The sequence below is a fragment of the Streptomyces sp. NPDC051173 genome (assembly GCF_040689515.1).
In the GTDB taxonomy this organism is placed as follows: domain Bacteria; phylum Actinomycetota; class Actinomycetes; order Streptomycetales; family Streptomycetaceae; genus Streptomyces.
In genome coordinates this window covers 1-52,460 of the sequence record NZ_JBFBBD010000047.1, presented here as the reverse complement: position 1 = coordinate 52,460, position 52,460 = coordinate 1, and the positions used below count along the sequence as shown (strand labels likewise).

Annotated in this window: 46 protein-coding genes and 1 tRNA gene; 25 read left to right on the top strand and 22 right to left on the bottom strand. The window is 73.2% G+C overall.

Features of this window, described 5'->3' with window-relative positions:
• The first annotated feature begins 635 nt into the window (after nucleotides 1-635).
• From AB0435_RS22995 to AB0435_RS22955, 9 genes are all read left to right on the top strand, one after another.
• Nucleotides 636-1,061 carry a tyrosinase cofactor gene (locus tag AB0435_RS22995; RefSeq protein WP_366427844.1) on the top strand — a complete coding sequence of 142 codons (426 nt, stop codon included), beginning with the start codon at nucleotides 636-638 and terminating at the stop codon, nucleotides 1,059-1,061.
• A 48-nt stretch (nucleotides 1,062-1,109) separates the two neighbouring features.
• Nucleotides 1,110-1,934: a tyrosinase family protein gene (locus AB0435_RS22990; RefSeq protein WP_366007717.1), complete on the top strand. Its 825-nt coding sequence runs from the start codon at nucleotides 1,110-1,112 to the stop codon at nucleotides 1,932-1,934.
• A gap of 211 nt (nucleotides 1,935-2,145) precedes the next feature.
• Nucleotides 2,146-3,573, top strand: coding sequence for a hypothetical protein (locus tag AB0435_RS22985; protein ID WP_366427843.1), 1,428 nt, complete (start codon nucleotides 2,146-2,148; stop codon nucleotides 3,571-3,573).
• Between the two features lie 17 nt (nucleotides 3,574-3,590).
• Complete coding sequence (locus AB0435_RS22980; RefSeq protein WP_366007715.1) at nucleotides 3,591-4,598, top strand: glutamate ABC transporter substrate-binding protein; 1,008 nt, start codon at nucleotides 3,591-3,593, stop codon at nucleotides 4,596-4,598.
• 80 nt (nucleotides 4,599-4,678) lie between these two features.
• Nucleotides 4,679-5,995, top strand: coding sequence for a hypothetical protein (locus tag AB0435_RS22975; protein ID WP_366007713.1), 1,317 nt, complete (start codon nucleotides 4,679-4,681; stop codon nucleotides 5,993-5,995).
• A complete protein-coding gene (locus tag AB0435_RS22970) occupies nucleotides 5,992-8,514 on the top strand; it encodes a tetratricopeptide repeat protein (RefSeq protein WP_366427842.1) in 2,523 nt (840 codons plus the stop codon). The genes AB0435_RS22975 and AB0435_RS22970 overlap by 4 nt, the downstream gene beginning before the upstream one ends.
• 3 nt (nucleotides 8,515-8,517) lie before the next feature.
• Nucleotides 8,518-9,795, top strand: a complete 1,278-nt coding sequence (locus AB0435_RS22965; protein ID WP_366427841.1) for a PP2C family serine/threonine-protein phosphatase — start codon at nucleotides 8,518-8,520, stop codon at nucleotides 9,793-9,795.
• Between the two features lie 94 nt (nucleotides 9,796-9,889).
• A complete protein-coding gene (locus AB0435_RS22960; protein WP_366427840.1) occupies nucleotides 9,890-11,251 on the top strand; it encodes a VWA domain-containing protein in 1,362 nt (453 codons plus the stop codon).
• A 217-nt stretch (nucleotides 11,252-11,468) separates the two neighbouring features.
• Entirely contained in the window at nucleotides 11,469-12,476 is a 1,008-nt protein-coding gene (locus tag AB0435_RS22955; RefSeq protein WP_366007217.1) for an FHA domain-containing protein, read from the top strand.
• On the opposite strand, the gene AB0435_RS22950 is transcribed toward AB0435_RS22955, so the two are convergent.
• Entirely contained in the window at nucleotides 12,457-13,437 is a 981-nt protein-coding gene (locus tag AB0435_RS22950; RefSeq protein WP_366427839.1) for a methyltransferase domain-containing protein, read from the bottom strand. The two genes, AB0435_RS22955 and AB0435_RS22950, sit on opposite strands and share 20 nt — an antisense overlap.
• Before the next feature lie 120 nt (nucleotides 13,438-13,557).
• Between AB0435_RS22950 and AB0435_RS22945 the strand changes: the two genes are divergently transcribed.
• The gene (locus AB0435_RS22945; RefSeq protein WP_366007219.1) at nucleotides 13,558-13,962 is read left to right on the top strand and encodes a globin; all 405 of its coding nucleotides are present in this window, start codon (nucleotides 13,558-13,560) and stop codon (nucleotides 13,960-13,962) included.
• Between the two features lie 51 nt (nucleotides 13,963-14,013).
• On the opposite strand, the gene AB0435_RS22940 is transcribed toward AB0435_RS22945, so the two are convergent.
• From AB0435_RS22940 to AB0435_RS22910, 7 genes are all read right to left on the bottom strand, one after another.
• Entirely contained in the window at nucleotides 14,014-14,787 is a 774-nt protein-coding gene (locus AB0435_RS22940; protein WP_366007220.1) for a hypothetical protein, read from the bottom strand.
• Nucleotides 14,784-15,239, bottom strand: coding sequence for a thioesterase family protein (locus tag AB0435_RS22935; RefSeq protein WP_366007221.1), 456 nt, complete (start codon nucleotides 15,237-15,239; stop codon nucleotides 14,784-14,786). The genes AB0435_RS22940 and AB0435_RS22935 overlap by 4 nt, the downstream gene beginning before the upstream one ends.
• A 2-nt stretch (nucleotides 15,240-15,241) precedes the next feature.
• On the bottom strand, nucleotides 15,242-16,906 hold the full coding sequence (ettA, locus tag AB0435_RS22930; protein WP_366427838.1) for an energy-dependent translational throttle protein EttA: 1,665 nt from the start codon (nucleotides 16,904-16,906) through the stop codon (nucleotides 15,242-15,244).
• Nucleotides 16,907-17,219: 313 nt separating this feature from the next.
• Nucleotides 17,220-18,668, bottom strand: coding sequence for a Cys-Gln thioester bond-forming surface protein (locus AB0435_RS22925; protein WP_366427837.1), 1,449 nt, complete (start codon nucleotides 18,666-18,668; stop codon nucleotides 17,220-17,222).
• A gap of 222 nt (nucleotides 18,669-18,890) precedes the next feature.
• Nucleotides 18,891-19,436, bottom strand: a complete 546-nt coding sequence (locus tag AB0435_RS22920) for a single-stranded DNA-binding protein (RefSeq protein ID WP_366007224.1) — start codon at nucleotides 19,434-19,436, stop codon at nucleotides 18,891-18,893.
• Between the two features lie 304 nt (nucleotides 19,437-19,740).
• Nucleotides 19,741-22,194: a YfjP family GTPase gene (locus AB0435_RS22915; protein ID WP_366427836.1), complete on the bottom strand. Its 2,454-nt coding sequence runs from the start codon at nucleotides 22,192-22,194 to the stop codon at nucleotides 19,741-19,743.
• The gene (locus AB0435_RS22910) at nucleotides 22,191-23,921 is read right to left on the bottom strand and encodes a dynamin family protein (protein ID WP_366427846.1); all 1,731 of its coding nucleotides are present in this window, start codon (nucleotides 23,919-23,921) and stop codon (nucleotides 22,191-22,193) included. The genes AB0435_RS22915 and AB0435_RS22910 overlap by 4 nt, the downstream gene beginning before the upstream one ends.
• 304 nt (nucleotides 23,922-24,225) lie before the next feature.
• Between AB0435_RS22910 and AB0435_RS22905 the strand changes: the two genes are divergently transcribed.
• The 4 genes from AB0435_RS22905 to dmpI all read left to right on the top strand — a co-directional run bounded on the left by AB0435_RS22905 (nucleotide 24,226) and on the right by dmpI (nucleotide 26,475).
• Nucleotides 24,226-24,298 (top strand) — tRNA-Arg (locus tag AB0435_RS22905).
• Between the two features lie 186 nt (nucleotides 24,299-24,484).
• Nucleotides 24,485-25,045, top strand: a complete 561-nt coding sequence (locus AB0435_RS22900; RefSeq protein ID WP_366007226.1) for an RNA polymerase sigma factor — start codon at nucleotides 24,485-24,487, stop codon at nucleotides 25,043-25,045.
• The gene (locus tag AB0435_RS22895; RefSeq protein WP_366427835.1) at nucleotides 25,042-26,121 is read left to right on the top strand and encodes a CU044_5270 family protein; all 1,080 of its coding nucleotides are present in this window, start codon (nucleotides 25,042-25,044) and stop codon (nucleotides 26,119-26,121) included. The genes AB0435_RS22900 and AB0435_RS22895 overlap by 4 nt, the downstream gene beginning before the upstream one ends.
• A 120-nt stretch (nucleotides 26,122-26,241) precedes the next feature.
• Nucleotides 26,242-26,475: a 4-oxalocrotonate tautomerase DmpI gene (gene dmpI, locus AB0435_RS22890; RefSeq protein ID WP_366007228.1), complete on the top strand. Its 234-nt coding sequence runs from the start codon at nucleotides 26,242-26,244 to the stop codon at nucleotides 26,473-26,475.
• A 29-nt stretch (nucleotides 26,476-26,504) separates the two neighbouring features.
• Here the strand turns inward: dmpI and AB0435_RS22885 are convergent, their stop codons facing one another.
• Entirely contained in the window at nucleotides 26,505-27,704 is a 1,200-nt protein-coding gene (locus AB0435_RS22885) for a cytochrome P450 (protein ID WP_366427834.1), read from the bottom strand.
• Between the two features lie 301 nt (nucleotides 27,705-28,005).
• Here AB0435_RS22885 and AB0435_RS22880 point away from each other — a divergent pair, with 301 nt between their 5' ends.
• The gene (locus AB0435_RS22880) at nucleotides 28,006-28,968 is read left to right on the top strand and encodes a DUF1259 domain-containing protein (protein ID WP_366007230.1); all 963 of its coding nucleotides are present in this window, start codon (nucleotides 28,006-28,008) and stop codon (nucleotides 28,966-28,968) included.
• 60 nt (nucleotides 28,969-29,028) lie between these two features.
• Here AB0435_RS22880 and AB0435_RS22875 read toward each other — a convergent pair whose 3' ends face one another.
• The 9 genes from AB0435_RS22875 to fabG all read right to left on the bottom strand — a co-directional run bounded on the left by AB0435_RS22875 (nucleotide 29,029) and on the right by fabG (nucleotide 36,799).
• Nucleotides 29,029-29,283 carry an acyl carrier protein gene (locus AB0435_RS22875; protein ID WP_361526992.1) on the bottom strand — a complete coding sequence of 85 codons (255 nt, stop codon included), beginning with the start codon at nucleotides 29,281-29,283 and terminating at the stop codon, nucleotides 29,029-29,031.
• A 15-nt stretch (nucleotides 29,284-29,298) separates the two neighbouring features.
• The gene (locus AB0435_RS22870) at nucleotides 29,299-30,534 is read right to left on the bottom strand and encodes a ketosynthase chain-length factor (protein WP_366007231.1); all 1,236 of its coding nucleotides are present in this window, start codon (nucleotides 30,532-30,534) and stop codon (nucleotides 29,299-29,301) included.
• Nucleotides 30,531-31,796, bottom strand: coding sequence for a beta-ketoacyl-[acyl-carrier-protein] synthase family protein (locus AB0435_RS22865; RefSeq protein WP_366007232.1), 1,266 nt, complete (start codon nucleotides 31,794-31,796; stop codon nucleotides 30,531-30,533). The genes AB0435_RS22870 and AB0435_RS22865 overlap by 4 nt, the downstream gene beginning before the upstream one ends.
• A 125-nt stretch (nucleotides 31,797-31,921) precedes the next feature.
• Nucleotides 31,922-32,239 carry a hypothetical protein gene (locus AB0435_RS22860; protein ID WP_366007233.1) on the bottom strand — a complete coding sequence of 106 codons (318 nt, stop codon included), beginning with the start codon at nucleotides 32,237-32,239 and terminating at the stop codon, nucleotides 31,922-31,924.
• A gap of 126 nt (nucleotides 32,240-32,365) precedes the next feature.
• Complete coding sequence (locus AB0435_RS22855; RefSeq protein WP_366427833.1) at nucleotides 32,366-33,277, bottom strand: NmrA family NAD(P)-binding protein; 912 nt, start codon at nucleotides 33,275-33,277, stop codon at nucleotides 32,366-32,368.
• A gap of 71 nt (nucleotides 33,278-33,348) precedes the next feature.
• Nucleotides 33,349-34,335 (bottom strand): zinc-binding dehydrogenase, encoded by a 987-nt coding sequence (locus tag AB0435_RS22850; RefSeq protein WP_366427832.1) that lies wholly within the window; start codon nucleotides 34,333-34,335, stop codon nucleotides 33,349-33,351.
• Nucleotides 34,336-34,385: 50 nt separating this feature from the next.
• A complete protein-coding gene (locus AB0435_RS22845; RefSeq protein ID WP_366427831.1) occupies nucleotides 34,386-35,108 on the bottom strand; it encodes a CocE/NonD family hydrolase C-terminal non-catalytic domain-containing protein in 723 nt (240 codons plus the stop codon).
• Entirely contained in the window at nucleotides 35,044-35,541 is a 498-nt protein-coding gene (locus tag AB0435_RS22840) for a MarR family transcriptional regulator (RefSeq protein WP_366007945.1), read from the bottom strand. Before AB0435_RS22840 ends, AB0435_RS22845 begins: the two co-directional genes overlap by 65 nt.
• A 472-nt stretch (nucleotides 35,542-36,013) precedes the next feature.
• Nucleotides 36,014-36,799 carry a 3-oxoacyl-ACP reductase FabG gene (gene fabG, locus AB0435_RS22835; protein ID WP_366007946.1) on the bottom strand — a complete coding sequence of 262 codons (786 nt, stop codon included), beginning with the start codon at nucleotides 36,797-36,799 and terminating at the stop codon, nucleotides 36,014-36,016.
• Between the two features lie 160 nt (nucleotides 36,800-36,959).
• On the opposite strand from fabG, the gene AB0435_RS22830 reads away from it, so the two are divergent.
• Nucleotides 36,960-37,775, top strand: coding sequence for a 4'-phosphopantetheinyl transferase superfamily protein (locus AB0435_RS22830; RefSeq protein WP_366007947.1), 816 nt, complete (start codon nucleotides 36,960-36,962; stop codon nucleotides 37,773-37,775).
• 271 nt (nucleotides 37,776-38,046) lie between these two features.
• Nucleotides 38,047-38,967: an MBL fold metallo-hydrolase gene (locus tag AB0435_RS22825; RefSeq protein ID WP_366427830.1), complete on the top strand. Its 921-nt coding sequence runs from the start codon at nucleotides 38,047-38,049 to the stop codon at nucleotides 38,965-38,967.
• A gap of 364 nt (nucleotides 38,968-39,331) precedes the next feature.
• Here AB0435_RS22825 and AB0435_RS22820 read toward each other — a convergent pair whose 3' ends face one another.
• Entirely contained in the window at nucleotides 39,332-39,781 is a 450-nt protein-coding gene (locus AB0435_RS22820; RefSeq protein ID WP_366427829.1) for a hypothetical protein, read from the bottom strand.
• 93 nt (nucleotides 39,782-39,874) lie between these two features.
• Here AB0435_RS22820 and AB0435_RS22815 point away from each other — a divergent pair, with 93 nt between their 5' ends.
• From AB0435_RS22815 to AB0435_RS22800, 4 genes are read left to right on the top strand one after another with little or no spacing between them, the layout of a single operon-like run.
• A complete protein-coding gene (locus AB0435_RS22815) occupies nucleotides 39,875-40,579 on the top strand; it encodes a succinate dehydrogenase (RefSeq protein WP_366007950.1) in 705 nt (234 codons plus the stop codon).
• Nucleotide 40,580: 1 nt separating this feature from the next.
• On the top strand, nucleotides 40,581-42,527 hold the full coding sequence (locus AB0435_RS22810; RefSeq protein WP_366007951.1) for a fumarate reductase/succinate dehydrogenase flavoprotein subunit: 1,947 nt from the start codon (nucleotides 40,581-40,583) through the stop codon (nucleotides 42,525-42,527).
• Nucleotides 42,524-43,273: a succinate dehydrogenase/fumarate reductase iron-sulfur subunit gene (locus AB0435_RS22805; RefSeq protein ID WP_366007952.1), complete on the top strand. Its 750-nt coding sequence runs from the start codon at nucleotides 42,524-42,526 to the stop codon at nucleotides 43,271-43,273. The genes AB0435_RS22810 and AB0435_RS22805 overlap by 4 nt, the downstream gene beginning before the upstream one ends.
• A gap of 58 nt (nucleotides 43,274-43,331) precedes the next feature.
• Complete coding sequence (locus AB0435_RS22800; protein WP_366427845.1) at nucleotides 43,332-45,161, top strand: hypothetical protein; 1,830 nt, start codon at nucleotides 43,332-43,334, stop codon at nucleotides 45,159-45,161.
• A 324-nt stretch (nucleotides 45,162-45,485) separates the two neighbouring features.
• Here AB0435_RS22800 and AB0435_RS22795 read toward each other — a convergent pair whose 3' ends face one another.
• The 3 genes from AB0435_RS22795 to AB0435_RS22785 all read right to left on the bottom strand — a co-directional run bounded on the left by AB0435_RS22795 (nucleotide 45,486) and on the right by AB0435_RS22785 (nucleotide 49,487).
• A complete protein-coding gene (locus tag AB0435_RS22795) occupies nucleotides 45,486-47,846 on the bottom strand; it encodes a tetratricopeptide repeat protein (RefSeq protein WP_366427828.1) in 2,361 nt (786 codons plus the stop codon).
• Between the two features lie 202 nt (nucleotides 47,847-48,048).
• A complete protein-coding gene (locus AB0435_RS22790) occupies nucleotides 48,049-48,291 on the bottom strand; it encodes a chaplin (protein WP_361533614.1) in 243 nt (80 codons plus the stop codon).
• Nucleotides 48,292-48,509: 218 nt separating this feature from the next.
• Nucleotides 48,510-49,487, bottom strand: coding sequence for a polyprenyl synthetase family protein (locus AB0435_RS22785; RefSeq protein ID WP_366007954.1), 978 nt, complete (start codon nucleotides 49,485-49,487; stop codon nucleotides 48,510-48,512).
• Nucleotides 49,488-49,854: 367 nt separating this feature from the next.
• Between AB0435_RS22785 and AB0435_RS22780 the strand changes: the two genes are divergently transcribed.
• The 4 genes from AB0435_RS22780 to crcB all read left to right on the top strand — a co-directional run bounded on the left by AB0435_RS22780 (nucleotide 49,855) and on the right by crcB (nucleotide 52,372).
• Nucleotides 49,855-51,087 (top strand): styrene monooxygenase/indole monooxygenase family protein, encoded by a 1,233-nt coding sequence (locus AB0435_RS22780; protein ID WP_366427827.1) that lies wholly within the window; start codon nucleotides 49,855-49,857, stop codon nucleotides 51,085-51,087.
• Between the two features lie 144 nt (nucleotides 51,088-51,231).
• A complete protein-coding gene (locus tag AB0435_RS22775) occupies nucleotides 51,232-51,699 on the top strand; it encodes a CrcB family protein (RefSeq protein ID WP_366427826.1) in 468 nt (155 codons plus the stop codon).
• A complete protein-coding gene (locus AB0435_RS22770) occupies nucleotides 51,696-52,052 on the top strand; it encodes a DUF190 domain-containing protein (protein ID WP_366007958.1) in 357 nt (118 codons plus the stop codon). The genes AB0435_RS22775 and AB0435_RS22770 overlap by 4 nt, the downstream gene beginning before the upstream one ends.
• On the top strand, nucleotides 52,049-52,372 hold the full coding sequence (gene crcB, locus AB0435_RS22765) for a fluoride efflux transporter CrcB (protein WP_366427825.1): 324 nt from the start codon (nucleotides 52,049-52,051) through the stop codon (nucleotides 52,370-52,372). Before AB0435_RS22770 ends, crcB begins: the two co-directional genes overlap by 4 nt.
• The last annotated feature ends 88 nt before the right edge of the window (nucleotides 52,373-52,460 follow it).

Genomic DNA, 52,460 nt, shown 5'->3' with positions numbered 1-52,460 from the left:
TCCTCAAGCGCCGGACGGGCTGGATGTGGCTGATGTGGGTGCGCAATTCAGCCCGTGGGGGCACCTCCCAGCGGTAGCTGGGGGAGCTTGAGGACGCTCCCCCGGACTTCGTCCGGGGGAGGCAACGGGCCCGCAGACCGGCAAAGATCCGCCGGACACGGCCAAGGCGCCTCCGGGCCCCGGACGAAGTCCGGGGGAGGCAGAGACGGCCCGCGGACCGGCGACGACCACCCGACACGGCCAGGGCCCGATCCGGGTCACCGGACCGGCCCGGCCCGGCCCCCGGCATGGCCTGATCACGCGTCTGTTCGCGTCATCCTCGCGCCGTGAGAACCGTCACTGTGGACGGCCTCGTTCCGGAAAAACCGCATTCAAGATCATCTACCGCCGGAGAATCTCCTGACACGGCGTCAATAACGCCATACGCCAGAAACTCCTTCTCTGGCGATGGTTGACCTTTCATGCACCGAATGTCCGTAAAACGGCCAACCATTACTCGCCCCCCGCGTGCCCGTGCAAGCATCCGCTCCGCACGGATTGATCACGAAATACAACAAGCAACCGCCATCAAAAGGGATTTGCGGCTGCATTCGTGACAACCCTGCACCTGATCACCTTCGAGGGGGGTTCGACCCATGTCGTCCAACGTCACCCGACGTCTTGTACTCAGAGGGACCGCCGTGGCCATGGCCGGTGCCGCGCTGGCCGCTCCGGCCGCGACGGCCGCCACCCGGAGCGCCATGGCGAGCACCATGGACCACTCCGGCCACTCTGAAAACACTGAACACAACGGCCACACCGGTCCGCAGCCGTTCGACGAGATCTACCAGGGCCGGCACATCGTCGGTAAGGCCGCCGAGCCCGGCAGCATGAGCGCCCACCACGGCGGCGACTTCTCGGTCTTCATAGACGACCGCGAGCTGCACATCATGCGGCTCGGCGACGGGACCTGGATCAGCGTCGTGAACCACTACCTGCCCCTCGACGACCCGCGCGCGCTCGCCCTCGCCGCCGTCGAGAAGCTCCGGGGCGCCACGCTCGTCCCGATGATGGCCGCCTGACGCGTCACTGCCCTTCCCACGAACCCGACCCGAAAGGACGCGCTCCCCATGGCAGTGCGCAAGAACCAGGCGAACCTCACCGCCACCGAGAAGCGGAACTTCGTCAACGCCGTGCTGGAACTCAAGCGCAAGGGAGGCTACGACGACTTCGTCCGGACGCACGACCAGTTCATCATGAGCGACCGCGACGACAGCGACCGCGTGGGCCACCACGCGCCGTCCTTCCTGCCGTGGCACCGCCGCTTCCTGATCCAGTTCGAGCAGGAGCTCCAGAAGATGGATTCCTCGGTCTCGCTCCCCTACTGGGACTGGACCGCCGACCGCGGTCCCACCGCCTCCGTCTGGGGCGCCGACTTCCTCGGCGGCAACGGCCGCAGCCGCGACGCCCAGGTGACCACCGGCCCGTTCGCGTACTCCACGGGCAAGTGGAACATCAACGTCAGCGTCGACAACCGCCCTTACCTCCAGCGCGAGCTCGGCGCCGACGGCCGGCTGCCCACGCGGGCGCAGGTGGACGCCGTGCTCGCCGAGTCCGTCTACGACGTGGCGCCCTGGAACGGCCAGTCGGAGAGCGGCTTCCGCAACCTCCTGGAGGGCTGGCGCGGACCGGGCCGGATCCACAACAGCGTGCACGTGTGGATCGGCGGCCACATGGCCACCGGCACGTCCCCCAACGACCCGGTCTTCTGGCTGCACCACTGCTTCATCGACAAGCTGTGGTCCGAGTGGCAGCGCATGCACCCCACTTCGGGCTACCTGCCCGCCGGTAACACCCCGAACGTCGTGGATCTCAACGACACCATGCGCCCCTGGAACAACGTCACCCCGGCCGACATGCTCGACCACACGAAGTTCTACAGCTACGACCGTTGACGGTCGTCCGCCGGGCCCGGGAACCGAACGGGCCCGCCGTACGTGGTGGGGTACAGAGGCCGACGCGGGCCCCGGTGAAGATCCCGATCCGAACAAGATCGGTCGGACACCGGTGTGTTTGTCAGTCCCTGCGGCCATACTGACTGGCCGGGCACCTGTCCTCCACCGCACCGGGTGACGGGCCGCCCTCAGCGACCGAGGGGGAGGTCTCGTGTCCCATCCGCAGCCGGCCGGAGCCGTCGCGCCGACGGCACCCGCGCCTCCGGCCGCCGCACCGGCGACGCCCACGGCGTCCCCGCCCGAGCGGTCCCCGGCCTGGCGCGAGGCGCTCGACCGGCTGCGGGCCGCGGCGACGACCGAGCCCGGGCGGCTGCGGATCATCGGCGCCGTCCTGGCGGTGCTGCTGATCGTCTTCGGCACGGTCACCGCCTGGCAGGTGACGACGCGGGCCACCGCGGCCGACGCCGTCGTGCAGCGCAGCCAGCCGCTGAGCGCCGACGCCGCCGACATCTACCGCTCCCTCGCCGACGCCGACACCACCGCCGCGAGCGGCTTCCTCGCGGGCGGGCAGGAGCCGCGCGCGGTCCGCGAGCGCTACGAGAAGGACATCGCACGCGCCTCCGAACTGCTGGTCAAGGCCGCCACCGACACCAGCGGCCCGGACGCCTCCCGCAGCCGGATCGCCGAACTCAACGCCGAGCTCCCGCAGTACACCGGCCTGGTGGAGGCCGCCCGCGCCAACAACCGGCAGGGCCTCCCCCTCGGCGGCGCCTATCTGCGCTACGCGGGCGACCGGATGCGTGACAACCTGCTGCCCGCCGCCCGCGGGCTCTACGAATCGGAGACCGCCCGCCTCGGCTCCGACTACGGCGACGCCAAGTCCTGGCCCTGGGCCGCCCTGGGCACGGGCGTGCTCGCCCTCGCCGCGCTCGGCTGGGCCCAGCGGCGCTCCTTCCTGCGCACCAACCGCGTCTTCAACCACGGCCTGCTGGCGGCGACCGGCACCGCCACGGTGGTGCTGCTCTGGCTGGCCGTCGGCCACGCGGTGGCCCGCTCCGGCCTGGAGCGCTCCTCCTCCCACGGCGCCGAGTCCCTCCAGGTCCTCAACGAGGCCCGGATCGGCTCCCTCCAGGCCCGCGGCGACGAGAACCTCACCCTGGTCGCGCGCGGCGCCGTCCTCACCAGGAGCGGCGACGACGCGTACGAGACGAGCTACCGCGAGGGCATGGGCAAGCTCATCGGCGGCGACCACGGCGGCCCCGCCTCCGGCTCGCTCCTGGACCGGGCCCGCGGCCTCGCCGACGACCGCGCCGGACGCGACCCCGTGGACGCGGCGATCAAGGACGTACGGGAGTGGCAGCGCCGGCACGGCGACGCCCGCGCGGCCGACGACGGCGGCTTCTACGACAAGGCCGTCTCCGAGGTCATCGGCGACAAGGGCAGCACGGGCGAGTCCTTCGACCGCGTCGACGACGAGCTGCGGCAGGCCCTGGACCACGAGCAGAACGAGTTCCGGCAGGCGGCCGACGACGGGCGCGGCGCGCTCTCGGGCCTGGCGGCCGGCGCCGCCGTGCTCGCCGTCCTGGGGGCGGCGGGCGCCGTCCTCGGCATCGGGCGCAGGCTGTCGGAGTACCGGTGACGGGGGGAGGCGAGGGCGTGAACGCACCACTGCGGGCGCTCGGCACACGAGTGCGCTCCAGGCCGCTGCTCACGGCCGCGGTGGCGGCGGGCTGCGCGCTGGCGACGACGGCCGCCGTGCTGGTGCCGGTGCAGGGGGGCGCCGCCGCGGCCATGAGCAGCGGCCCGGAGCGGCCCCCGGCCGCGGCCGCCGGGCCGGCGCGGGACGCCGCGGCGCCGAAGTGCACCGACCCGGAGGCGAGTCTGCGGCCGACGGGCGACCTGGACGGCCCGGCCGTCCGGCGCATCAAGGCCCGCGGCAAGCTGATCGCGGGCGTCGACCAGAACAGCTACCGCTGGGGCTACCGCGACCCCGCCACCAACGAGCTGAGCGGCTTCGACATCGACCTGGTGCACGCCATCGCCAAGGACATCCTGGGCGACCCGGACAAGGTCGTCTTCCTCACGATCCCCACCAACCGGCGCATCCCCGCCGTGCAGTCGGGCAAGGTGGACATCGTCGCGCGCACCATGACCATCAACTGCACCCGGATCGGGCAAGTCGCCTTCTCCACCGCCTACTTCGAGGCCGGGCAGCAGGTGCTGGTCCCCAAGGGGTCGCCGGTGAAGGCGTTCGACGACTCGCTGAAGGGGAAGAAGGTCTGTACGGCCGAGGGATCCACGGCGGAGGCCAAGGTGCGGGAAGAGCCGCACGGTTCGACCCTGGTGACCGTCCCCAACCACCTCGACTGCCTGGTGCGGCTCCAGCTGGGCCAGGTCGACGCGGTGGTCAACGACAACGCCCTGGCGGCCGGCCAGGCCGCCCAGGACCCCTCCGTGCAGCTGGTCGGAAAGCCGTTCACCACCGAACCGTACGGCGTGGCGATGAACCTCAAGGACGTGGACCTGGTACGCCGGGTCAACAAGGTGCTGGAGGACTACCGCAGCGGCGGCGCCAACAGCCCGTGGATGAAGGCGTACCAGCACTGGCTCGCCTCCGGCCTCGGTGAGGCCGACGCCCCGCCGGCACCCGAGTACCGGGACTGACAGCGGGCGGGCGCGAGGAGCGACGAGCACCACCGTTGAGGAGAAGTCGGCGGCAGGGCCGCGGACAGGAGAGGGGACCGATGGCGGTCGCGGGGCCCACCGGGCCGGCCTTGAGCCGCGAGGAGGTGGACCGTGCGCTGGCGAGGCTCGGCGCCGAGCATGAGGCCGTCGAGACCTCGCTGCTCGCCCTCCAGGACCACGCGGGGCGCCGCCTCCTGGAGGGGGCGGAGCTCACCGGCGCCACCAAGATCCGGTGGGCGGCCGCCGAGCTGCTCATCAGCCGGCTGTGGGTGTGCTTCGACGCCTACACGGCGGCCCTGACGGCCGCCCGCGAGCTGCGCGCGCGGCGCCGCTGGCCCGGCCAGGCCGAGCTGTCCGAGCTCACCGAGCTGCTGCGGGGCGGCGGCGTCACCCTGCCCGGCGACGCCACGCTCGCCCTCGCCGCCGAGGGCACCGCCGCCCGCCTGAGCGAGCGGCTGAGCCTCCAGGAGCTCCTGGAGCGGATGAACGGCTGGTACGCCCAGGCGCTCGACGTGATCGTCACCGCCGACGCGGTCTGGTCGGCGCTGCCCGCGCGGATCGACCTGCTGGCCGCGGAGTTGCGGCGCGTCCGCTCCCTGGCGCACTCGGTCGGCGTGCGGCCCGGCGAGCACCCCTCCGGTGACGACCTGGAGCAGATCGCCCTGGAGCTGGCCGCGCTGCGGTCCGAGGTGACGGCCGATCCGCTGGCCTTCTGGGCGGGCGCATCGCCGAGCTCCGCGCCGGGCGGCGGCCGCCCCGACACCGGGCGCTACGACCGCGCGGCCCGCGCCCTGGAGGACGTACGCCGCGAGGTCGAGGCCGTCCTGGACGTCCGGCAGGACGCCGAGCAGCGGCTGCTCCAGGTGCGGGACGTCCTCTCGCGGGCCGACCGCACGCTGACGGAGGCGCGGCAGGCGCGCGCCGAGGTCCTGTCCAGGATCGCGGCGTTCGAGGTGCCTGCGGTGTCGGGCCCGCCGACCGCGCTCTACGAACAGCTGGCGGCGGCGGCCGACCACCGCAGGCACGCGCGGTGGCACCGCCTGTCGCCGCTGCTGGAGAGCCTGGAGCAGCGGGCCGAGGACGAACTGCTCCGGGCCCGCGAGTCGCTGGCCGCGGTGACCGCCCCGCTGGCCGTGCGGGCCGAGCTGCGCGGACGGCTGGACGCGTACCGCGCGAAGGCGGGCAGGCACGGCCTGACGGAGGACTCCTTCCTGATCGAGCGGCACGACGCGGCGCGCCGCATGCTGTGGAGCGCGCCATGTGATCTGGTGGCCGCCGAAATGGCCGTTCTGCGATACCAGCAGGCGCTCGCCGACGCGCTGGCGCCGCCACCGACCGGGGCCTCGGGGCCCGTGGACCGTAGGGGGGAATCTTGAGCGTTGCCTGCCAGCGCCCGGGCTGTGCCGGGGCGTACGAGGACGTGGGCGGCGGTGAGCTGTACTGCGACACCTGCGGGCTGACCCCGGTGGTCTCGCCGCGCGGCATGCTGGCGTCCCCGGCCACGGGGGTGACGGCCGGGGGGCGGGGCTCGGGCCGGAGCGCTCCTTCGGCGCGGTCCGCCTCCGGCTCGTCGTCGGGGTCGTCCCGGTCCTCGACGTCCCGCAGGTCGGTGTCCGGCAGGCTGTCGCGCTCGCTGACCGGCGGTTCCCAGGGGTCCGGGGGCACGGCGGGCACCCGGTCGGTGTCGGTGCGCACCTCGCACTCCTCGCCGGCGCCGGTCTCCGGGCGCGGCAAGCTGGGTGCCGGGCTGGTGAGCGTGCCGGAGGTGCCGCGCCCGGATCCGCGCACGGCGGTGCTGGAGAACCCCGAGGTGCCCGAGCGGAAGCGGTTCTGCAGCAAGGGCGACTGCGGTGCGCAGGTGGGCCGTTCGCGCGGGGACCGGCCGGGGCGCACGGAGGGCTTCTGCACCAAGTGCGGGCACCCGTACTCCTTCGTGCCGAAGCTGCGCGCGGGCGACGTGGTGCACGGGCAGTACGAGGTCGCGGGCTGCCTCGCGCACGGCGGGCTCGGCTGGATCTATCTCGCCGTGGACCGCGCCGTCTCCGACCGCTGGGTGGTCCTCAAGGGCCTGCTGGACACGGGTGACGAGGACGCGCTGGCGGTGGCCGTCTCCGAGCGGCGCTTCCTCGCGGAGATCGAGCACTCCAACATCGTCCGGATCTACAACTTCGTCGAGCACCTCGACCAGCGGACCGGCAGCCTCGACGGCTACATCGTCATGGAGTACGTGGGCGGCAAGTCGCTCAAGGAGATCGCCAACGGGCGGCGGCAGCCCGACGGGCGGCGCGACCCGCTGCCGGTCGAGCAGGCGTGCGCGTACGGCATCGAGGCGCTGGACGCGCTGGGCCATCTGCACAGCCGCAACCTGCTGTACTGCGACTTCAAGGTCGACAACGCCATCCAGCAGCAGGACCAGCTCAAGCTGATCGACATGGGCGCGGTCCGGCGGATGGACGACCACGACAGCGCGATCTACGGCACCGTGGGCTACCAGGCGCCGGAGGTCGCGGAGGTGGGACCGTCCGTCGCCTCCGACCTGTACACGGTGGCGCGCACGCTGGCGGTGCTCACCTTCGACTTCCAGGGCTACACCAACATCTTCGCCGACAGCCTCCCGGACCCCGACAACATCGAGGTCTTCACCCGCTACGAGTCCTTCTACCGGCTGCTCGTCCGGGCGACCGACCCCGATCCGGGGCGGCGGTTCGCGTCCGCGCAGGAGATGGCGGACCAGCTGACGGGCGTGCTGCGGGAGGTCGTCGCGCTCCAGACGGGGCGGCCGCGGCCCGCGCTGTCCACGCTGTTCGGGCCGGAGCTGCGGGTGGTGGACACCCGGCTGTTCGAGGAGGCGGTCTGCGAGACCTCGGTGCTGGGCGCCCGGGTGACGGGCCGCAGGGCGGTGCCGGCCGCGGTGCCCGCGCAGCGGCCGCCCGCGGGCACGGGCGCGGGCCGGGCGGCGGCCGTCGCCCCGCTGGACACCCGGGCCGCGGCGCTGGCCCTGCCGGTGCCGCTGGTCGACCCGAACGACCCCAACGCGGGCTTCCTGGCAGGGCTGCTGGCCTCCCGGCCCGCCGAGCTGTACGCGGCGCTCCAGGCGGCTCCCACGCCCTCGCCGGAGCTGCGGCTGCGGCGCGTGCGGGCCCAGCTGGAGCTCGGCGACGAGGGGCCCGCGGCGAAGGCGATCGAGGCGCTGGAGGCCGCGCACCCCGAGGACTGGCGGGTCGTCTGGTACCGCGGGCTGCACGCGCTGGCCACCGGTGACCGCGAGACGGCCGCGCTGTCCTTCGACGCCGTCTACGACGCCTTCCCGGGCGAGCCCGCGCCGAAGCTGGCGCTGGGGGTGTGCGCGGAGGTGCTGGGGCAGCTCGACAACGCCGCCGAGTACTACCGCCTGGTGTGGGAGACGGACCAGAGCTTCGTCGGCGCCGCGTTCGGGCTGGCCCGGGTGCGGCTGTCCGCCGGTGACCGGGCGGGCGCCGTGGCCGCGCTGGAGTCCATACCGGAGGCGTCCATCCACTGCACGGCGGCACGGGTCGCGGCGGTACGGGCCCGGCTGCGCGGACGCCTCCCCCAGGACGTGCGGCTGGACGACCTGCTGGCCGCGGCCGGCCAGGTGGAGCGGCTCGCGGACTTCGGGCTGGACGCCGTGCGGCGGGAGCGGCTGTGCACGGAGGTGCTCGGCACCGCGCTGGACCGGGTGCTCTCGGGCCCCCCGGGCGCTGTCGCGCCCTCCGGGGGCACCGCCGCGCTGCTCGGCTGCGGCCTGGACGAGCGCGGGCTGCGGTTCGGGCTGGAGCGCTCGTACCGCGTGCTCGCGCGCCTCGCCCAGCGCGGTGAGGAACGGATCGAACTGGTGGAGCGGGCCAACCGTTTCCGCCCCAGGACATGGGTGTGATCGATGTCGCAACTGCCGCGCCCCCCACAGCTGACGGTATGTCCCTCCTGCCACGAGCCGCTGGAACCGGCCGACAATTTCTGCGGCGGCTGCGGTGCCGATCTCTCGGCGCCGCCGCTGCCGGCCGGGCCTCCCGCGGCGCCGCGGGAGGCGCCGGAGGGGCGCGCGGCCGCGCGGGCGGCCGGCCGGACCGCCCCGGGGCCGCCGCCCGGCGGTGATGCCTCCGCGGCGCCCGGGACCGGCCCGGACCCGCGCGAGGCGCGCGCGTTCGGGGGTGTGCCCGCGCAGGCGGCGCACGGTGCCTTCGGCGCGCCGCCGGAGCCGGGCCACGCGCACCCCGGCGCGGACGGCACCGGCAGGATCTGCGGGTCCTGCCGATCCGGCATGATCGACAAGGACGGGTACTGCGAACACTGCGGTCATGCACAGCCGCGCGAACGGGATCACATGGAGCACCAGTTGCCAGGCGTCGCGGCGGTCAGCGACCGCGGCCTGCGCCACCACCGGAACGAGGACGCGTACGCCGTGTCCACCGTGGCACTCGCGGACGGCGGCCCCGCCACCGTCGCCGTCGTCAGTGACGGCGTGTCGTCCGCGACCCGGCCCGACGAGGCGTCGGCGGCCGCGTGCGCCGCGGCGCGCGAACGGCTCGTGACGGCCCTGCCCGCGGGCACGGACCCCCGGCAGGCCACCCACGACGCGATCGTCCAGGCCGCCGAGGCGGTCACCGCGCTCGCCTCGGCACCTGCCGCGGACGAGGCGCGGCGGCACGAGGGGTACCGCCACGAGAACGCCCCCGCCTGCACCATCGTCAGCGCGGTCATCACGGGCGACCTCCTGACGGTCGGCTGGATCGGCGACAGCCGCGCCTACTGGGTGCCGGAGGACCGCGCCACCCAGCCCGCCCGGCTCACCGAGGACGACTCGTGGGCCGCCCAGATGGTCGCGGCGGGCCTGCTGACGGAGACCGAGGCGTACGCGGACGAGCGCGCCCACGCGATCACCGGCTGGCTGGGCGCCGACGCGTACGAGGTCGAGCCGCACACCGCGTCGTTCCACCCGGACCGGGAGGGCGTCGTCATCGTGTGCACCGACGGGCTGTGGAACTACGCGGAATCCGCCGAGCACATGGCCGCGATCACCCCGCCGGACGCCCGTCAGCGGCCCCTGGAATGCGCGCGGCGGCTGCTGGCCCACGCGCTCGACGGAGGGGGCCACGACAACGTAACAGTGGCGGTCCTGCCGTTCCCGCTGCCGCTCGAAGGGGCAGGATCGGCCTGACGCGCGTGTCCACGGGGGGATGCACGCCGCGGTGCCGGGCGCGCGGCCGCCCCCGCCCACTTGTTGCTTTGTCGAGTACCGAGGAGCGGATCAGATGGCCAATTTCTCGAAGCCGGGCGTGCCCCGGTTCGCGGTCGAGGTGTATCAGAACGCCCATCTGCCGGAGGGCGGCCGCGATGTCGACGCGATCGTCACGGTCACCTCGACCGGCGGCGGCACGACCGGAGAGACGCCCATCCCGGCCCAGCTCTCGCCGGCGGGGTACGCGCCCCGCGCGCAGGCCCCGGACGCCGCCGTCGTCATCATGGTCGACTGCTCGGGCTCGATGGAATATCCGCCCACCAAGATGCGCAACGCCCGTGATGCCACCGCCGCCGCTGTCGACACCCTGCGCGACGGCGTGGCCTTCGCCGTGGTGGCCGGAACGCACCAGGCGAAGGAGGCGTATCCCGGCGGCGGCCGGCTCGCGGTGGCCGGTCCCGTCACCCGGCAGCAGGCCAAGGAGGCGCTGTGCAAGCTCACTCCGGGCGGCGGCACCGCGATCGGCACCTGGCTGCGCCTGGCCGACCGGCTGCTGGATGCCTCCGGTGCCGCGATACGCCACGGCATCCTGCTGACCGACGGCCGCAACGAGCACGAGGAGCCGGAGGCGCTGCGGGCCACGCTGGACGTGTGCGCGGGCCGGTTCACCTGTGACGCGCGGGGTGTGGGGACGGACTGGGAGGTCAAGGAGGTCACCGGCATCGCCTCGGCGCTGCTGGGCACGGCCGACATCGTCGCCGATCCGGCCGGGCTGGCCACGGACTTCACCCGCATGATGACGGCCGCCATGGGCAAGGAGGTCGCGGACGTCGCGCTGCGGCTGTGGACCCCGCAGGGCGCGGAGGTGCGGTTCGTCAAGCAGGTCGCGCCGTCGATGGAGGACCTGACCGGCAGGCGTGCGGAGACGGGGCCGCGCACGGGCGACTATCCGACGGGCTCGTGGGGCGACGAGTCGCGGGACTACCACGTGTGCGTACGGGTGCCGAGTGCCGCGGTGGGCGAGGAGATGCTGGCCGCGCGGGTCTCGCTCGTGCTGCCGGCACCGGACGGCTCCCCGCCGGAGGTGCTCTCGCAGGGGCTGGTCCGGGCCATCTGGACGGACGACCCGGCGGCGTCGACGTCCATCAACCCCCAGGTGGCCCACTACACCGGCCAGGCCGAGCTGGCCGAGGTCATCCAACAGGGCCTGGACCTGCGGAAGTCGGGTGACGCCGACGGGGCCACGGCCAAGCTCGGCCGCGCCGTGCAGCTGGCGAACCGGTCCGGCAACGAGGACACCGCGAAACTCCTGGCGAAAGTGGTGGACGTCGTGGACGCCACGACGGGTACTGTGCGGCTGAAGGCGAAGGTCACGGCCGAGGCCCGGATGACGCTCGAAACGCGCTCGACCAAGACCGTACGAGTGAAGAAGTAGCGAGGAACGGCGCGGGGGGCGCGCGGTGGCCGTCACGGCCGCGGTGGAGCCTCCCGGCGGCGGACCGGCCGGGGTTCACGCCACCGGTCCGGGCCGGGCTCGCCCCGGCCCGGTGGCGGCCCGGCGGTCACCGGTACGCGACCCGGTGAGACGATCCGGTGCGAGCGACCGGTGCACAGACCGGCGACGAAACGGCACACAAGGGGGATCAACCGACATGCCGACCTGCCCGAACGGCCACCAGTCGGCGGCCGACGACTGGTGCGAGGTGTGCGGCCACCGGATGTCGGCGGCCGCCCCCGCGGGTGCCGTGCCCCCGCCACCACCACCCTCCGCACCGCCCCTGTCCGGCCCGGGCGGTGGCTATTACGGGGAGACGACCGTCCAGGCGGAGCTGTGCCCGCGGTGCCGTACGCCGCGTGAGGCGCAGGCGCCGTTCTGCGAGGAGTGCCGGCACAACTTCCTGACGCACACGGGGGCTTCGTTCGGCCCGCCGCCGGTGCCCCAGGCCCAGGACCTCCAGTCCGCGCCGCCACCGGCCCCGCAGCACACGCAGCCGCCGCAGTCGTACGAGTACTACGGTTCGCGTCCGTCCCGGATCAACCGCCCGGCCGAGCCGCTCACTCCGGAGTCCCACCCGGCGACGCCGTCGTACGGTGACGACGACTGGATGCTCTCGCCGCCGAACTCCGCGCCGGCGCCGTCGTATCCGTACCAGGAGCACGCGTCGCCGTACCAGGAGCACGCGCCGTATCAGGAGCACGCGGCCGAGGGGGTGCCGCAGGGCGTGCCGCCGCAGGCCGGGCCGCCCGCCGCGGCCGCGGGCTGGACGGCGGTGGTGGCGCCGGACCGCGACTACTTCCTGGCGATGATGAACCGCAGCGGGCCGGAGGCCGCCGGGCTGAACCTGCCCGCGTACTCCCCCGAGCTCCAGCTTCCGCTGAACGGCCCGCAGGTGACGATCGGCCGCCGCCGGCACAGCACCGGGGAGTCCCCGGACATCGACCTGTCCCGGCCGCCGGAGGATCCGGGCGTCTCGCACCAGCACGCCATGCTGGTGCAACAGCCGGACGGCAGCTGGGCGGTCGTCGACCAGGACTCCACCAACGGCACGACGGTCAACGGCTCGGAGGAGCCCATCCAGCCGTACGTGCCGGTGCCGCTCCACGACGGCGACCGGGTGCACGTCGGCGCCTGGACCACGATCACGCTCCGCCGGGGCTGAACTCCCGGTCCAGGGGCCAGCGCCAGGGACCGTCCGGGCTGTCCAGCCAGGCCCACTGACGGTCCCCGGCCACGGTCAGGCCGTAGCGGTCGCGCGGCGGACGGCCTTCGTCGTGCCACAGGGCGAGGGCATCCGCCGGTGCCATCCGGCTGACCGCCAGCAGGAATTGGAACTGATCGTTCCGCAGCAGGCGCCAGGGGATGCCGCTCCGGTCAGGCAGCGGTGGCACAGCGGCACCACGCAGCGGCACGAAGTAGGCGGGGGTGTGCAGGAACCGCCCCTCCGCGTGCGCCGCGTCCGTGACCCGCAGGGCGATCAGCCCGGTGGCGAGCGGGGCGAGGATCAGCGCGCCCGGCCTGCTCTGCGCGATCCAGGCGGGCGGCACGGAGGGCAGGGCACAGGTGGCCATGGTCCGGTCGAAGGGGGCGCGTGAGGCACAGCCGAGCGCCCCGTCACCAGTGACGACCGTGGGGTGGAAACCGGCCTCCGCGAGGTGCGCGCGGGCGGCCTCCGTGATCTCGGCGTCGAGATCGACGGTCGTGACGGCGGCGTCCCCGAGGCGGTGCGCGAGCAGGGCGGCGTTGTAGCCGGTGCCCGCGCCGATCTCCAGGACGGCGTGGCCCTCCCGCAGGTCCAGGGCCGTGAGCATCTTGGCCATCAGAGACGGCTGACTGCTGGAGGAGATCAGCTCACCGTCCCGGACGTACGTGGCCAGCGGCTCGTCCACATAGACCCCGGTCAGCCAGGCCTCACGCGCCCGGGGGTCCGGGTCGGCACGGGAGCGCCGCCGGTATCCGCCGGGCGCGCCCACGTAGTAGTACGGCACGAACAGCTCGCGCGGGACCTGCTCGAAGGCGGCCCGCCACCGGGGGTCGGCCAGCTCGCCGCGGGCGATCAGCTCCCGCACGAGCCCGGCGCGCAGAGCGGCCGCGAGCTCTCGGTCGTAGGCGTCATCGGCCATGTCTCCAGGGTGCGCCGCCACGGAGCGGGGTGCGAAGGCGGCCCGGCGCGCGAGCGGCCTCCGAAAGGCGATGGTCCTACTTCTCAGGTCGTCGGCCGTGTGGTCTGAGACCATGGAGGGGTGATTGAGATTCCGCGCGGCACACTGCAGGAGCAGACGTTTTACGAGCAGGTGGGCGGCGAGGAGACCTTCCGGCGCCTGGTCCACCGCTTCTACCAGGGGGTCGCCGAGGACCCGCTGCTGCGGCCGATGTATCCGGAGGAGGACCTCGGCCCCGCCGAGGAGCGCCTGGTCCTCTTCCTGATCCAGTACTGGGGCGGCCCCCGTACGTACAGCGACAACCGCGGCCACCCGCGGCTGCGGATGCGGCACGCGCCCTTCGCGGTGGACCGCGCCGCGCACGACGCGTGGCTGCGGCACATGCGGGTGGCGGTCGACGAGCTGGAGCTCTCCGCGGCGCACAGCGAGCAGCTGTGGAAGTACCTGACCTACGCCGCCGCCTCGATGGTCAACACCGAGGGCTGAGCCCGAGCGGGGCGCCGGTCCCGGCGCTCCCGCCCGCGGTCACGGCGCGCCTCAGGCGGGCGTGACCGTCAAGCCCTGCAGGCCGCCTGTGCGCACGGCGACCGAGCCGTACGGCGTGCGCAGGCGCAGCCAGCCGCCCGCGGCGAAGAGCGCCAGCGGCTCGGGGCCGAGGGCGAGCGCGGCACCGGTCCGGCCCGCGGCGGGCCCGGCGGCCGCCGCTGTCCGTACGGGCCGCAGGAAGCCCAGCGACTGGGCGGCGTGCACCGCGCGCAGCGGCAGCACCGTCCCGCCCAGGGTGCGGGACCAGATCTCCCGGCCGATGCGGTCGCGCTCGACGCGCGTGCGCCGCTGCTCGGGCAGGGCCTCGTCCCGGGTGCGGAACTCGGCGACGGCGGCGGCCACGGCGCCCCGCACCGCCTCCACGTCGGGCAGGCCCTCGACGCGCTGCCAGCCGCTGCGCGGGGGCAGCACACCGGCCCACGGCGGCCCCGTGACCGCCTCGGGGACGACCACGACCGGCCCGGCGCCGGGAGCCGCCTCCGCCGCGTCCAGGGCGTCGGCGAGCTGGCCGGCGGAGACGGTGGTGTCCAGCACGGTCCGCTCCGCGCCCGCCGAGGGCTCGGCGAGCCGCGCGGTGCGGATGGCGAGGACCTCGAAGGACGGCGGGCGGCCGAAGACGCCCAGCACCCCGCCGCTCGCCTGGATCCGGACCGCGGCGGCCCGGTCGTAGTGGATCAGCCGGGCCAGGAAGGCGGCCAGGTCGGCCGCCTCCCCGGCATCGGCGAAGCACAGCCGCTGCCCGTACGGAACGGATCGCTCCGTCATGCGGCGACGGCCCCCTTCCCGGCGGGACGGCTCTCCGGCTCCCCGGCGTCGTCCCGGTACTCCTCCAGGAAGGCCCGCTCCTCGGCGGTGATCCGCCGCGGGCGGCCGGCCTGGAAGTCGAACGGCACGACGACGGTGGTGGCCTTCACGTACACCCGGTCCTCGTCCTTGACCTCATAGGCGACGGTCATGGACGCCGCACCCAGCTTCGTCACCCACGTCTCGACGGTCACCGGGGCATGCCGGTGCACCAGGGGACGCAGATAGTCGATCTCATGCCGGGCCACGACGGAGCCGCCCGTGAAGGACGCGCTCCCCTCCCCGGGCGCCAGCCGGAACATGAAGTCGATCCGCGCCTCTTCGAGATAGCGGATGAAGACCACGTTGTTCACATGGCCGAACGCGTCCATGTCCGACCAGCGCATGGGGCACGAGTACACGTGACGCGCCACGGTCAGCCCCGGGTGAGCTTCTTGTAGGTGGCCCGGTGCGGACGGGTCGCGTCCGCACCGAGGCGCTCGATCTTGTTCTTCTCGTACGACTCGAAGTTGCCCTCGAACCAGTACCACTTGGAGTCGCCCTCGTAGGCGAGGATGTGCGTGGCGACCCGGTCCAGGAACCAGCGGTCGTGCGAGATGACCACGGCCGCACCGGGGAACTCCAGCAGCGCGTTCTCGAGCGAGGAGAGGGTCTCGACGTCGAGGTCGTTCGTCGGCTCGTCGAGGAGCAGCAGGTTGCCGCCCTCCTTGAGCGTCAGCGCCAGGTTCAGACGGTTGCGCTCACCACCGGAGAGGACACCGGCCGGCTTCTGCTGGTCCGGGCCCTTGAAGCCGAAGGCGCTGACGTACGCGCGGGACGGCATCTCGACCTGGCCGACGTTGATGTAGTCCAGCTCGTCGGAGACGACGGCCCACAGCGTCTTCTTGGGGTCGATGCTGGCGCGGCCCTGGTCGACGTAGGAGATCTTGACGGTGTCGCCGACCTTGATCGAGCCGGAGTCCGGAGTCTCCAGGCCCTGGATCATCTTGAAGAGGGTCGTCTTGCCGGCGCCGTTCGGGCCGATGATGCCCACGATGCCGTTGCGCGGCAGCGTGAACGAGAGGTCTTCGACGAGCACCTTGTCGCCGAAGCTCTTGGAGAGGTTGTTGACCTCGACGACGATGGAACCCAGGCGCGGGCCCGGCGGGATCTGGATCTCCTCGAAGTCCAGCTTCCGCATCTTGTCGGCCTCGGCCGCCATCTCCTCGTAGCGAGCGAGACGCGCCTTGGACTTGGTCTGCCGGCCCTTGGCGTTGGAGCGGACCCACTCCAGCTCTTCCTTGAGGCGCTTGGCGCGCTTCGCGTCCTTCTGCCCCTCCACCTTGAGGCGGGTGGCCTTCTTCTCGAGGTAGGTCGAGTAGTTGCCCTCGTACGGGTGCGCCCGGCCGCGGTCGAGCTCGAGGATCCACTCGGCGACGTTGTTGAGGAAGTAGCGGTCGTGGGTGACGGCGACGACAGCGCCCGCGTACTTCGAGAGGTGCTGCTCCAGCCAGTTCACCGACTCGGCGTCGAGGTGGTTGGTGGGCTCGTCGAGGAGGAGCAGGTCGGGGGCCTCGAGCAGCAGCTTGCAGAGCGCGACGCGGCGCTTCTCGCCACCGGAGAGGTTGACGACCGGCCAGTCGCCGGGCGGGCAGCCCAGCGCGTCCATGGCCTGCTCGAGCTGTGCGTCGAGGTCCCAGGCGTTGGCGTGGTCCAGGTCCTCCTGGAGCTTGCCCATCTCCTCCAGCAGCGCGTCGGAGTAGTCCGTCGCCATCAGCTCGGCGATCTCGTTGAAGCGGTTGAGCTTCCCCTTGATCTCCGCGACGCCGTCCTCGACGTTCTCCAGGACGGTCTTGGACTCGTCGAGCTTCGGCTCCTGCATCAGGATGCCGACGGTGTAGCCCGGGGAGAGGAACGCGTCACCGTTGGAGGGCTGCTCCAGGCCGGCCATGATCTTGAGCACCGTGGACTTACCGGCACCGTTGGGCCCCACGACACCGATCTTCGCGCCGGGCAGGAAGTTCAGCGTCACGTCATCGAGGATGAGCTTGTCGCCGTGCGCCTTGCGCGTCTTGCGCATGGTGTAAATGAACTCAGCCAAGATAAACCGTCCGGCAATCGAGAAGGGCCAATGTGCGGCTCCGCCGCGTGAGGGCAGATACACCCCATCATGCCGGACTGGTAGCCCCGGGCGGAAACGGGTTGGTCACACCCGTGCGCGATCGGACGGTGTGCGGACCGGTGACGACGGCCGCCCGGCCTTGCAGTTCGTGGCCAGGCGGCAGCTCCGATCCTGTGGTCTGCGGTCAGGCGGCAGCCGTCCGGTCCCGTGGTGCGCGGCCAGGCAGCAGCCGTACCCGTCCCGTGGTGTGCGGGCGGGAGCGGCCCGCCCGCACACCTGGCCCGGCCCGGGATCACTCCCCGGAGGCCGCCTTCTGCTGGCGCAGGAGATAGACCGCTCCGCTGCCGACGACGATCAGGGCGATCGCCACGCCCGCGAACGTGGGGTCGGTGCGGTTGCCGCCCGTCTCGGCGAGATCACCCTCGGCGGAGGCGTTGACCACGTCCTTGCCGGTGCCGCCGGCCGAGGCCGGGCGCATCCGGGACGCGCGCTCCGCCTTGGTGCCCGTGCCCGCCGCCGTGCCGCCGTCGGTGGCGACGGCCGCGCCGCTCTCCGCGGTCATGCAGTCCAATATCCCGGAGAACGTCCTGGTGAAGCCGTTGGGGCCCTTGAGCGTGAACCTGTACGCCTGGTCCTCGCCCACCTTCACGAAGGTCGTCTCCGAGCGGCCCGCGGGGACGGAGTGCCTGGTCCCGTCGAGATCGAAGGCGAACGGGGCGTCGCCCTTGTTGTCGGCGGTGATGTCCACGCCGCCCTTGGCGCAGTTCTTCTTGGCGGACAGGGCCGGTATGGCGCCCTTCTCCGCCCAGGTCGCGGTGGCCGTGCCGGAGACGGTGCTCTCGCTGGAGCCGGCCAGGATCTGGCTCTGCGTGGTGGTGCGGTCGCCGATGAAGACCCGGCCGACCGGCGCCTTGGTGACGGCGGCGGCCTTCAGGGACAGCGAGCCGTCACGGGCGCCGGGCCGCACGTCGAAATAGAGCTCGCCCCCGTCGCCGGTGGAGGTGACCGGCTTGCCCTCCTTGTCGACGATCTTCACGCCCTTGGCCCCGGCGTCCCCGGCCGGGGTGACGGTGACGCTGCTCGCGCTGGTGCGGACGGTGACCGGGCCGAGCCGGCCGCCGGACTTCCCGGAGACTGCCGACGGGGTCAGCGTCAGGGACGCGGGGGGCTCCTCGACGTCCTGCGCGTTCTTGTAGAGGTAGTCGGCGAGCTTCTCGGCCGCGCCGTCCTTGGCGTCGACCTGGACGCCGTCCGAATAGCGCCAGATCGCGACCTGGGTGCCCGCGGCGGCGGTGTTCGCGTCGAGCGGGCCCGAGTCGGCGTCCTTGGCGAGCGCAGCGAGGTCGTTCACCTGGGGGTAGGAGTGCTGGAGGATCCAGCGGATCCTGCCCGCGTTCTTGTTGCCGTGAAGGGGCGACTCGCCCCAGCCGACCTCTTTGTACTTCGCGCCGTCCACGGTGCTGGTGAGTATGTCGACGCAGTACGTCTGGAGCGAGCCACCGCCCTCGACCTTCATCTCGAACAGGCCCGCCTGCATGTCGCCGGTCTTCCGCCGGTCGTGGACGACGGCTCCCGAACCGGCTGTGATCCTGCCGAGGGTGGCGCTGACGCCGCCCGAATTCCTCGGCGCGTCCTCCGCGGCGGCGGGGCCCACCACGACTATCGTGCCTACCGCAGCCAGTCCCGACACCAAGGCCGCTGCGGCAAGGCGGGCAGCTCCCCGCCTCTTGACAGAAGTCATCGATTTCCTTCCGGGCGCGCGCAGAACCATGTCGATACGCCTCGCCAGCGAACTCAAAACTCAGAAGCCCCCGTTGCCACGTGCTGCGAACGTGATCTTAAAGAGCGGGCGCGACGGCTTCCCCACCGAGGGCTCCGCCCAACCGATCCGAATCGGAATCGTTATCGGAGAAGGCCGTCTGACCTGGCATTATCGATAAATCGGCGGGACAAACCACCCATTTCACAAGGGTGTTGCCCCGGCTGCGACCTCGCCCGCTCCGGCGGCTCCCGCACTTGTCGCCCCCACTCCGACGACTCCCGGACCCATCGGCGGACCGACCGGAGCGGGCCCTCGCGCGCCTGGCGGAGCCATCGCCTCCGCTCTCGCTCCCGCCATCCGCACCGGCTCGACCGGCAGCGGCCTGGCCGGTGACACCCTGCGGAACGCCGAGGTGCCCCGGGTGAGGTCGTGCCCGATCGACACCGCGTCAATGTCCGCCGACAGCCACCGCTTTCCGTCCCGCTCCTGATCCTGGATCCGCAACTTTCCCTGCACGATGAGCGGTTCGCCGATCGTGACCGAAGCCACCACGTTCGCGGCCAGCGTGCGCCAGGCGCGCACCGTGTAGAAGCTTGTGTACGCGTCGATCCACTCGTCCCGGCCGCGGTCCCAGCGGCGCACCGTCGCCGCGAGCCGGAACCGCGAGACCGCCGAGCCGTTCGCCACCTCCCTGTAGTCCGGCTGCGTCGCGACATTCCCCACGACCGTCACCAATGTCTCGTTCATCCGAGCCGCCTCCCCCACCGCGTTGGACCTGCTGCGACCCCCATGCTGCCCTCGCTCGCACAAGCCCGCTGAGGACTGTGGACGACGAGCGTTTTGTGGATAACTCCGTCACCCGTGAGGGGACCGACCGGGTCGGCCTCACGGGTGACGGACGCGGCGGGACCGCGTTCTGTAGATGACGGTCCGTGAGATGACGGTCCGGGAAGTGACGGTCCGGGAAGTGACGGTCCGCCAGATGACAGTCAGGCAATGGCGACCCGGCGGATATCGGCCCGCACAGGCCACTCAAGGCAGGCGCGGGCGGCTACGATCCGCCCGCCGCGATCACGAACTGCGCGCGCACCTCCCGGTACCGCAGCAGCTCCGCCGCCACCGGCTCCAGCACCCGCTCCCGGCCGCACCCCGCCGCCGCACCCCGCAGGCGCCGCTCCGTCTCCAGGCCGTACCGCCGCGCCGGGCCCCGCGCCAGCACCCGGCAGCACCAGGTGAGGACCGGGCCGCCCACGCCACCGCCCGTCAGCAGCAGCCCGGGAGCCCACCACTCGCCCCCGACGATCTCCGCCGCCAGGCCCATCAGCCACACCGTTCCCGCCAGTTGCAGTCCCAGGAGCGCGCCCTGCATCGCTCCGGCCACCGCCCACCAGCCGGGGCGTGCCGGGCGCGCGCCCCCGCGCGTGCGCCAGGTGCTCACCCGCCCTGAGCGCGTACGTGAACTGCCCGGATCTGCGGAGCCCTTGCTTCCGGAACGCTTGACCGGCTTTGAGGCGGCCGCGAAGCGCGGGAGGGGGAAGCGGGCCTGCCTACCGGGCGCACCCCCGGGCGCGGAGCGCCGGCCGGCGCCGCCGATCGCGCCGACCATCCGACCCCGGCCACCGGGACCGGCAGCACCGCCGACACCACCAGCACCACCGGAACCCGCACCGCCCGTTCCCACGAGCCCGGCGGGCACCAACCCGGAGGCGCCGGACTCCTGGACCACGAGCGCGGGGGCCTGGACGGGAGCTTGGGCGGGGCCGACCGTCTCCCCCGGTCCCCGCCGTCGACCGCTCCCGTTCATCGGTGCGCCGGACGTCCCGGCGCCCTGTGTCTCCGTGCGGGGGCCGCCGCCCTTGGCGTGGCGGCCCCCCACTCCCGTGCGTGGCCCGCGTGTGCGCAGGCCCACCCCGGTCCGTCCGGTCCAGCGGTTCACCATGGCCGCCGCCTCCGAGGCCGCCGTGTCGAGGGCGTCCGCCAGGCCCTCCGCGCCCCGGCCCGCCGCCTCCCGTACCGCCTGGGCCCAGGGGTCGGGCAGCCCGGCGGACGCCTCGTAGGCCAGGGCCCGTACCGCCTGTTCCACCAGGGGCCGGGACACCGTGCGGCACGGCGAGGACGCGAGCTCGGCGAGGGCTCCGAGGGTGTCGGCGGCCGCGGGGATGTCGATCGCACTCCCGCTCACGCGCCCGCCCGTACGCCCGAGTGCGATCCGCTGTGCGCTCTCCTTCACGCGCGCTGCCTTCCGCGCCCCCCGCTTCCGTCCGAACCAGTGGTGGGCCAGCGTCCACGACGTCCCGCACGCGCGATCCGCGTCGCGCAGCCACGCGCGCTCCGCCGCGAGGCCGGCGGCCTGGGCGCCCACCGCCTCCGCCAGCCGGTCCTCGAACTCCTGCCGCGCCGCCTCCGTCAGCCCCGGCCGGCCCTTGGCCACGTAGGCGGGCCGCAGCCGCGCGGAGACGCCGTCCACATCGGCGACCAGGCGCCGCTCGGCCACGTTCCGCCCGGCCGTGAACTGGGTGAGGGTCTCGCGCAGTTCGCCCACCCCGGCCCCCGTGAGCGCCGACAGGGCCAGCACGACGGCGCCCGGCTCGCCGTGTTCGCCCAGGGCCAGCCCGTCCTCGTCGAGCAGCCGCCGCAGGTCGTCCAGCACCTGGTCGGCGGCGTCCTCCGAGAGCCGGTCCACCTGGTTGAGCACCACGAAGGTGACCTCGGCGTAGCCCGCCAGCGGCCGCAGATAGCGCTCGTGCAGCACCGCGTCCGCGTACTTCTCCGGGTCCACCACCCAGATCACCGCGTCCACCAGGCCCAGCAGCCGGTCCACTTGCTCGCGGTGGCCGGACGTCGCGGAGTCGTGGTCGGGCAGGTCCAGCAGGACGAGCCCGTGCATGCCCGGGTCGTACGGGCGGACCGGCTGCCGGCGCGCACGCGCCGGGATGCCGAGCCGGTCCAGCAGCCCCTCCGCGCCGTCCGCCCGGTCCGTCCACGCGCACGCGATCGGCACGGCCGTCGTCGGCCTGCGCACCCCGGCCTCCGAAAGCTGTGTCCGGGCGAGGGCGTTGAAGAGGGTCGACTTGCCGCTGCCCGTCGCCCCGGCGATCGCCACGACCGTCAGGTCCAGCGAGTGCCGCTGCCGGGCCGCCGCCTCCTCCAGCACCCGCCCCGCCTCCGCGAGCGTCCGCCGGTCCAGCCGCGCTCGTGACAGCCCCACGAGCTCGCGCAGGGCGTCCAGGCGGGGCCTCAGGACGGCACCGATCGGGGGTGTGGGAGTGGCGTCAGGCGCGTACAAGGAGCGCTCGGGTGTGATCGCACGCTCCTGTGGAGCGCCGTCCTCGGCGTGGACCGTGCGCCCAGCGCTCGGCGCCTCCGGGGCAGCGTACGGACGGGGCGCGCGCTCTGGGCGCGCACGCCGCGCGATCAGCCCGTCGTCCCATGTGCCACGCGCGGCCTCGGGGACAGGCTTCTCGTCGCCTTTCTCGCGACTGTCGGACGTGGACACGGCGGTCACCTCTCCTTCTGGAGTACCGACAGCGCGGCGATGAGTTCGACCTGGTGGTCGGGGGTGATGTCGAGCGCTTCGAGCGGCGCGGTCCGGCGGTCGCGCTCTCCTTCGAGCACCCGTTCAAGACAGTCGGCCAGCAGGTGCGCGCCTCGGTCGCGCAGCCGCAGCACGCCCTGCGGACCGAGCGTCCCGGCGAGGATCTCCCCCGCCGTACGGGACCTGCGGCCGCCCAGCAGCGACACGGCGAGCAGGGCGCCGGCCCGGTCCGGGTCGAGGCCCGTGCCGCGCTCGGCGGCCCGCACCGCCTCCTCCGCGACCTCCTCCAGGCAGCGGCGCCAGCGGCGCACGGCCACGCCGATCCGGCCGATCGCCCCGTCCGGGTCGCGCGGCGCGAGCACGGTGCCGGCGGCCGGGTCGCCCGCGCACGCCGCGGCGATCTCCTCGTCGGCGGCGGCGACGGAGCAGCTCAGCACCGCCGCCAGGGAGCTGGTGAGCGCGGTGAGCAGTTCGTCCGCGGTGCTGTCCTGCGGGTGTCCGCGCCAGTGCGTGAGCGCGTCACCGGCGAGCACCTCGCCCGCGGCGACCTCCTGCCGCACCCGCTCGCCCGCCCGGCCGTACGCGTCCTCCACCCGCTGGAGCAGCCGTACGGCCGCGGCGTGCTGCATCGCGGCGGCCCCCGCGAGACCGGGCAGCCGGGACCCCAGCGAGGCCAGCAGCCCCGCGGCCGTGCGGGCGGACGCGACGGTGTGCGCCGCCGGGTCCTGCGCCCGCTGGTCGAGCCAGGCCCGCAGCCCGGCGACGGCCGTGGCGGGCAGCAGTCCGTTTCCGCCGCCCGCGGACTCCGGGAGTTCCGGGATCGTGAACCGTGGCACGTCGCCGAGACCCGCCGCCGCCAGCAGCGCGCCGTAGTGCCGGGACACCTCGGCGGCCACCTGGTGCGGCACCCGGTCGAGGACGGTGACGAGCGTGACGTCGAGCTCCTTCGCCGTGCGCAGCAGGTGCCACGGCACCGCGTCGGCATATCTGGTCGCGGTGGTGACGAGCACCCAGATGTCGGCGGCGCAGATCAGTTCGGCGGCGAGGTCGCGGTTGCGGGCGACGAGGGAGTCGATGTCGGGGGCGTCGAGCAGGGCGAGTCCGAGCGGAAGGCTCCGGTCCGTCTCGATGCGCAGCGCGGGGAGTTCCTCGGGGTCGTCGCCCCGGCCGTCCTCCTCCCGGCCGGCCGCGTCGCACCCGCCCTGGGCGTGCGGCGTGCGCCCGGCGTGCGGCTCCAGCAGCTCGCGCGGGTCGAGCCGGTCGTGAGTCCCCATCAGCTCCTGCATCTGCCGCAGGTCGCAGGGGTCGTACGCGGTGATCTCCTGGGCCGGGACCCACATCCTGCGCAGCTCCGGCAGCACCCGTCGGCCCGCGAACCAGTGGTGGTCGTCCGGGTGACAGACCAGCACTGGCGTGCGGGTCGTCGGCCGTAGGACCCCCGCCGCAGTGACCCGGCGGCCCACCAGGGAGTTGACGAGGGTGGACTTGCCGGCCCCGGTGGACCCCCCGACGACCGCCAGGAGCGGCGCTTCGGGGGCGCACAGCCGGGGCACCAAGTAGTCATCGAGTTGCGCCAGGAGTTCGGCACGGTTTCGACGGGCGCGAGCGGCGCCGGGGAGGGGGAGCGGGAAGCGTGCGGGGTCGACACGGTCACGCAGTGCGGACAGCGCGTCGAGCATCCGGGGCCGTACGTCCAAGGTCGCCACACGTGCAGAATGCCCAATTCTGGTGTGATTTTGAAGCGTATAGCCCATGGCGCGCGAGGCGTGGCGAATGGGACTCAGGCATAACGAGTGCACAACACCCGACGCCTGGGGCGTGAAAAACGGTGCAAGATTCGTACCTGCCTGCGATTATCAGGACCGCTTCACCAAACCTGCACATCGTGTCACGGAGGTGAAGCAACCGGGACGGGGCGAACGGAGCCCTATCCTTGTCCCCGGCACGGTCACGGCACCACCGAGCCTGGGGCTTCACCCGTTCGCCGACCGCCGTACACCGGCCCCCGTAGCTCAGTGGATAGAGCAGGCGCCTTCTAAGCGCTTGGCCGCAGGTTCGAGTCCTGCCGGGGGCGCTCCGCTTGTGCCGCACGCCCCTCCCTGCCGGGAGGGGCGTTTTTTGCTGGTCGGGGGGAGGCTAGCGGGCGGGTCGTAGTGGGGGTGTAAGGCCGCGTCCGGTTCCCGGGCGCGAACGCTTTTTGGGGGGTGGGTGCAAGAAGGGAGGGGGCCGCGGAAGGCGTGGCCCGTGGAAGGGGAGGTCCGTGGCGACGGACGAGGAACTGCTGGCGCGTTCGGGAACCGACGCGTCGGCCTTCGAACCGCTCGTGGAGCGCCATTCGAGGGCACTGCACGGCTACTTCACGCGCCGGGCGCCCGGCGCGGCGGACGATCTGCTGGCCGAGGCGTGGCTGCGGGCCTACGCGGGGCGCGGCACCTACGACGCGGCCCGCGGGCCCGTCCGGCCGTGGCTCTTCGGTGTGGCCCGCAACGTGCTGGCCGCGCACTGGCGCGGCCAGGAACGCCCCGAGGCGGCGGCCGCGCTCGCCGGTGAGGCGAGCAGCGACCCGTGGCACGCCGTCGACCGGAGGCTGGACGCGGCGGCGGTCGCGCCGCTGATGCGCCGGACCCTGGCCGAGCTGCCGGCCGTGGAGCGGGAGCTGCTGCTCCTGATCGCGTGGGAGCAGCTCAGCCCCACCGAGGCCGCGGCCGTCGTCGGTGTCCCCGCGGGCACGGCCAGGTCCCGGCTGCACCGGGCGCGCACCCGATTGCGCGCGGTACTCGGCTCCTCCGCCCCGCTTCCCCTGACAGGAGACCTCGCATGACCGGGCAGCAGGACATGAACGACAGGGACATCCTCGACTTCCCCGGCGCCCGGCGGCTGAAGGCCGCGGGCAAGGTCGCGCCGCCCTCGGCGGACGCCGTCGCCGCGGCGCTGGCCGCGGTGCGGGCGGCGGCCGGCCGGACGGAAGCGGAAGGTGCCGGAACGGCCGTCGAGCTCGAATGGGAGCCGGTGGCCACGGTCGTCCCGGTGCGGACGTGGCGGCGGCGCCTTCCCGTGCTCGCCTCGGCGGCCGCGGTCGTGGCCGTCGTGCTGGGCGTCGCGTTCCAGCCCTGGTCCGACTCCGGGGACGGGCAGGGCAGCTCCCCGGCGGCGCAGCGGACGGCGGCGCAGGAGCGGACGGGGACGGCGCCGTACTGGAAGGTGCGGATGGCGCAGTGGAACCGGAGGAGCGAGCAGCCCCAGCGGCAGGACGAGTCGTACGAGACCGTCTGGCTGAGCCGGAGCGACGTCCGCGGGCAGTCCGGTGGCGGTCCGGTCCAGCTCCACTCCGTCGACATCGCGGGGACGGTCTACCGGATCTGCGGCCAATTGGTCCGGTGGGACGAGCTCGGGAAGCTGCCCACGGACCCGGAGGCGCTGCGGGCCCGGCTCGCCGGGAAGGACACCGGGAAGGCCGCCGGGAAGGACACCGGGGACGAGGACGGGAAGGACGACGCGGAGGGGCTCTTCAACGGTGTCGAGGAGCTGCTCGCCCGCTCCCCCGCCGAACCCCGGCTGCGGGCCGCGCTGTTCAAGGTCCTCACCGGGATTCCCGGAGCGCGGGTGACGGAGGGGGTCAAGGACAGCACCGGGCGCGCCGGCACGGCCGTCGACCTGGACGTCGACACCTGGCGCGAGCGTCTGATCATCGACACCGGGACGTTCCACGTGCTGGAGTCCGTGACCACGGCGCGGAACGACGGCCTGAAGTGGGGGACGCAGCAGCTCCGGGCCGGGGACCTCGTGCTGCGGACCACCTACCTCTCCACCGGGCCCGCCTGGGAGGCGCCGAAGCCGGACCCGCGGACCCTGGAGCACCCCGTTCCGACGGGGTCGTCCACCCCGGCGGGGCACTGAGCTCCGTCGCGGTCCCTCCGGCGGGGGCAGCCCGCCGGCAGTGATCTCGATTCGTGATCACTGCCGGCGGAAAGTGCTTCTTGGCCGGGCGGGCGGCAGGCGGTGGACTGGGGTCTGCCGGTGAGCGGCCCGGGACAGCCGGGGCGCCGCCGGGGAGACAGGAGCCAGGCCATGCCCATCGTCACCGTTCACCAGGGTCCGCGCAGCGTCGAGCTCAAGCGGGAGCTGGTCAAGCAGATCACCGACTCGTTCGTGGACACGTACGGGATCCCGGCCGAGGCCGTGCAGGTCTGGATCCACGAGGTGCCCACCGACAGCTGGGGCACGGGCGGGAAGCTCACCGCCGACCGGTGAGCTGTGGGAAGGCCCTGTCCGTCAGGGCCTCACCACTTCACCGGCAGTGAGGTCGGATAGCGCCAGATCGATGTCGTGTTCCAGGGGACCTCTTCCTTCGGGACCGCCAGGGTCAGCGCCGGGAAGCGGTGGAGGAGGGAACCCAGGGCCACTTGGAGCTCCATGGCCGCCAGGGGGGCGCCGAGGCAGTGGTGGGAGCCCCAGCCGAAGGTCATGTGCGGCGGGGACTTGCGGTCCAGGTCCAGCTCGCCGGAGCGCTCGAACCTGCGCTCGTCGCGGTTGGCCGTCAGATAGGAGACGTGCACCATGTCGCCGGCCTTGATGGTGACGCCGCTCAGCGTCACGTCCTCCATGGCGACGCGCGGGATGCCGACGCCCTTGCGGAAGGGGATGAACCGCAGCAGCTCCTCCATCACCTGCGGCAGCCGCTCGGGCTTGTCGCGCAGCACGGCCGCCACCTCGGGCCGGGTGAGCAGGGTGTAGGAGATGTTGCCGAGCTCGTACGACGTGGTGTCCTGGCCGGTGATGAGCAGGACCATGGCCATGACGGACAGTTCCTCGTCACCCAGGATCTCGTCGCCGTCGCGGGCGAGGGCCAGGGTGCTGATCAGGTCGTCACCGGGGTTCGCGCGCCGCTGAGCGGTCAGGGTGTCGAAATAGGCGCGGAGCTCGGCCTTGGCCTTGACGGCGGCTTCCCGGCCGCTCGCGCCGACACCCATCATCGTCCAGGCGTTGCGCCGCAGTTGGGTGCGGTCGGCCTCGGGGATGTCGAGGACCTCGCAGATCGTGGTCATGGGCAGGGGCGAGGCCATGTGCTCGACGAGGTCGGCGGGCGGGCCCTGCCGCTCCATCCGGTCGAGCAGGTCGTCCACGACGTGCTGGGTGCGGACCCGCATCCGGTCCACATGGCGGGGGGCGAAGCCCTTGGCGATCAGGCTGCGCAGTCTGCTGCTGGCCGGCGGGTCCATCACATTGATGGCCTCGGTCTGGATGATCGGCTCGGGTGTCATCCGGGGATAGTCACGGCCGACGACCGCGCTGCGGCTGAAGCGGCGGTCGGTGGTGACGGTGCGCACGTCTTCGTAGCGGGTGACGAGCCACGCCTCGCCCTCTCCATAGGGCATGCGGATGCGGGCGACAGGCTCTTCCGTCAGCAACTGCTCCAGCACGGGGTCGAATTCGAGGGCCTGGGCGAAGTCGAAAGGGCATGTGCGAACGTCGGGTTCCATCGCAGGTACTCCAGACGGGTGCTTGCGCCAGGTGCCCGGCCGTACGGCGGGCCGGTGAGGGCGTTCATGCCCATGGTCCCCCAAACGCATGTACCGAAGTACCCCAATTAGCCCGAACAGGTGACGGGGGTACGGAACACGCTCTCGGGCCGGAAGCGGCCCCGTCACCCGTCCGCCCCGGCGGTCACGACGCCTTCGCGCACTCGTGATTCGATCTGATCACGGAGGTGCTCATATGGTCAGTGGAGACCCACAACCGGTCGGTGCCGAACCGCGGTCGCACGGCCGGGCCCGGCGGCCCGTGTCGAGACGCTCACTGCTGGCCGCAGGCGCGCTCGCGTCCGTGCCGGCCCTGGCGGGCACGGCGTACGCGGCCCGCACCGGGCCGGCGGACGAGGGAGAGAACGGCCTGGTCACACCGGTCAGGCCCATGCCCACCACCGCGTCGGACTGGACGGACATCGCCGACGTCCTGGGCCGTAAGGGCAACATGGCACGCGGCACCGTCTACCACACCGACTACCCGCGCCACGATCTGCACGTGGTCTCCCGGGGCATCACCGTCTCCTCGGGACTCGCCCTCGGCTCGCACGTGGCCTTCGTCAGATACGCCGACGGCAGCACGATGGTGATGGGCGACCTCGCCGTCGCCGAGGCGGAGCTCCAGCACGTGACCAAGGCCCTGCAGCGGCACGGCCTGGAGCAGACCGCGATCCACAAGCACCTGCTCGCGCAGAGTCCCGACGTGTGGTGGACCCATGTGCACGGCCACGGGGACGACCCCGTGGCGCTGGCCCGCGGCGTGCGCGCGGCGATGGACCGCACCGGCACGCCACCGCCGCGGCAGCACCAGCCGCCGAAGGCGGTCGACCTGGACACCGAGGGCATCGACGCCGTGATGCGCGCCAGGGGCTCCCACTACGACGGGGTCTACAAGTGCGTCTTCGCCCGCCGCGAGACGATCGTCGACGGCGGACACGTCCTGCCGTCGGGGCTCGGCGCGATCTCCGCCTTCAACTTCCAGTCCCTGGGCGGCGGCCGGGCCGCCGTCAACGGCGACGTCGTGATGGTGGCCGACGAGGTCCAGAAGGTGCTGCGGACCCTGAGCCGGGGCGGGATCGAGATCGTCGATCTCCACAACCACGGTCTGCGGGACGAACCCCGCCTGTTCTTCGCCCACGTCTGGGGCGTGGACGACGCCGTCCGGCTCGCGAAGGACCTGCGGGCGGCGATGGACCACACCAACGTCAGCACGTTCGCCTGAGCCCTGGGCACCGATGCCGTGGGTGCCGGACGGCCGTCCGGCACCCACGGCTCGCCCGCGTCAGGCCGTCCGCACCGCCCCGTTGATCAGGTCGAGCAGGGCGCGCGGCGTCCCGGCGTCGGAGACCGCGTCGTCGGAGACGGAGATGCCCGCCTCGCGCTCGATGGCGGCGGCGCTCTCCATCAGGGCGAGCGAGTCGTAACCGAGCTCCTCGAAGGGCACGTCGAGGATGTCGCCGCTCAGGTCGACGTCGTCGTTCTCGCCCGCGCAGGCGATGAGGACGCGCCGGAGGTCGTCGAGCGTCAGCTGTGCCATGGGAGTTCCCCCTCGTTAATGGGTGTCGGCCGTGGTCACCACGACCGCCGAGTTGAATCCGTGCCGGCCGCGCGCGAGGACGAGCGCGGACCGCAGTTCCGCTTCCCGGGGCCGGCCGACGACGAGGTCGAGGCCGTACTCCTCGGGTACGGAGCCGGTGTGCGCGGTGTGCGGGACGATCCGGTCGCGCAGGGCGAGCAGGGCGGCGGCCACGTCGGCGGCACCGCCGCCCGCCGCGAGCCGGCCCGTGAGGGACTTGGGCGCGGTGACGGGGACGCCGCGCGGGCCGAAGATCCCGCGGAGCGCCGCCGCCTCCGCCCGGTCGGCGTCCGGCCGCCCGGCGCCGTCGGCGAAGACGACGCCGATGTCGCCGGGCTCCAGGCCCGCGTCGGCCAGGGCGAGTTCGGCGGCGCGGCGCAGCCCGGAGGGGCGGTCGCTGCCGGGGGCCGGGTCGAAGGTGGCCGCGTAGCCGGCGATCTCGCCGTAGACGTGCCCGGCGCCGCGTTCCCGGGCGGAGGCGGCGTCCTCGGTGACGAGGATCGCGCCGCCCTCGCCGGGCACATGGCCGCCCGCCCGGACATCGAAGGGGAGGTACGCCCCCTCCGGGTCGGCCGACGTGCTGACCAGTCCGCCCGCGAGCTGGGAGGCGAACCCCCAGGGGTCGAGCGCGGAGTCGACACCTCCGGTGAGCACGGCCCGGGTGCCGGCCCGCACCGTACGCCGGGCGTGGCCGATCGCGTCGAGGCCGCCGGCCTGCTCGGTGACGAGGGCGGCGCTGGGGCCGCGCAGGCCGTTGCGGATGGAGATCTGGCCGGTGTTCACGGCGTAGAACCAGGCGAACGACTCGTAGACGCTGACGAATTCCGGGCCCTGGCTCCAGAGCTTGTGGAACTCGCGGTGGGTGAAGTCGAAGCCGCCCTGCGCGGTGGAGGTGACGACGCCCACGTCGTAGTCGGCGAGCGGGGAGCCGGTGCCGAGGCCCGCGTCGGCGAGGGCCCAGTCGGCGGCGGCCAGGGCGTAGCGGGTGGAGACGTCGGTCTGCGGCAGCAGCCGGGACGGCAGGTGTTCCTTGGGTTCGAAGTCCCGGATCTGCCCGGCGAGGCGGGAGGGATGGCGGGAGGCGTCGAAGCGGGTGATCGCGCCGATGCCGTTGTCGCCCGCGAGCAGGGCCTTCCAGAACTCCTCGCGGCCCAGGCCGTTGGGGGCCGCGACGCCTAGGCCGGTGACGACGGTGCGGACGGGGGCACTCATGCCGCCACCTCCGGGCGGTGCAGGACCATCGCGCTCTGAAAGCCGCCGAAGCCGCTGCCCACCGTCAGGACGGTGTCCACACGCTGCTCGCGCGCGGTCAACGGCACGTAGTCCAGGTCGCATTCGGGATCGGGAGTGTGCAGGTTCGCCGTGGGCGGGATGACACCGTGCTCGATCGCCAGCAAGGAGGCGGCGATCTCGACGGAGCCGATCGCGCCGAGCGAGTGACCCACCATGGACTTGATCGAACTGACCGGCACGTCGTACGCGTGCTGCCCGAGACTGCGCTTGAACGCCGCGGTCTCGTGCCGGTCGTTCTGCTTGGTGCCCGAGCCGTGCGCGTTGACGTAGTCGACGGCGGAGCCGTCCAGGCGGGCCTGGCCGAGGGCGGCCCGGATGGCCTCTGCCATCTCGCGGCCGTCCTTCTTCAAGCCGGTCATGTGGTATGCGTTGCAGCGCGTCGCGTAGCCGCCGGCCTCGGCGTAGATGTGGGCGTCGCGGGCCTTGGCGGCCTCGTACTCCTCCAGCACGAACATCGCCGCGCCCTCGGCGAGGACGAAGCCGTTGCGGCTGCCGTCGAAGGGGCGCGAGGCGTGCGCGGGGTCGTCGTTGCGCGAGGTCGTCGCCTTGATCGCGTCGAAGCAGGCCACGACGATCGGCGAGATCGGGGTGTCGGTGGCGCCGGCGAGGACCACGTCGGCGGAGCCCTCGCGGATCAGCGCGACGGCGTGCCCGACCGCGTCCAGGCCGGAGGTGCAGCCGTCGGACACCATCGCGACCGGGCCCTCGGCGCCGACCTCCCAGGCCACCTCGGCGGGCATGACGCCGGGCGAGAGGTAGTCGAACATGTACGGCGAGAGGTGGGCGGGGTCGACGAGCCAGTCCCGGCCGGAGTCGGACATCACCAGGTACTCGTTCTCCAGGCTGGTCGCCGAGGCGACCGCGCTGCCCAGGGTGACGCCGATCCGGTGCGGGTCGAGACCGCCGGTCTCCAGGCCGCTGTCGGCCAGCGCCTCCCGGGTGCAGGCCACGGCGAACTGGGTGGCCCGGTCCATGCGGCGGATCTGCCGCGGGCTGAGGCCCTCGGCGCGCGGGTCGAAGTCGACCTCGCCCGCGACGCGGGAGCGGAAGGGCGAGGCGTCGAAGAAGCTGATCCCCCGGGTGGCCGTGCGGCCCTCGCTGAGGAGGCTCCAGAACTCCTTCGTCCCGGACCCGCCCGGTGCGCGGACCCCGATGCCGGTGATCACCACGCGCCGGGTCACGGGGTGGTTCCTGCGGTGCTGTGCATGGTGGTGAACTCCTAGGTGAGGAAGGTCAGTCGTAGGACACGTGACGGGACTTGAGGAGGACCGTCTCGTCGTCGGCCGACGGGGGCGGCTGCCTTGGGTCACTCGGTGACGCGCGTGCCCGAGATGGTCACCGAGAAGGTCTCCTGGAGGTTGCCGGAGAGGTCGTACCGGCCGGAGATGCCGGACGAGGTGAAGGGGCCGCCGGTGACCTTGCCCGCCTGCTCGGCCTCGATCTGCGAGACCGGCTTGCCGTCCGCGTAGATGCAGTGCTCCAGGTGGAAGGTGAGGAGCCGTCGTCCTGCTGCTTCCAGGTGCCGCTGCGGCGGGTGCGGGAGATTCTCATGGGCAACTGCCTTTCGGAGAGGACCTCGTGGCGGGAACCGCTGCTGGTTCCCGGCGAGAGGGAGTCTCCTCAAATCCCCTGGAGGCTGCTTCAAGTCGCGGTGGAGCAGGCCGTGTTGCCCTCTTGCGGGCATGGCGACGGCGGGTCCGGCGCACTGCCGGACCCGCCGTCGCCTCACTCACTCATGGACCGCCCGCGGTCAGGCGCCCGGCGCGTTCCGCCGGACGAACTCCTCGACCGAGGTGGGGATGATCTCCGGGTAGCGGTCGTTGTCCAGGGAGTCGAACCTGCCCTTGCCGGTCACCATGCCCCACTGGTACTGCAGCGCGACGTAGTCGAAGGGGTTCTGCGTCTCCTTCGCCTGGCGCTCGATCTCGGCCCGCAGCTCGGCGCCCGTGCCGAGCGTGACGAACTCCAGCTCCCGGCCGGTGGCGCGCTCGACCGCGGCGTGGAACTGGCGCATCGAGACGACCTCACCGGCGAACCGTACGGCCCCGCCGGCGAGGGCCGGGTCGAGCACGGCCGCGGCGGTGAAGGCGGCCGTGTCCTTCACGGAGGTCAGGTCCATCGGCTGGTCGGGGTCGCCCCAGTGGGAGAACGTGTTCTTCTCGAAGTCCACGATCTGCATAAAGGTGATCATGACCTCCATGAACGCGCCGTTGAGCACGGAGAGCACGGAGACCGGGGAGCCCGCGAGGCGCTCGGCGGCCTTCTTGTGCATGTCGATCATGAAGTTGTCGGTGTAGTCGAGCTTGAAGATGTCGATGGCGAAGTCCGAGGGCACGATGCGGGAGACCCCGGCCTTCTCGGCGGCGCGCAGGAGGTTCTCCTGGCCGTCGACGATCACCTCGGGGCCGCCCTGGACGGCGGAGACCACGGTCTCCACGCCCGCCAGCGCACCGGCCAGCTTCTCCACGCCGTCGGTGATGTCGCCCTCGACGAGGGTGAGGCCGCGGGCCTCCAGCGCGCTCAGGGCGGCCTTCTTCTCGGCGCTGATGCCGGGGCGCACCAGGGCCTTCACACCCGCGCCGCGCTCCAGCAGGCTCGCGGCGATCCGGCTGCCGAGCAGTCCGGTCGCGCCGGCCACCAGGATCTTCGCGTCTGTTGCCATGTTTGTTTCTCTCCTTGCCAGTTCGAAAGGTGAACGTCGTAACAAAAAGGTGGTTCTCAGGGGATGAGCTCTCAGGGGATGAGCAGCGTCTTCCCGACGGTGGTCCGCGCCTCGACGGCGGCGTGCGCGGCCGCCGCCTCCGCCAGCGGGAAGCGCTGGCCGATGACGGCCTTGACGCGCCCGGCCACCGCCAGGCCGAGCACCTCGGTCACCAGCTCCCGCGCGTGGTCGGGGCGGCTCCAGACCTGTCCGGCGGTGAAGCCGGTGAGGGTCAGGCCGCGGCCGAGGAGGTCCATCGGGCCGATCTCCACGGGCGAGCCGCTGGAGAAGCCGAAGGTGACGAAGCGGCCGGAGCCGCCCGTGAGCAGCCCGAAGGCCGCCTTCGAGACGGGGCCGCCGATGTGGTCGAAGACCACGTCCACGGTGCCGCCGCCGAGTCCGGCGCGGACCTGGTCCGCCCAGCCCGCCGCGGAGTAGTCGACGGCGTGGTCGGCGCCCAGCTCCTTGATCAGGGCCAGCTTGTGCTCGCCGCGCGCCGTGCCGATCACGGTCCCGACGCCCGCGGCCTTGAGCAGCTGGACCAGCAGCGTGCCGACCGCGCCGGCGGCCGCCTGGACGAGGACGCGGTCGCCCGGCCCGAGGCGGGCGGCCCGGATCAGCCCGGCGGCCGTGCAGCCGTAGCGGTAGAGGGCGAGGGCGTCCTCGGTGCCGAGCCCGGCGGGGATCTCGATGACGGAGTCCGCGGGGACGACGGCCTGCTCGGCGTAGCCGCCGGTGCTGACCGTGCTCGCGAGGACGCGCTTGCCGATCAGGTGGGTGTGCTCGGGGGAGCCCACCGCGCCTACGGTGCCCGCGAGTTCCTTGCCGAGGACGACGGGGAAGGGCGCGCCGCCGAGGACGCCGCCCATCTTTCCCGAGCGGACCTGTGTCTCCAGGAACTGGACCCCGACGGCCGCGGCGTCCACGGTGACCTCTCCCGGCCGGGGGGCCGGCGCGGCCACCTCGCCGATCTGGAGGTTCTCCGGGGGGCCGAACTGATGCAGCAGTACCGCGCGCATGGGTGTGCAACTCCTTGTGGTGGGCTGGGATCGATTCCGCTCGGCCCCGGTCAGGCCGACGGGATCACCGGGATCAGCAGGTGCGAGTCGTAGTCGCCGCCGCTGTGGATGATGTGGTCGCCCTTGTTCCGCGTGGTGCGGTGGCCGGGCAGGACGCCGGTCATGAAGTCGCTGCCCTGGACGACCAGTTCGAGCTGCTCGCCCGCCTCGAAGAGGGTGGAGGACGGCCAGATCTCGATCTCCACGGGCACGGGCACGCCCGGCTCCAGCCGCTCCTCGCGGTCGTGGGTGTGCCAGGGCTGCCAGGGGGTCGACCGCTCCTCGTCGAGGGCGCGGTGGCTGGCCCGCTGCCAGCCGAGGGCGACCGGGCCGTCGTCGTAGAGCGCGAAGAAGGGGAAGGGCACGGCCTCGCCCGAGCGGTCGATCTTGCGCAGGACGACGAAGAGGTCGGCGTCGTCGGAACCGTCCGCCTCGATCCACAGCCGCAGCTTGGTGCGGCCGGTCAGCCGGGTGCGCTCGGCGAACTCGTGGCGGAAGCGGGCGCCGCCGCCCTCGCCCTCGGCGGGGCAGCGCAGGGCGGTCGCGGTCTCCGAGGGCTTCTCGGGGCTCTCCGGCTCGTAGTAGTAGTGCCAGGTCTCGCGGCCGCGGGAGAGGCGGGGGGTGAACGCGTGCCCTCTCCCGTCCCGCTTGACGGGCTGTTCACCGGGCTCAGTACCCCCGTTTCTTGATCTCGTCCGCGAGCGCCTCCAGGCTTTCGGCCAGATACGCCACATCGGGGGCGTCCCAGTCGGTCATCAGCTCGGCGACCGCCCGCGCGCGGGCCTTGCGGAGCTTGGTGATGGCCAGCCGTCCGGCGCGCGTGACCTCCACCAACTGCGCCCGGCCGTCCGTGGGATCGGGTGAACGCGCGATGAGGCCGTGCTCCTCCAGCCGTTTGGCGGGCGGGGTGAGCGTGGACTTGTCGACCCCCATGCTCTCCGCCAGCGTGGAGAGCCGCACGGGCCCGCCGTAGGAGATCTGGGCGAGCAGGGTCTGGTCCCCGAGCGCGAGTCCGAGGCCCGAGTCGGCCATGATGCGACGCCTGTTGGCGGTGGAGAACATCCAGTTCCCCACGACCGCGAGGGCGCCCGCCACCCGTCCCGTCTCCTCCTCGGTGCTCGCCTCGGGGGCACCGCCCGACGTCCGCGTACGGTCTTCGTCCCGCACTGCCTCCCCCTCCGAACCGGTCGAACAAGTTGGTTGGCTATCACCAACTATCCATCACACCTGTGCTGTCACGCAACGGCATTCGACGGCATTCGCAAGAAGTGCCCCCAGGGGCAAGGGAGATCCGTCGCGACTCGATCTCGCCTTGAGCCGCCTGCGGGCCGGCTTTGCGACTTTCGGCGTGCTCAGATGAAACCGGGGCGCAGCGACCCTGATGTGCGGCTCCGCCGCGTGGGGGCTGCGCCCCAGCCCCCCCGACTGCGGGGCGGTGGCGCCTGCGGCGGGCTTCTTCCCCAGCCCCGCCCCTTCCCGGAACTGGGGGAGCCCCCCAGACCCCCGACCACGCTTCGCGCGGTGTCCTCAAACTCCCCCAGCTACCTCCCCCAGACTCCGTCCGGGGGTGCCCCCAGAGGTGCCCCCAACGGGCTGAACTGCGCACCTGGGGCGCGAGCCCCCGACCCCGACCGTGAGGTCAGTAATTGCCCAGCCCGCCACAGACGTTGAGTGCCTGCGCGGTCACAGCGGCAGCGTCGTCGCTGACCAGGTATTCCACCATCGCCGCCACCTCGCGCGTCTCCACGTAGCGGCCCATCGGGACGCGGTTCGTGATGCGGTCGAAGGTCTCCTCCTCGCTCACGCCCCAGATGCCCGCGTAGTGCTCGCGGACCTTCTCCGCCATCGGGGTCTCTACGAAGCCGGGGCAGACGGCGTTGACCGTGATGCCCGTACGGGCCAGTTCCAGGCCGAGGGCCTTGGTCAGGCCGACGACGCCGTGCTTGGAGGCGGAGTACGGGACGGCGTGCACCACGCCCTGCTTGCCGCCGGTGGAGGCGATGTTGATGATGCGGCCGCGACCCTGCTCCTTCATCCGGCCGGTGTTCAGCACCTCCTTGGTCATCAGGAAGACACTGGTGAGGTTGATGTTGATGACGTCGAGCCACAGCTCGTCGGGGATCTCCGCGGTGGCACCGCCGCCGCTGCGGCCGGCGTTGTTGACCAGGATGCCGACGGGGCCGTACCGCTCGACGGCGGAGCGTACGAAGGAGCGGATCTGCTCGGCGTCGGCGACGTCGCACACGGTGCCGTCGACGTCCAGGCCCTCGTCCCGGAGCTCCTTGAGGACGCCCGCCGGCCGGGCCTCGTCGCGGGCGCAGATGAAGGTGCGGGCGCCGAGCCCGGCCAGCCGCCTGGTGATCTCCAGGCCGATGCCGCTGGTCGCTCCCGTGACCAGGGCGACGGGGGCAGGGGTGGTGGACATGTGACTTCCGTGTCGAGAGTGCGCCGAGAGTGCGGCCGATCTGCCGTGAGCCTCGCGAAACCGCCTTGAGCTGCACTGGAGGGTGCGTGGACCACGCGCGGCTCGACCGGCGTTCGAGCCGGGTGCGGCACGGTGGCGGCTCCTGACCGAGGGGGTTCCCGTGTCCGTTCCTTCGCCGGCCGTGCTGCTGCCCGTGCGGCTCCTCACCCCGTCCGGGCCCTGGGACGAGGTGACGGACGACTGGGTGCGCGAGGGCACGGTGCTCGTGTACGGCGTGGTCCCCGACTGGGCGCCGCCGTCCGGCGCCGACGCGGAGCGGCTGGCCGCGGACGAGCCCTGCCGCTGGGCGGGGCTGCGCGGCGAGGGGCTGCGGGCCCGGTTCCTCGCCTCACGCTTCCTGCTGCGCAGCCTGGTGGGCGCGGTGACGGGTACGGGCTGGCGCGGGGTGCGCCCGGCCCGTACGGCACTCGGCCGCCCGTACGTCCGCGGCCTGCCGGGGCTGCGGGTCAGCCTCAGCCACAGCGGGCCGGTGCTGGCCGCGGCCGTGAGCGGGCACGGTCCGGTCGGGGTGGACACCGAGCGGGCCGGACGGGGGACGTCGCTGTCCCCCGCGCACGTCTGCACCCCCGAGGAGGCGGGGCGGCTGGCGGGGCTCAGGGACGACGAGCGCGCGGCGGAGCTGCTGCGGCTGTGGACGCTGAAGGAGGCGTACACCAAGGCCCTGGGCGTGGGCCTGCGGCGGCCCCCGAGCAGCATCGGCTTCGCGCCCGGGGCGCGTGGGCCCGTGCTGCTGGACGACGGCGAGGGAGAGCCGGACCCGTACCGGCGGTGGTCGTTCGCCACCCGCCTGGTGCGGTCCGCCCTCCCGGAGCCGTATCTGCTGAGCGTGGCGGCGGCTCAGCCCGCGGACAGCGGGCGGACCGCGGCGCCCTCCGGCCGCTCCGCGAGCGACATGTCACCGCTGAGGACCGCCTGACGCAGGCGCTGGAGGCGGGGTGCCGGCGAGGGCGGGGCCGCGCCGGAGGCTCTCGTCCCCGGCCGGCGGAACTCGTACCACGCGCCCCGGTATCCGCAAGAAGCACGGACCAGGCGTTCTTCCCTCAAGTCCCTTGGACAGCAGGGCTTTACAGGTTTCCTGCGGATACCCGGACCGGCGTGCCGACGGCCTCCGGCGGGGCGGCTCCAGCAGGCCTCCATCCGCGCGGCCGACGATGGGGCGGATCGACGACGTGCTGGAGGAGGCCCGTATGAGTGGTGCGGTACAGGGGACGGAAGGGCGGCTGGAGGAGGTCGCCGACGGGGTGTTCGGCTACGTCCAGCCCGACGGCGGCTGGTGCCTGAACAACGCCGGGCTGATCGTCGCGGGCGACGGGCAGGCCGCGCTCGTGGACACCGCCGCGACGGAGGCCCGCGCGCGGGCGCTGCGGGCCGCCGTCCTGACGGTCGCCCCGGCCGCCCCGCGGACGCTGGTGAACACCCACTTCCACGGGGACCACGCCTTCGGCAACTTCGTCTTCCCCGAGGCCCTCGTCATCGGCCACGAGCGGGCCCGTACGGAGATGCTCTCCGCCGGACTGCACCTGACCGGGCTGTGGCCCGACGTCTGCTGGGGCGACATCGAACTGGTGCCGCCCGCCCTCACCTTCACCGACCGGCTGACGCTGCACGTGGGCGACGTCCGCGCCGAACTCCTGCACCTGGGGCCCGCCCACACCAGCAACGACACCGTCGTCTGGCTGCCGGAACAGCGCGTGCTCTTCGCGGGCGACCTCGTGATGAACGGCGCCACCCCCTTCGTGCCCATGGGCTCGGTCAGCGGATCGCTCACCGCGCTCGCCGCGCTGCGCGAACTGGGCCCGCGCGCCATCGTCCCCGGGCACGGGCCGGTGGCCGGCCCCGAACTCCTGGACGACGCCGAGCGATACCTCCTGTACGTCCGCGAACTGGCCCGCGAGGGCATGGCGGCGGGCCTCTCCCCCGTCGACATCGCCCGCAAGGCGGACCTGGGGGCGTTCGGCCAGTGGCTGGACTCCGAGCGGCTCGTTCCCAACCTGCATCGGGCGATCGCCGAGGAGCGGGGGGCTGCGCCGGGCAGTCCTGTCGACATGACGGCGCTCTTCGGGGAGATGATCGAGTTCCATGGGGGCGTTCCGGCTTGCGGGGCGTAGTTCTGGACCGTGGCTGAGGCGCCTGCGGCGGGCTTTTTCCCCTACCCGCCCCTTCCCGAAACTGGGGGAGACCCCCAGACCCCCAACCACGCTTCGCGCGGTGTCCTCAAACGCCGGACGGGCTGATTTCGCTGGCTACGGTCCGCACCATCCAGCCCGTTGGGGGCACCTCTGGGGGCACCCCCGGACGGAGTCTGGGGGAGGTAGCTGGGGGAGTTTGAGGACGCGCCCGCAGGGCGCTCCCGCCGCAGGCGGCGAACCGGCCCGCAGCCGGGGGCCTGGGGCACGCGCCCCAGTTTCGGGAAGGGGCGGGGCTGGGGAAAAAGCCCGCCGCAGGCGCAAGCAACCCGCCCCCACCACACCGTCAAGAGAACCCCACGTCCACCCCCGCCCCCCGGGCCACCGCACACTGATAGAGCAAGTCACAAGCCACCGCGTCCTCCACCGGCACCCCCACCGACTCGAACACCGTCACCTCCGCCTCGGACGTACGGCCCGGATGCCGCCCGGTCAGGACGTCCCCCAGCTCCGTCATGACCGGCCGCTCCGGAAGCGCTCCCTCCGCGATCGGGATCAGGACGTCGCCCGCCTCCCGCAGCACCGCCTCCGTGGACTCCACGAAGAGGCCCGCGCGGGTGACGAGTTCGGTGGGCAGCTCACGGCGCGCGGCGCCGTACGCTCCGACGGCGTTGACGTGCAGGCCCTCGCGCCGCAGCGCGGAGTCCTCGAAGAGGGGGCGGGACGCGGAGGTGACGGTGCAGATCACGTCCGCGTCGCGTACGGCGGTGGTGACGTCCTCGTGGACCGGGGACATCACAGGCGTACCCGCATGCATAGTCAGTGCCTATCGAGATGAGTCGGACTATGTCTTGGCCCTCTCGGGCAGGGCCGACCTAGGGTCGTGTTCATGGCATTGGCAACGCGGACGGACCGACGGCCGTCCATCACGCGCACCTTCTGGGGATCGACCGTCGGCAAGAAGACCGTGATGGCCGCGACCGGACTGATCATGATCGCGTACCTGGCCGTCCACGCGTTGGGCAACGCCAAGATCTTCTTCGGGGCCGGCGACTTCAACGACTACGGCCACTGGCTGCGCGTCATGGGCGCGCCGGTCCTGCACCGCGAGTGGGGGCTGTGGATCGCCCGCGTGGTGCTGTCGGCGGCCGTGATCCTGCACGGGGTCTCCGCGTACCAGCTGAGCCGCCGCGACATCAAGGCGCGCACCACGCGCTACGTGCACAAGCGGCAGCGCGCGAGCTACGCCACGCGCACCATGCGGTGGGGCGGGATCATCCTCGCCCTGTTCATCGTCTGGCACATCCTCGACCTGACGACGGGCACCGTGCACCCCGGCTTCCAGGAGGGGCACCCGTACCAGAACGTGGTGGACACCTTCTCCACCTGGTACGGCAACGTCATCTACATCGTCGCGATGCTCGCCCTGGGCCTGCACATCCGGCACGGCTTCTGGAGCGCCGCCCAGACGCTGGGCGTGGGCAACGCGACGCGCGACCGGATCCTCAAGACCGTGGCCAATGTTCTGGCGCTGCTGCTGACCGCGGCCTTCATCTCCGTCCCCGTGGGCGTCATGACCGGAGTGGTGAGCTGACATGACCTACACCGACTACACGACCGGCGAACCGCTCGTCGACACCAAGGCGCCGGAAGGCCCCATAGCCGAGCGCTGGGACCGCCGCCGCTTCGAGGCGAAACTGGTCAACCCCGCCAACCGCCGCAAGCAGACAGTGATCGTCGTGGGCACCGGGCTCGCGGGCGGCGCGGCCGGCGCGACACTGGCCGAACAGGGCTACCGCGTCGTGCAGTTCTGCTACCAGGACTCGCCGCGCCGCGCCCACTCGATCGCCGCGCAGGGCGGCATCAACGCCGCGAAGAACTACCGCAACGACGGCGACTCCGTCCACCGCCTCTTCTACGACACCGTCAAGGGCGGCGACTTCCGGGCGCGCGAGTCCAACGTCCACCGCCTCGCCCAGGTCTCGGTCGAGATCATCGACCAGTGCGTGGCACAGGGCGTGCCGTTCGCCCGGGAGTACGGCGGCCTCCTCGACACCCGCTCCTTCGGCGGCGTGCAGGTATCCCGTACCTTCTACGCCCGCGGGCAGACGGGCCAGCAGCTGCTGCTCGGCGCCTATCAGGCGCTCAGCCGCCAGATCGCCGCGGGCAACGTCGAGCTCCACCCGCGCACCGAGATGCTCGACCTGATCGTCGTCGACGGCAGGGCCCGCGGCATCGTCGCCCGCGACCTGATCACCGGCCGTATCGACACCTATTTCGCCGACGCGGTGGTGCTGGCCTCCGGCGGCTACGGCAACGTCTTCTACCTCTCCACCAACGCGAAGAACTCCAACGCCACCGCCGCCTGGCGGGCCCACCGGCGCGGCGCGTACTTCGCCAACCCCTGCTTCACCCAGATCCACCCCACCTGTATCCCGCGCTCCGGCGACCACCAGTCGAAGCTGACGCTGATGAGCGAGTCGCTGCGCAACGACGGCCGCATCTGGGTGCCCAGGGCGAAGGGTGACGACCGGCCGCCGGCCGCGATCCCCGAGGACGAGCGCGACTACTACCTGGAGCGGATCTACCCCTCCTTCGGCAACCTCGTGCCGCGTGACATCGCCTCCCGCGCCGCGAAGAACGTCTGCGACGAGGGCCGCGGCGTCGGCCCCGGCGGGCAGGGCGTCTACCTCGACTTCGCCGACGCCATCCGGCGGATGGGCCGCGCGGCCGTCGAGGCGAAGTACGGCAACCTCTTCGACATGTACGAGCGCATCACCGCGGAGAACCCGTACGAGGTGCCCATGCGCATCTACCCCGCGATCCACTACACGATGGGCGGGCTGTGGGTCGACTACGACCTCCAGACCACGGTCCCGGGCCTGTTCGCGATCGGCGAGGCCAACTTCTCGGACCACGGCGCCAACCGGCTCGGCGCCTCCGCGCTGATGCAGGGCCTGGCCGACGGCTATTTCGTCCTGCCGTCGACCATCAACGACTACCTCGCCCGCAACCCGCACCACGACGAGGTCGACGCCGCCCACCCGGCGGCCGTCGCCGCGGTCGGCGAGACGAAGCGGCGCCTGGAGCGGCTCCTGGCCGTCGGCGGCGACCGCACGCCCGACTCCTTCCACCGGGAGATCGGCGAGCTGATGTGGGAGTACTGCGGGATGGCCCGCACCGAGGAGGGCCTGCGCAAGGCCCTCGACCGGATCCCGCAGATCCGCGAGGAGTTCTGGCGCCGGATCAAGGTGCCGGGCACCGGCGAGGAGTTCAACCAGTCGCTGGAGAAGGCCAACCGCGTCGTCGACTATCTGGAGCTCGCCGAGCTGATGTGCCTCGACGCGCTGCACCGGTCCGAGTCCTGCGGCGGCCACTTCCGCGAGGAGTCCCGCACCGAGGGCGGTGAGGCGGCCCGCAAGGACGAGGAGTTCTCGTACGCCGCCGCCTGGGAGTTCCCCCTCACCGGCGACGCCCCCGTCCTGCACAAGGAAGACCTCGTCTTCGAGTACGTCCACCCCACTCAGCGGAGCTACGCATGAGGCTCACTTTGCGCGTCTGGCGGCAGAAGAACGCCGACGCCCCCGGCGCCATGGCCACCTATGAGGTCGACGGCATCTCGAAGGACATGTCCTTCCTGGAGATGCTCGACACCCTCAACGAGAAGCTCATCCTGGAGGGCGAGGACCCCGTCGCCTTCGACCACGACTGCCGCGAGGGCATCTGCGGCGCGTGCAGCCTGGTCATCAACGGCGACGCGCACGGCCCCGAGCGCACCACGACCTGCCAGCTGCACATGCGGTCCTTCTCCGACGGGGACACCATCGACATCGAGCCGTGGCGCGCCACGGCCTTCCCGGTGGTCAGGGACCTGGTCGTGGACCGGTCGGCGTTCGACCGGATCATCGGGGCGGGCGGCTACATCAGCGCCCCCACCGGCTCCGCGCCCGAGGCGCACGCGACGCCCGTGCCCAAGCCGGACGCCGACTTCGCCTTCGAGCACGCCGAGTGCATCGGCTGCGGCGCGTGCGTGGCGGCCTGCCCCAACGGCTCCGCGATGCTCTTCACCTCCGCGAAGGTCAACCACCTCAACGTGCTGCCGCAGGGCGCGCCCGAGCGGGAGTCCCGCGTGCTCGACATGGTCGCCACCATGGACGCCGAGGGCTTCGGCGGCTGCACCCTCACCGGCGAGTGCGCCACCGCGTGCCCCAAGGGCATCCCGCTGCCGTCCATCGCCGCCATGAACAAGGAGTGGCTGCGCGCCACCCGCAAGGCCGGCAAACGCTGATCCACCACCCGCCCCGCACTGTTATGTTCGCTTCCTTGGGGGTGCGCGTGTGGTGCGGGTGACGGGTGAGGACTGGCTGAGGGTGCCGGTCGGCGAGGACGCGGAGCGGTGGAGGACGCGCGGGCGGGCCCGGAAGGTGCTCTTCGTGGTGCACAACGTCACCTCGGCGACCCGCCTGCTCGACATGCTGCCGCTCTTCGCCGACGACACGCGCCTGCAACTGCTGGCGACCTGCACGGGCTCGTCGCCGTTCCTCGCCGGGGTGCCGGAACTGCTGACAGCGGCGGGCCTGCCCGTACTGCCGTGGGAACAGGCGAAGGCGACGCCGGTGGAGCTGGCGGTCTCGGCCAGTTACGGAGGTGAACTCCCGCTCCTTCAGGGGAAGTTGGCGATACTGTCACACGGTGTTGGCTACAATAAGAGATTGGCGACACCGGACACCGGACACCGGACACCGGACACCGGACACCGTGCGCGGGGCGCGTCCGGCGCTGTCTTCGCGCCCGCCGATTCCCGGGGCGGGGCCCCGGCCCCCGTCTTCGGGATGGATCCCGACTGGCTGCTCCACGACGGCCGTCCCATAGCCGACGCCACCGTCCTCTCCCATCCCGAGCAGCTCGACCGGCTCGGCGCCGCCTGCCCTGAGGCCGCGGCCACCGCCGTGCTCGCCGGGGATCCCTGCTACGACCGCATCCTCGACGCCCTCCCCCACCGGGACCGGTTCCGCCGCGCCCTCGGGGTGGCGGCCGGGCAGCGGCTGATCGTGGTCAACTCGACCTGGTCGCCCGGCTCGCTCTTCGGGGACGGCGACGGGGACCTGCTGCCGTCCCTGCTCCCCCGGCTGACGGCCGAGCTGCCCGCCGACGAGTACCGCGTGGCCGCCGTCCTCCACCCCAACATCTGGCACGGGCACGGCCCCGGCCAGGTCCGTGCCTGGCTGGACCGGGCGCGCAGGGCGGGGCTGGTGCTCGTACCGCCGCTGGAGGGCTGGCGGCAGGCGCTGATCGCCGCCGACTGCGTACTGGGCGACCACGGGTCCGTCACCTACTACGCCGCCGCCATCGGCACGCCCGTGCTGCTGGGCGCCTTTCCGGACGCGGCCCTGGACCCGGACTCGCCGGTCGCCGCCCTGGGCAGGACCGCGCCCAGGCTGCGCCCGTACGAGGGGCTGCGCGCCCAGCTCGACCACGCCGTCGACCACCACGAGCCGGGCCGCTACCGCGCGTTCGCCGACCAGGTCAGCTCGGCCCCGGGCGCGTCCGCGCGGCTGCTGCGCCGGGTCTTCCACGACCTCATCGGCATCCCCGAGCCCGCCGGCCGGCCCGCCCTGCTCGACCGGCTCCCTCTGCCCGCCTTCGAACCGGCGATGCGCACCGCTCCCGTACGGGTCCTCACCCGCCTCCTCGGCGCGGCCCCGCCGGAGATCGCCGTCACCCGCCACGCGGAGGGCCCGCACGAGGCGGAGGCCGACGACGACTTCGGCTGGGACGCCCACACCGTCGTCCACGAGGACACCCGGGACGCGTCCCGCCTGCGCCTCGCGGACGTCATCGTGCGGTACGGCTCCGCCGACGACCCTCGCGTCGGCCCGCCGTCCGTTTGGACGGCGGAGGTCCTGTCCCGGCATCCGGCGTGCGCGCTCGCGGTGTACGTGACGGGGGTGGACCGGTGCACGGTGCGTCTTCGCGATGGCGCGGTGGTGCGACTGTCCGCGGCCGCGGGGCCCGACGGGCGGCCCGATCTGTGCGATCCGGCGGCGTATGGGTCCGCGTTGCACGCGTGGCTGGCGTCGGGTAAGTCGCTGGCGGAGGCGGTAACTTCGGGTGTGAGGGTGGTGACGGGCGGGGTGGGGCGGGTGGTGTCGGTGGGGGTCGAAGTGGCCGGTTGATTCTCCCCAGCCCCGCCCCTTCCCGAAACCGGGGAGACCCCGGACCCCAACGCGGCTTCGCCGCGTGTCCTCAAACGCCGGACGGGCTGATTTCAGCCCGTTGGGGGCACCTCCCAGCGGTAGCTGGGGGAGTTTGAGGACAACGCGCGAAGCGTGTTGCTGGGGGGCCTGGGGGCTTGCCCCCAGTTTCGGGAAGGGGCGGGTAGGGGAAAAGCCCGCCGCAGGCGCAGCGGACCGGCAGCCGGGGGCCTGGGGCACGCGCCCCCGCGCGGCGGAGCCGCAGATCAGATACAGCCGGGAAGGGGCGGGGCTGGGGAGAGAAACCTAACCCGCACCCCCAAGCCGCACCCCCACCCGCGCCACCCCAGACACATCGCCCAGCGACACATACAACTCCCGGGCCCGCCGCAGAAATCCCGCCGAATCCCCACCGCACCGCGCCCGCAACTCCAGCGCGTCCGCCAGCTGGAGCGTCGCCCCTTCCGCCGACATCACCGAGATCGCCTCGTCCAGCGGCACCCGCGCCCCTGCCGGGTCGCCCGCGGCGAGCAGCGTCTCGCCCAAGCTCATCCGTACACGCGCCTCGTTGTAGGAATCGCGCTCCGGAAGGGTGTGGAAGCAGCCGAGTGCGTGCCACAACTGGCCGACGGCCTCGGGGAAGCGGCCCTGGCCGGCCAGGGCGCGGCCGAGGTGGTGCTCCAGGAGGGCGAGGGCGCGCGGGGCGTCCTTCTCGCCGTCGTCGCCCGGGGCGACCTCGTCCCAGATGCGCCGCGCCTGGCGGAAGCGTTCCTCGGCCTCCGCGTACCGCCACTGCCGCAGGAAGAGCAGGCCCAGGGACTCCACGGCGCTGGCGTGACCCCGGTGGTGCCCGGCCGCGCGGTCCGCCGCCGCCGCGGCGTCCAGTTCGCGTTCGGCGTCGGCCAGGCGACCGAGTCCCATGTAGGCGAAGGCGAGTTGGGAGCGCATCCGGCCCTCGGCACGGGGCTCGCTCGTGGCGCAGCGCCGGGCGGCGGCCACACCTCTCACATGAGTGGCCACCCACTGCTCGTGGAAGCCGAGGCGCAGGTGCAGCGCCCACATCGCCTCGCACAACTGCCAGGTGAGCCCGTCGAATCCGTGCTCCTCCGCCGCCCGTACGGCCTCGGCGAGGTTCTCGCGCTCGCGCGAGAGCTCCTCCAGGGCGGCGCGGGCGGCTTCGGCCGACGCGGCGGGCCTGGGCAGCCGGCCGTAGCCGGGCCCGAGGTGCCAACGGGCGGTGATCACGCGGTAGTCGGCGGCCACCGCGAAGTCCAGGTACCAGCCGATCACGCGCTCGACCGAGTCCCTGGCTGCCGCGCGGCCGTCCTCCTCGTGGGCCCGCGACTCGGCGTGGCGGCGTACGACGTCGTGGAAGCGGTAACGCCCGTCGGCGGCCTCTTCCAGGAGGCGGGCGCCGACGAGGTCGCCGAGGAGGGCGCGGGCCTCGGCGGGGCCGATGTCCGCGGCGGCGGCCGCCGCGCCGACGGGGACGGCTGGCCAGGGGCACAGCCCGAGGAGCCGGTAGAGGCGGGCGGCCGCGGGGGCGAGGGCGCGGTAGGCGACGTCGGTGGCGAGGAGGGTGGGGTCGGCGGGGGCCGGAGCGGCCGGTTCGGGACCACGGGAGGCGAATTCGCGCTCCAGGCGCTCCCAGTCGACCCCGTCCCTCCCGGCCGCGAGCGCGCCCGTCTCGCACAGCGCCAGCGGCATGCCCCCGCAGCGCGCCGCCACCGCCTCGGCGTGCGCGCGCTGCGCCCCGGCCGGTTCCAGGCCGGCGATCCGGGTGAGCAGCAGCACCGCGTCGTCCCCGGACAGCGGGCCGAGGTGCAGGACGCGGGCGCCGTGGTCGCGTACGAGCTCGGGCAGCCCGTGGCGGCTGGTGACGAGGGTCAGCGAGCCGGGCGCGGCGGTGAGCAGCGGGGCGACCTGGGCGGCCGAGTGGGCGTTGTCGAGGAGGACGACGAGCCGCCGGTCCGCGGTGCGGTGGCGGTAGAGGTCGGCCTGTTCCTGCTCGGTGGCGGGCACCCGGTCGGCGGGCACGCCGAGGCCGTGCAGGAACCGTACGAGGGTCGCCGAGGGGCCGGCGGCGGTGGCCGGGGAGGCGCCGCGGAGGTCGGCGTAGAGCTGGCCGTCGGGGAAGCGGTCCGCGAAGGCGCGGGCGAAGTGCACGGCGGTGGCGGTCTTCCCGACGCCGCCGGGGCCGGTGAGCACGACGATGCGCGGGGCGCCCGCCGCGCTCGCGGCGGGGTCGTCGAGGAGGGCGGCGATGGCCCGCCGTACGGGCTCGCGGTCGGTGAAGGCGGCCGTGCCGGGCGGGAGCAGCCGGGGTCGGGCGGCGGTCGCGCAGACGGGCCCGGTGGTGTCGCGCAGCAGGTCGGTCTCGCGGAGCCAGGCGATGAGGTCACGGGCGAAGGCCGGTTCGCGGCGGGCCTGTTCGAAGAGCCGCTCGGCGAGGTCGCGGCGGGCGGCCGGGTCGGTGGGGACGGTCGGCGGGTGGGCCGTGCCGTCGGCGTCGTCAGCGTCGTCAGCGTCTCGGCCGCGGATGCGGCGGGCGAGGGCGGCGAGGCGTTCCGTGGTGCGCCGGCCCGCTTCCGCCGCGGCGCCCGACAGCATGCCCGACGTCGCCGTGTTCACGGCCGAAAGCACCGCCGCCGTCGTGAACGGATCCACGTCTGCCCCTCCCCGGAGTCGCGATCCGCCCACGCTATCGGGAAGATCGCTCCGATGGACGGCTTCCGGCCGAGGGGATTCGGGGGCCGCGAAGGGCCTCGAAGGGCCCCTGCGTGCCGTGGCCGGCGTGGCGCCCGGGACGGGGCAGGGGCGCCACGCACGGTCCGGGGCGGGGGCCCCGGTCAGGCCTCGTGGGGCGGGGTCACGACTTGTTGATGCAGGTGTTGCCGGACGCCGCGTTCAGCAGGCCGATGATGTCGATGCTGTTGCCGCACAGGTTGATCGGGACGTGCAGCGGCACCTGGATGACGTTGCCCGAGACGATGCCCGGCGAGCCGGCGGCCACACCGCGGGCCCCGGAGTCGGCGACGGCCCCTCCGGTGAAGCCCGCGAGCGCGGCGCCGACGGTGGCGGTCAGTACGACGGTTTTGGCGATTCGAGACATGCGGAGACACCTTTGCTCAGTCGTTCTGGGAGGCACCCGACCGGTGACAGCCGGGGTGTGGCTCAACGCCTGATAGTCACAAAGGTTTCGTACATGGAGCGGACGGGTGACTCGGGACTTCACCTCCCCTAACCGCCCATTCACGGCATTGGACCGGACGGCCGATCCCGTGTCCCCCACGGGGCCGGTGGCGGCTCCGCCCGCCACCGGCCCCGGTCTCAGCCTTTCTCCGCCGCCATCCGCGCGGCGAAGGCGGCGAGCTCCTCGGACCAGCCCGTCGCCAGCCGCGAGGACGTGGCGATGCGGGTGGCCCGGTCGACCAGCTCCTTGATGTGGCGCTCGGCGATGCCGCGCTCCTCGCGCTCCAGGAGGATCTCCCGCAGCAGCTCCGCGTCCCAGTCGTACTCCGGGCCGCCGTCGAGGAAGCCGCGCAGCCGCCACGCGGCGTGCAGGGACCGGGCGTAGGCGTCGTAGGTGACGTCGAGGTCGGGGCGGCCGGCCAGGGCGCCGCCCAGGCGCAGCGGGTGCCGCACGGCGTACCAGCCGGCCGTGCAGCCCCGGTCGCATCCCGATATGCACCGCCCCGGCCACGGGTCGTCGAGATACTCGGCGGCCATCGCCTCGTGGGCATAGGTGCCGACCACCCGCTCCAGGCGCAGTTCGTCCCAGGTCCGCCAGGCCGCGACGGGCAGCCGGGCCGCGAGCCGGTCGGCGAGGGTGAGGGAGAGGTCGCCCGCGAGGTTCGCGGTGGACTCGCCGAAGCGCCCGGCGTCGCCCGCCCAGCCGTTGCGCTCGTGCTCGGCGGCGCGGCTGACGTGGAGGGTGGGGATGCCACGGCGCAGAGCGGCGTTGTCGCGGACGTCGCTGCGGATGAGGGTGCAGGTGTCGAGGAGTTCGAGGGCGGCCGCGGCGTCGACCGCCTCGGCGGACTCGGGGCCTTCGGGGTCGCCGCCCGCCGCGAGATAGCCGGTGAGCAGGATGACCGGGCGCACCCGGTCGATGCCCACCGCGACGAGCTCGGCGAGGGACTCGATCAGCCCGGCGCCCCGGGTGTCGGCGGTGCGCCAGCGCCGGTGCTCGTCGTTGAGGAGGCCGCGCAGGCGCTCCTCCACGCGGTCGAGCATGCCCGCGCGCTGGAGTTGGGGGGTCACCTCCTGGGGCGCCGGCGAGCGCGGCAGCCTCGGTTGCGCTGTCATCGTGTGCCTCCCTGGATGGCTCCGGCCTGCGACCGGCCGGGCCGGCGGGTGCTCCGCCGCACCGGCGGAGCCTGACCGGCCAGAAGGCTTCCCAGCGCAGCGCGTCGGAAGCGGTGGTTTCCTGCCATACCGGATCGAGCCATACGTTCGGCGCCCGCCGCGGAATTCGGGGCTCCGGAGGCACGGAGCTCGGGACCGGGCGGCCGGACGGGGGTATGCGCGCATGGCTCATATTGGGCTGTTGCGCGATGGCGCCCGGACCGGCAGGGGCCGTCCGGCGGGCGCCGGACCCCGACAGGCCGTCTGTACAGCGCGCCCGCGGCGCCGCTACAAACGGGAGCCCTGGACGGGCGAGCGGGAGGCGACGATGCGCAGGATCGCGATTGTCGGCGCGGGCCAGGGAGGGCTGCACCTGGCCCTCGGACTGGGACCCGGCCGGGACCACGAGGTGACCGTGTACGCGGCCCGGACCGCCGAGGAGGTCCGGACCGGCCCGATCATGTCCACCCAGCTGATGTACGGTCCCGCCCTCGCCCTGGAGCGTGCCGCGGGCCTGCACCTGTGGGAGGCGGAGACCCCGCGGCTGGGCTCGCTGCGCATCACCACCGCGGACGGCGATCTCACCGGGCCGTTCGACGAGCCCGCGCAGTGCGTCGATCAGCGCGTGAAGACGGCGCGCTGGCTGGAGCTGTTCGAGGAGCGGGGCGGCCGGGTCGAGTACGGCACGGTGGAGCCGGAGCAACTGGAGCGGATCGCCGGGGCGCACGACCTGACGGTGGTCGCGACCGGCCGCGGCCCGCTGTCGGAGCTCTTCGGCCGGGACGAGCGGCACAGCCCGTACGACCGCCCCCGGCGGAACCTGGCCGCCGTCTACGTGCACGGCCTGCGCACCGGTCCGGACGCCGCCTGGCCGCAGTTGCGGTGCAGCCCGGTGGAGGGCGTCGGGGAGTTCTTCGCCATGGAGGGCACGGCGGCGGGCGGGCCGTGCGGGATGCTGCTGTGGGAGGCCGTGCCCGGTGGGCCCTTCGACCGCTGGCAGGACCGGCCCGGCCCGGACGCCGTGGTCGGGCGGACGCTCGGCCTGCTGCGGGATCACATCCCCTGGGAGTACGAGCTGTGCGCGGCCATGGAGCCGACGGACGCGGGCGCCGCGCTCGTCGGGGCCGTCACCCCGGTGGTCCGGCACCCGGTGGCGCGGGTCGCCGACGGCCGTCACGTCCTCGGCATGGCCGACGCGGTCGTCGTCAACGACCCCCTGACCGGCCAGGGCGCCAACTCGGCGGCCCGCTGCGCCGACACCTACCTCCGGGCGATCCTCGCGCACGGCGACAAGCCCTTCGACCGGACGTGGATGCTGCGGACGTTCGCCGCGTTCTGGGAGCACGCACGGCACACGGTGGCCCTCACCAACCTGCTGCTGGCGCCCCCGCCGCCGCACGTGCGCCGGGTGCTGGCCACCGCGCGGGAGTACCCGGAGGTCGCCCGCCGCTACGCCAACGGCTACGCCGACCCGGCCGGCTTCCAGGACTGGCTGCTGGACGCGGACCGCGCCGACGCGTATCTCGCCGCGGTGACCGGCCGGCGGGTGCCCGGCGCCTGAGCGGTGCCGGGGCGACGGCGGTAGCCTGATTCCCGGTGGCGGCCGAGGCCGCCACGCGGCGGTGGGGCCCGCCGTACCCGAACCGCGGCACGAGCGCCGCCAACGGTCCCTACTTGCCGGAACCCTGCGAGTAGGAGGCTGACCATGGGCCCGTCACGAGCCGTCGCGGACTCTCCCCCGGTGACCGCCCCGTCCCCCGGCCGGCCTGCCGCGCGCGGACAGTGGCCGGTCGTCTGCGCGGTGTCCCTCGGAGGCGGCATCGGAGCGGCCGTCCGCTACGGCGCGGGACTGCTGTGGCCGACCGCGCAGGGCGCGTTCCCCTGGACCACGTTCCTGATCAACATCGTCGGCTGCGCCCTGATCGGCGCCCTGCTCGTGGTGATCGCCGACCTCGCCGCGCCGCACCGGCTGCTGCGGCCCTTCCTCGGCACGGGGGTACTGGGCGGTTTCACCACGTTCTCCACCTACGCGGTGGACATCCGGAACCTGGTGGACGGCGGCCACGCGGCGACCGCCCTCGCCTGTCTCGCGGGCACCCTGCTCGCCGCGATGGCGGCGGTGTGGGCGGCTGCCCGCCTCACCCGGACGTTCCTGCGCCGGAGGGCCCGATGAGACTCCACGGCAACGCCCTGCGGCTGACGGTCGTCATCGGCGAGTCCGACACCTGGCACCACCGGCCGCTGTACTCCGAGATCGTGCACCGCGCCCGCGCCGCCGGGCTGGCGGGCGCGAGCGTCTTCCGGGGCATCGAGGGCTTCGGCGCGTCCTCGGTCGTCCACACGTCACGGCTGCTGTCCCTGAGCGAGGACCTGCCGGTGTCCGTGGTGATCGTCGACTCCGAGGAGCGCGTACGGGCCTTCGTGCCCGCGCTGGACGAACTGGTCGACGGGGGCCTCGTGTTGCTCGACGAGGTCGAGGTCGTGCGCTACACCGGCCGCGGCGGGCAGCCGGGGGGCGCGGAGTGAACTGGCTGCTCGTCGTCGCCGGGGCCATGGCCGGCGCGCCCCTGCGCTATCTCACGGACCGCGCCGTGCAGTCCCGCCACGACTCGGTCTTCCCCTGGGGCACGTTCACCGTCAACGTCGTGGGCTGTCTGATCCTCGGCGTCCTGACCGGCGCGGCGGTCCCCGACCGCCTGTGGCTCCTGCTCGGCACGGGACTGTGCGGTGCGCTCACGACGTACTCGACGTTCTCCTACGAGACGTTGCGGCTGTCGGAGGAGGGTGCGGGGGTCTACGCGGTGGCGAATGCGGGGGCGAGTGTGGTGTGCGGGTTGGGGCGCTGAAGGACCTGAGGATCCAAATGGGGCTGGATCCCGACGACCCTGACGCAGAACGTCGTCGCATGAGGGCCGCTCGAAAGATCGCTCAGGA

Excerpts from the sequence above, each read along its gene's own strand:
- AB0435_RS22995 (WP_366427844.1), top strand. The coding sequence starts at position 636 with ATGTCGTCCAACGTCACCCGACGTCTTGTACTCAGAGGGACCGCCGTG.
- AB0435_RS22990 (WP_366007717.1), top strand. The coding sequence starts at position 1,110 with ATGGCAGTGCGCAAGAACCAGGCGAACCTCACCGCCACCGAGAAGCGG.
- AB0435_RS22975 (WP_366007713.1), top strand. The coding sequence starts at position 4,679 with ATGGCGGTCGCGGGGCCCACCGGGCCGGCCTTGAGCCGCGAGGAGGTG.
- AB0435_RS22965 (WP_366427841.1), top strand. The coding sequence starts at position 8,518 with ATGTCGCAACTGCCGCGCCCCCCACAGCTGACGGTATGTCCCTCCTGC.
- AB0435_RS22960 (WP_366427840.1), top strand. The coding sequence starts at position 9,890 with ATGGCCAATTTCTCGAAGCCGGGCGTGCCCCGGTTCGCGGTCGAGGTG.
- AB0435_RS22955 (WP_366007217.1), top strand. The coding sequence starts at position 11,469 with ATGCCGACCTGCCCGAACGGCCACCAGTCGGCGGCCGACGACTGGTGC.
- AB0435_RS22950 (WP_366427839.1), bottom strand. The coding sequence starts at position 13,437 with ATGGCCGATGACGCCTACGACCGAGAGCTCGCGGCCGCTCTGCGCGCC.
- AB0435_RS22940 (WP_366007220.1), bottom strand. The coding sequence starts at position 14,787 with ATGACGGAGCGATCCGTTCCGTACGGGCAGCGGCTGTGCTTCGCCGAT.
- AB0435_RS22925 (WP_366427837.1), bottom strand. The coding sequence starts at position 18,668 with ATGACTTCTGTCAAGAGGCGGGGAGCTGCCCGCCTTGCCGCAGCGGCC.
- AB0435_RS22920 (WP_366007224.1), bottom strand. The coding sequence starts at position 19,436 with ATGAACGAGACATTGGTGACGGTCGTGGGGAATGTCGCGACGCAGCCG.
- AB0435_RS22895 (WP_366427835.1), top strand. The coding sequence starts at position 25,042 with ATGACCGGGCAGCAGGACATGAACGACAGGGACATCCTCGACTTCCCC.
- AB0435_RS22885 (WP_366427834.1), bottom strand. The coding sequence starts at position 27,704 with ATGGAACCCGACGTTCGCACATGCCCTTTCGACTTCGCCCAGGCCCTC.
- AB0435_RS22875 (WP_361526992.1), bottom strand. The coding sequence starts at position 29,283 with ATGGCACAGCTGACGCTCGACGACCTCCGGCGCGTCCTCATCGCCTGC.
- AB0435_RS22870 (WP_366007231.1), bottom strand. The coding sequence starts at position 30,534 with ATGAGTGCCCCCGTCCGCACCGTCGTCACCGGCCTAGGCGTCGCGGCC.
- AB0435_RS22855 (WP_366427833.1), bottom strand. The coding sequence starts at position 33,277 with ATGGCAACAGACGCGAAGATCCTGGTGGCCGGCGCGACCGGACTGCTC.
- AB0435_RS22850 (WP_366427832.1), bottom strand. The coding sequence starts at position 34,335 with ATGCGCGCGGTACTGCTGCATCAGTTCGGCCCCCCGGAGAACCTCCAG.
- AB0435_RS22845 (WP_366427831.1), bottom strand. The coding sequence starts at position 35,108 with ATGTGGCGTATCTGGCCGAAAGCCTGGAGGCGCTCGCGGACGAGATCA.
- fabG (WP_366007946.1), bottom strand. The coding sequence starts at position 36,799 with ATGTCCACCACCCCTGCCCCCGTCGCCCTGGTCACGGGAGCGACCAGC.
- AB0435_RS22825 (WP_366427830.1), top strand. The coding sequence starts at position 38,047 with ATGAGTGGTGCGGTACAGGGGACGGAAGGGCGGCTGGAGGAGGTCGCC.
- AB0435_RS22820 (WP_366427829.1), bottom strand. The coding sequence starts at position 39,781 with ATGTCCCCGGTCCACGAGGACGTCACCACCGCCGTACGCGACGCGGAC.
- AB0435_RS22815 (WP_366007950.1), top strand. The coding sequence starts at position 39,875 with ATGGCATTGGCAACGCGGACGGACCGACGGCCGTCCATCACGCGCACC.
- AB0435_RS22810 (WP_366007951.1), top strand. The coding sequence starts at position 40,581 with ATGACCTACACCGACTACACGACCGGCGAACCGCTCGTCGACACCAAG.
- AB0435_RS22805 (WP_366007952.1), top strand. The coding sequence starts at position 42,524 with ATGAGGCTCACTTTGCGCGTCTGGCGGCAGAAGAACGCCGACGCCCCC.
- AB0435_RS22790 (WP_361533614.1), bottom strand. The coding sequence starts at position 48,291 with ATGTCTCGAATCGCCAAAACCGTCGTACTGACCGCCACCGTCGGCGCC.
- AB0435_RS22785 (WP_366007954.1), bottom strand. The coding sequence starts at position 49,487 with ATGACAGCGCAACCGAGGCTGCCGCGCTCGCCGGCGCCCCAGGAGGTG.
- AB0435_RS22780 (WP_366427827.1), top strand. The coding sequence starts at position 49,855 with ATGCGCAGGATCGCGATTGTCGGCGCGGGCCAGGGAGGGCTGCACCTG.
- AB0435_RS22775 (WP_366427826.1), top strand. The coding sequence starts at position 51,232 with ATGGGCCCGTCACGAGCCGTCGCGGACTCTCCCCCGGTGACCGCCCCG.
- AB0435_RS22770 (WP_366007958.1), top strand. The coding sequence starts at position 51,696 with ATGAGACTCCACGGCAACGCCCTGCGGCTGACGGTCGTCATCGGCGAG.